Source organism: Rhodococcus sp. KRD197 (assembly GCF_017168235.1).
Classification (GTDB): Bacteria; Actinomycetota; Actinomycetes; order Mycobacteriales; family Mycobacteriaceae; genus Rhodococcoides.
In genome coordinates, this window is sequence record NZ_JABFAO010000014.1 from 56,625 (window position 1) to 114,067 (window position 57,443).

General features: G+C 64.9%; 54 protein-coding genes and 3 pseudogenes (1 of these 57 only partly in view). 24 read left to right on the plus strand and 33 right to left on the minus strand.

The window, feature by feature from the left end:
• Positions 1 to 249, minus strand: a 249-nt coding sequence (locus J1M86_RS20405; protein ID WP_206511185.1) for a hypothetical protein, incomplete at its 3' end; no start/stop codon positions are given.
• Positions 250 to 261: 12 nt separating this feature from the next.
• On the opposite strand from J1M86_RS20405, the gene J1M86_RS26735 reads away from it, so the two are divergent.
• Positions 262 to 387 carry a hypothetical protein gene (locus tag J1M86_RS26735; RefSeq protein WP_268987753.1) on the plus strand — a complete coding sequence of 42 codons (126 nt, stop codon included), beginning with the start codon at positions 262 to 264 and terminating at the stop codon, positions 385 to 387.
• A gap of 166 nt (positions 388 to 553) precedes the next feature.
• Here the strand turns inward: J1M86_RS26735 and J1M86_RS20410 are convergent.
• From J1M86_RS20410 to J1M86_RS26520, 7 genes and pseudogenes are all read right to left on the minus strand, one after another.
• A pseudogene (locus J1M86_RS20410) lies at positions 554 to 1,126 on the minus strand (cytochrome c oxidase assembly protein); the annotation flags it as partial.
• A gap of 4 nt (positions 1,127 to 1,130) precedes the next feature.
• Positions 1,131 to 1,472 carry a hypothetical protein gene (locus tag J1M86_RS20415; protein ID WP_008720440.1) on the minus strand — a complete coding sequence of 114 codons (342 nt, stop codon included), beginning with the start codon at positions 1,470 to 1,472 and terminating at the stop codon, positions 1,131 to 1,133.
• 52 nt (positions 1,473 to 1,524) lie between these two features.
• Entirely contained in the window at positions 1,525 to 2,256 is a 732-nt protein-coding gene (locus tag J1M86_RS20420; RefSeq protein ID WP_008720441.1) for a DUF5134 domain-containing protein, read from the minus strand.
• Positions 2,253 to 2,840: a PepSY-associated TM helix domain-containing protein gene (locus J1M86_RS26510; RefSeq protein WP_008720449.1), complete on the minus strand. Its 588-nt coding sequence runs from the start codon at positions 2,838 to 2,840 to the stop codon at positions 2,253 to 2,255. Before J1M86_RS26510 ends, J1M86_RS20420 begins: the two co-directional genes overlap by 4 nt.
• Positions 2,841 to 3,001: 161 nt before the next feature.
• Entirely contained in the window at positions 3,002 to 3,163 is a 162-nt protein-coding gene (locus J1M86_RS27015) for a PepSY domain-containing protein (protein ID WP_196249522.1), read from the minus strand.
• A 95-nt stretch (positions 3,164 to 3,258) separates the two neighbouring features.
• Positions 3,259 to 3,405, minus strand: a pseudogene (locus tag J1M86_RS27020) (PepSY domain-containing protein); the annotation flags it as partial.
• A complete protein-coding gene (locus tag J1M86_RS26520) occupies positions 3,350 to 3,793 on the minus strand; it encodes a PepSY domain-containing protein (protein ID WP_008720451.1) in 444 nt (147 codons plus the stop codon). The gene J1M86_RS26520 and the pseudogene J1M86_RS27020, both read right to left, overlap by 56 nt.
• Positions 3,794 to 4,302: 509 nt before the next feature.
• On the opposite strand from J1M86_RS26520, the gene J1M86_RS20430 reads away from it, so the two are divergent.
• The 3 genes and pseudogenes from J1M86_RS20430 to J1M86_RS20440 all read left to right on the plus strand — a co-directional run bounded on the left by J1M86_RS20430 (position 4,303) and on the right by J1M86_RS20440 (position 7,167).
• The gene (locus J1M86_RS20430) at positions 4,303 to 5,469 is read left to right on the plus strand and encodes a site-specific integrase (protein ID WP_008720452.1); all 1,167 of its coding nucleotides are present in this window, start codon (positions 4,303 to 4,305) and stop codon (positions 5,467 to 5,469) included.
• Positions 5,470 to 5,474: 5 nt separating this feature from the next.
• Positions 5,475 to 6,542 (plus strand): hypothetical protein, encoded by a 1,068-nt coding sequence (locus J1M86_RS20435; RefSeq protein ID WP_032373364.1) that lies wholly within the window; start codon positions 5,475 to 5,477, stop codon positions 6,540 to 6,542.
• Between the two features lie 276 nt (positions 6,543 to 6,818).
• Positions 6,819 to 7,167: pseudogene (locus J1M86_RS20440) on the plus strand (divalent metal cation transporter).
• Positions 7,168 to 7,595: 428 nt separating this feature from the next.
• Here J1M86_RS20440 and J1M86_RS20445 read toward each other — a convergent pair.
• From J1M86_RS20445 to J1M86_RS20485, 9 genes are all read right to left on the minus strand, one after another.
• On the minus strand, positions 7,596 to 8,642 hold the full coding sequence (locus J1M86_RS20445; RefSeq protein WP_008720455.1) for an ABC transporter ATP-binding protein: 1,047 nt from the start codon (positions 8,640 to 8,642) through the stop codon (positions 7,596 to 7,598).
• Positions 8,639 to 10,153: an iron ABC transporter permease gene (locus J1M86_RS20450; RefSeq protein WP_080733225.1), complete on the minus strand. Its 1,515-nt coding sequence runs from the start codon at positions 10,151 to 10,153 to the stop codon at positions 8,639 to 8,641. The genes J1M86_RS20445 and J1M86_RS20450 overlap by 4 nt, the downstream gene beginning before the upstream one ends.
• A 71-nt stretch (positions 10,154 to 10,224) precedes the next feature.
• A complete protein-coding gene (locus tag J1M86_RS20455; RefSeq protein ID WP_206511186.1) occupies positions 10,225 to 11,253 on the minus strand; it encodes an iron ABC transporter substrate-binding protein in 1,029 nt (342 codons plus the stop codon).
• On the minus strand, positions 11,250 to 13,805 hold the full coding sequence (locus tag J1M86_RS20460; RefSeq protein WP_241256931.1) for an AMP-binding protein: 2,556 nt from the start codon (positions 13,803 to 13,805) through the stop codon (positions 11,250 to 11,252). The genes J1M86_RS20455 and J1M86_RS20460 overlap by 4 nt, the downstream gene beginning before the upstream one ends.
• 393 nt (positions 13,806 to 14,198) lie before the next feature.
• On the minus strand, positions 14,199 to 14,801 hold the full coding sequence (locus tag J1M86_RS20465) for a cadmium resistance transporter (RefSeq protein WP_008720461.1): 603 nt from the start codon (positions 14,799 to 14,801) through the stop codon (positions 14,199 to 14,201).
• Positions 14,802 to 14,895: 94 nt separating this feature from the next.
• The gene (locus tag J1M86_RS20470) at positions 14,896 to 15,441 is read right to left on the minus strand and encodes a signal peptidase II (protein ID WP_008720462.1); all 546 of its coding nucleotides are present in this window, start codon (positions 15,439 to 15,441) and stop codon (positions 14,896 to 14,898) included.
• A complete protein-coding gene (locus tag J1M86_RS20475; protein ID WP_008720463.1) occupies positions 15,438 to 17,393 on the minus strand; it encodes a cation-translocating P-type ATPase in 1,956 nt (651 codons plus the stop codon). Before J1M86_RS20475 ends, J1M86_RS20470 begins: the two co-directional genes overlap by 4 nt.
• The gene (locus J1M86_RS20480) at positions 17,390 to 17,770 is read right to left on the minus strand and encodes a helix-turn-helix transcriptional regulator (protein WP_008720464.1); all 381 of its coding nucleotides are present in this window, start codon (positions 17,768 to 17,770) and stop codon (positions 17,390 to 17,392) included. Before J1M86_RS20480 ends, J1M86_RS20475 begins: the two co-directional genes overlap by 4 nt.
• 297 nt (positions 17,771 to 18,067) lie before the next feature.
• Positions 18,068 to 18,427, minus strand: coding sequence for a MerR family transcriptional regulator (locus tag J1M86_RS20485; RefSeq protein ID WP_008720465.1), 360 nt, complete (start codon positions 18,425 to 18,427; stop codon positions 18,068 to 18,070).
• A gap of 428 nt (positions 18,428 to 18,855) precedes the next feature.
• Here J1M86_RS20485 and J1M86_RS20490 point away from each other — a divergent pair, with 428 nt between their 5' ends.
• Together J1M86_RS20490 and J1M86_RS20495 are read left to right on the plus strand one after the other, a co-directional pair.
• A complete protein-coding gene (locus J1M86_RS20490; protein WP_008720466.1) occupies positions 18,856 to 19,233 on the plus strand; it encodes a BlaI/MecI/CopY family transcriptional regulator in 378 nt (125 codons plus the stop codon).
• Complete coding sequence (locus tag J1M86_RS20495) at positions 19,230 to 20,186, plus strand: M56 family metallopeptidase (RefSeq protein WP_008720467.1); 957 nt, start codon at positions 19,230 to 19,232, stop codon at positions 20,184 to 20,186. Before J1M86_RS20490 ends, J1M86_RS20495 begins: the two co-directional genes overlap by 4 nt.
• Before the next feature lie 494 nt (positions 20,187 to 20,680).
• Here the strand turns inward: J1M86_RS20495 and J1M86_RS20500 are convergent, their stop codons facing one another.
• The 3 genes from J1M86_RS20500 to J1M86_RS20510 form a co-directional block, all read right to left on the minus strand.
• Positions 20,681 to 20,977 (minus strand): hypothetical protein, encoded by a 297-nt coding sequence (locus J1M86_RS20500; RefSeq protein ID WP_008720468.1) that lies wholly within the window; start codon positions 20,975 to 20,977, stop codon positions 20,681 to 20,683.
• A gap of 978 nt (positions 20,978 to 21,955) precedes the next feature.
• Positions 21,956 to 22,681 carry a YoaK family protein gene (locus J1M86_RS20505; protein WP_008720488.1) on the minus strand — a complete coding sequence of 242 codons (726 nt, stop codon included), beginning with the start codon at positions 22,679 to 22,681 and terminating at the stop codon, positions 21,956 to 21,958.
• Between the two features lie 852 nt (positions 22,682 to 23,533).
• Positions 23,534 to 23,845 (minus strand): DUF4229 domain-containing protein, encoded by a 312-nt coding sequence (locus J1M86_RS20510; protein ID WP_008720486.1) that lies wholly within the window; start codon positions 23,843 to 23,845, stop codon positions 23,534 to 23,536.
• Between the two features lie 80 nt (positions 23,846 to 23,925).
• Between J1M86_RS20510 and J1M86_RS20515 the strand changes: the two genes are divergently transcribed.
• The 3 genes from J1M86_RS20515 (at position 23,926) to J1M86_RS20525 (ending at position 26,833) form a co-directional block, all read left to right on the plus strand.
• The gene (locus tag J1M86_RS20515) at positions 23,926 to 24,717 is read left to right on the plus strand and encodes a DUF3105 domain-containing protein (RefSeq protein ID WP_032373348.1); all 792 of its coding nucleotides are present in this window, start codon (positions 23,926 to 23,928) and stop codon (positions 24,715 to 24,717) included.
• Positions 24,714 to 25,472, plus strand: coding sequence for a DUF305 domain-containing protein (locus J1M86_RS20520; protein ID WP_008720482.1), 759 nt, complete (start codon positions 24,714 to 24,716; stop codon positions 25,470 to 25,472). The genes J1M86_RS20515 and J1M86_RS20520 overlap by 4 nt, the downstream gene beginning before the upstream one ends.
• Positions 25,473 to 25,711: 239 nt before the next feature.
• On the plus strand, positions 25,712 to 26,833 hold the full coding sequence (locus J1M86_RS20525) for a M23 family metallopeptidase (protein ID WP_230558228.1): 1,122 nt from the start codon (positions 25,712 to 25,714) through the stop codon (positions 26,831 to 26,833).
• An 84-nt stretch (positions 26,834 to 26,917) separates the two neighbouring features.
• Here J1M86_RS20525 and J1M86_RS20530 read toward each other — a convergent pair whose 3' ends face one another.
• The 7 genes from J1M86_RS20530 to J1M86_RS20560 form a co-directional block, all read right to left on the minus strand.
• Positions 26,918 to 27,874: a cytochrome c oxidase assembly protein gene (locus J1M86_RS20530; protein ID WP_008720478.1), complete on the minus strand. Its 957-nt coding sequence runs from the start codon at positions 27,872 to 27,874 to the stop codon at positions 26,918 to 26,920.
• Positions 27,875 to 27,884: 10 nt separating this feature from the next.
• Positions 27,885 to 28,478, minus strand: coding sequence for a copper resistance CopC family protein (locus tag J1M86_RS20535; protein ID WP_008720475.1), 594 nt, complete (start codon positions 28,476 to 28,478; stop codon positions 27,885 to 27,887).
• A gap of 91 nt (positions 28,479 to 28,569) precedes the next feature.
• Complete coding sequence (ctaD, locus tag J1M86_RS20540) at positions 28,570 to 30,342, minus strand: cytochrome c oxidase subunit I (protein ID WP_072692203.1); 1,773 nt, start codon at positions 30,340 to 30,342, stop codon at positions 28,570 to 28,572.
• A gap of 85 nt (positions 30,343 to 30,427) precedes the next feature.
• Positions 30,428 to 31,384, minus strand: coding sequence for a M56 family metallopeptidase (locus J1M86_RS20545; protein WP_008720986.1), 957 nt, complete (start codon positions 31,382 to 31,384; stop codon positions 30,428 to 30,430).
• Positions 31,381 to 31,734: a BlaI/MecI/CopY family transcriptional regulator gene (locus J1M86_RS20550; RefSeq protein ID WP_027494220.1), complete on the minus strand. Its 354-nt coding sequence runs from the start codon at positions 31,732 to 31,734 to the stop codon at positions 31,381 to 31,383. The genes J1M86_RS20545 and J1M86_RS20550 overlap by 4 nt, the downstream gene beginning before the upstream one ends.
• 25 nt (positions 31,735 to 31,759) lie before the next feature.
• Positions 31,760 to 32,422, minus strand: a complete 663-nt coding sequence (locus tag J1M86_RS20555) for a M23 family metallopeptidase (protein WP_051364850.1) — start codon at positions 32,420 to 32,422, stop codon at positions 31,760 to 31,762.
• A gap of 668 nt (positions 32,423 to 33,090) precedes the next feature.
• Positions 33,091 to 35,115: a cytochrome c oxidase assembly protein gene (locus tag J1M86_RS20560; protein ID WP_032373357.1), complete on the minus strand. Its 2,025-nt coding sequence runs from the start codon at positions 35,113 to 35,115 to the stop codon at positions 33,091 to 33,093.
• A 197-nt stretch (positions 35,116 to 35,312) separates the two neighbouring features.
• On the opposite strand from J1M86_RS20560, the gene J1M86_RS20565 reads away from it, so the two are divergent.
• The gene (locus J1M86_RS20565; RefSeq protein ID WP_008720942.1) at positions 35,313 to 36,236 is read left to right on the plus strand and encodes a cation diffusion facilitator family transporter; all 924 of its coding nucleotides are present in this window, start codon (positions 35,313 to 35,315) and stop codon (positions 36,234 to 36,236) included.
• 179 nt (positions 36,237 to 36,415) lie between these two features.
• Here J1M86_RS20565 and J1M86_RS20570 read toward each other — a convergent pair whose 3' ends face one another.
• A complete protein-coding gene (locus J1M86_RS20570) occupies positions 36,416 to 36,829 on the minus strand; it encodes a Rieske (2Fe-2S) protein (RefSeq protein WP_008720941.1) in 414 nt (137 codons plus the stop codon).
• A 185-nt stretch (positions 36,830 to 37,014) separates the two neighbouring features.
• Positions 37,015 to 37,542, minus strand: coding sequence for a signal peptidase II (gene lspA / locus J1M86_RS20575; protein WP_052061206.1), 528 nt, complete (start codon positions 37,540 to 37,542; stop codon positions 37,015 to 37,017).
• 159 nt (positions 37,543 to 37,701) lie between these two features.
• Between lspA and J1M86_RS20580 the strand changes: the two genes are divergently transcribed.
• The 5 genes from J1M86_RS20580 (at position 37,702) to J1M86_RS20600 (ending at position 44,471) form a co-directional block, all read left to right on the plus strand.
• Positions 37,702 to 38,739 (plus strand): hypothetical protein, encoded by a 1,038-nt coding sequence (locus J1M86_RS20580; RefSeq protein WP_206511187.1) that lies wholly within the window; start codon positions 37,702 to 37,704, stop codon positions 38,737 to 38,739.
• Between the two features lie 1,259 nt (positions 38,740 to 39,998).
• A complete protein-coding gene (locus J1M86_RS20585; RefSeq protein ID WP_206511188.1) occupies positions 39,999 to 40,451 on the plus strand; it encodes a helix-turn-helix domain-containing protein in 453 nt (150 codons plus the stop codon).
• Positions 40,452 to 40,624: 173 nt separating this feature from the next.
• On the plus strand, positions 40,625 to 40,816 hold the full coding sequence (locus J1M86_RS20590; RefSeq protein ID WP_241260423.1) for a toxin-antitoxin system: 192 nt from the start codon (positions 40,625 to 40,627) through the stop codon (positions 40,814 to 40,816).
• Positions 40,817 to 41,117: 301 nt separating this feature from the next.
• Positions 41,118 to 42,872 (plus strand): hypothetical protein, encoded by a 1,755-nt coding sequence (locus J1M86_RS20595; protein ID WP_206511190.1) that lies wholly within the window; start codon positions 41,118 to 41,120, stop codon positions 42,870 to 42,872.
• 156 nt (positions 42,873 to 43,028) lie between these two features.
• A complete protein-coding gene (locus tag J1M86_RS20600) occupies positions 43,029 to 44,471 on the plus strand; it encodes an IS1380 family transposase (protein WP_206511191.1) in 1,443 nt (480 codons plus the stop codon).
• 379 nt (positions 44,472 to 44,850) lie between these two features.
• On the opposite strand, the gene J1M86_RS20605 is transcribed toward J1M86_RS20600, so the two are convergent.
• The 3 genes from J1M86_RS20605 to J1M86_RS20615 are packed head-to-tail and all read right to left on the minus strand — an operon-like array spanning position 44,851 to position 47,189.
• On the minus strand, positions 44,851 to 45,306 hold the full coding sequence (locus J1M86_RS20605) for a hypothetical protein (RefSeq protein ID WP_206511192.1): 456 nt from the start codon (positions 45,304 to 45,306) through the stop codon (positions 44,851 to 44,853).
• Positions 45,307 to 45,360: 54 nt separating this feature from the next.
• Complete coding sequence (locus tag J1M86_RS20610; RefSeq protein WP_206511193.1) at positions 45,361 to 46,374, minus strand: GAF domain-containing protein; 1,014 nt, start codon at positions 46,372 to 46,374, stop codon at positions 45,361 to 45,363.
• Between the two features lie 47 nt (positions 46,375 to 46,421).
• The gene (locus tag J1M86_RS20615) at positions 46,422 to 47,189 is read right to left on the minus strand and encodes an MBL fold metallo-hydrolase (protein WP_206511194.1); all 768 of its coding nucleotides are present in this window, start codon (positions 47,187 to 47,189) and stop codon (positions 46,422 to 46,424) included.
• Positions 47,190 to 47,463: 274 nt separating this feature from the next.
• Between J1M86_RS20615 and J1M86_RS20620 the strand changes: the two genes are divergently transcribed.
• Positions 47,464 to 47,739: a hypothetical protein gene (locus J1M86_RS20620; protein WP_206511195.1), complete on the plus strand. Its 276-nt coding sequence runs from the start codon at positions 47,464 to 47,466 to the stop codon at positions 47,737 to 47,739.
• A gap of 65 nt (positions 47,740 to 47,804) precedes the next feature.
• Here the strand turns inward: J1M86_RS20620 and J1M86_RS20625 are convergent, their stop codons facing one another.
• Entirely contained in the window at positions 47,805 to 49,457 is a 1,653-nt protein-coding gene (locus J1M86_RS20625) for a bifunctional diguanylate cyclase/phosphodiesterase (protein ID WP_206511196.1), read from the minus strand.
• A 185-nt stretch (positions 49,458 to 49,642) separates the two neighbouring features.
• Here J1M86_RS20625 and J1M86_RS20630 point away from each other — a divergent pair, with 185 nt between their 5' ends.
• The 8 genes from J1M86_RS20630 to J1M86_RS26525 form a co-directional block, all read left to right on the plus strand.
• On the plus strand, positions 49,643 to 50,800 hold the full coding sequence (locus J1M86_RS20630; RefSeq protein ID WP_307786698.1) for a beta-ketoacyl synthase N-terminal-like domain-containing protein: 1,158 nt from the start codon (positions 49,643 to 49,645) through the stop codon (positions 50,798 to 50,800).
• Between the two features lie 282 nt (positions 50,801 to 51,082).
• A complete protein-coding gene (locus J1M86_RS20635; RefSeq protein ID WP_206511198.1) occupies positions 51,083 to 51,295 on the plus strand; it encodes a hypothetical protein in 213 nt (70 codons plus the stop codon).
• A 294-nt stretch (positions 51,296 to 51,589) separates the two neighbouring features.
• On the plus strand, positions 51,590 to 53,356 hold the full coding sequence (locus J1M86_RS20640; RefSeq protein WP_206511199.1) for a hypothetical protein: 1,767 nt from the start codon (positions 51,590 to 51,592) through the stop codon (positions 53,354 to 53,356).
• Positions 53,357 to 53,937: 581 nt separating this feature from the next.
• Complete coding sequence (locus J1M86_RS20645; protein WP_206511200.1) at positions 53,938 to 54,306, plus strand: hypothetical protein; 369 nt, start codon at positions 53,938 to 53,940, stop codon at positions 54,304 to 54,306.
• A gap of 278 nt (positions 54,307 to 54,584) precedes the next feature.
• Positions 54,585 to 55,259: a Crp/Fnr family transcriptional regulator gene (locus J1M86_RS20650; RefSeq protein ID WP_206511201.1), complete on the plus strand. Its 675-nt coding sequence runs from the start codon at positions 54,585 to 54,587 to the stop codon at positions 55,257 to 55,259.
• A gap of 347 nt (positions 55,260 to 55,606) precedes the next feature.
• Complete coding sequence (locus J1M86_RS20655; RefSeq protein WP_241260418.1) at positions 55,607 to 56,119, plus strand: antitoxin Xre/MbcA/ParS toxin-binding domain-containing protein; 513 nt, start codon at positions 55,607 to 55,609, stop codon at positions 56,117 to 56,119.
• Positions 56,120 to 56,695, plus strand: coding sequence for an RES domain-containing protein (locus J1M86_RS20660; RefSeq protein WP_206511202.1), 576 nt, complete (start codon positions 56,120 to 56,122; stop codon positions 56,693 to 56,695).
• 729 nt (positions 56,696 to 57,424) lie between these two features.
• On the plus strand, positions 57,425 to 57,443 hold the start of the coding sequence (locus tag J1M86_RS26525; RefSeq protein WP_241260419.1) for an HAD family phosphatase. Its footprint extends 647 nt past the window's final position; only the first 19 of its 666 coding nucleotides appear in the window; the start codon lies at positions 57,425 to 57,427; the stop codon falls past the right edge of the window.

The following is a 57,443-nucleotide window of genomic DNA, read 5'->3' on the forward strand; positions in this document are numbered from 1 at the left end:
CCCGAATCGGAGGCGGTCGTGCAGTCCGCCCCCGGTTTGGTCCTGTGCTCGCCCTGTCGGCTCGCTGCGCCACCGACGGTGAGCAGACCCCAGACCGAGCAGGACCCCGGGCGACACTCCTGATCCGCCGCCGTATACGGGCAGCAGCCCGCCGAAGGCGGTTCGGGGCTGAGCGACGAGCAACTGACCGATATCGCTGTCGCAGCGGGAGTTCCCGACACCGCCGGCGACTGCATCACCGGCGGCCACTACACCGACTGGGTGGCCGACTCCACCCAGTCGGTGCTCAAGACCATCAACGCCACTCCCACAGTCCTGCTCAACGGCGAACCGATCGCCCTGAGCACACCCGGTGCTCTCGACGCCGCGGTACGTGCCATCCCGTGAACGGCATGACCGACATCTCCTACACAACGGTATAGACCAGCATCTTTCGGGGCGGGATGGGGGAATGCGCATTGCAGGAAGCATAGGGCTGCGCGCATCACTGATCCTGGTGATCGAACGTTACGAGTTGCTCGTGGATCCCAGCTGCGTTCCTTCGTGCGGCCTGAACCCGGTGCAGTCCGGGGTCGATGCCGATGATGACCCAGTAGTAGAGGTACCCGGTGACGATGAAGTGGATATTCATCACCTCGTGTCCCCAGTGGTAGCGGACCAGCTCGTCGAACAGCGGGCTGAAATACACTGCATAGATGGAGAGGACGAACAACCCGACCGCGACGGCGGGGTTCGACAGCACTCGCATCAGTGGTGAATGGACCACCCACACGATCCATTCCCGCGGTCCCGGCATCCTGTCCTCCCGAGCTGGGGGCAGCGCCCGCAACGCGAGCGTGACCGGCCCGCCGAGCACGAGCAGGACCGGAACGAACATGTTGAGCGTCATGTGCGCACCCATATTGACGCTGAACATCGCCGAACCGTATGCAGCGAGACCTGAACTCGTCGCCACCAGCAACGCCAGGCACCCGGTCATCCAGGCGATGGTACGCCCGAGGGGCCACTGATCTCCGCGCCGTCGCAACCGCAGAACTGCCCACCCGTACAGCGCGATCAGGACGACTGCCGCGCCGCCGGTGACGAAGTCAAACCGCCAGAAGGTCGCGAACTGCTCGAGCGAGGGAGCGTCAGACGGTTCTCAGGCTCGATCGGCCAGCAGTGAGCAGGGTCGCGTATCCGTCGGGACCGACCCGGCCCACACGGCAGAAACGGGTACAGACTATCCCGTATACCAATGAGCCCATCGTGATCGCGGCGGCGAGTGAGACGGTGAAACGGAGCAGGACGTACAGAAGCGATGTGAAGGTGCCAGGGAACGAGTCACCGCTGGCTGCGTGTCGGGTGTCCCCCGAGCGGACGGTGACGACAACGACCAACGCGGCCGCGCATACGAGCGCGATCGCAAGGACGTAACGCACACACAGCGACTGGCGTGTGCGCGAAATATGGTGCGGTGAATCGGTTGTCACATAGCCTCGTTCGATGTCGCTGTACTGCAGTGGCGTCGGTCGATCATCGGTGTTACACGACGCCCATCATGATCGCCATTCCGGCTGCCATCGCCACCTCGCACGCCGCAGCGACACTCTGCGGCCGCGACGCCGGTAGCGCATCGACGGCGATATTACCTGCCTGCGATCCAGGCGAAGGATGTACAGGTGCGAGAGCAGTGCTCTGTTCGGCGACGAACAGACGGTAGAGCCACACGATCGCTGCGACAGCGAAGACGACTGTGAGCGTGAGTGATACCGCGGAGATCCATCCCGGTCCGCTCATCGCGGCCGTATGGTCAGGACTGCTCATGTCCATGTCGGGGGTGTGTGCGTGCGCGCCCATTCCGGACATGTCACCGTCGGCGGCGTCGGCGGTGTGATCGTGCGCGGCGGTGCCGGGAAGCCACCCGGCCATCACCGCGACCATCCACACCATCGCAGCCATCATGAACACGTGATAGCTGCCCATCGCAGGTCCGTGGGGGTGCTCGTCGACACCGGTCGTGCCCGGTGCCGTGCGTGCTGCGGAGATCGCGAACCACACCGTCGCCGCGGCAAAGAACACTCCCTGCGGTAACAGCGGGACGCCGAGCCCCCACGGCCACGCCATCGCAATCATGGCCGCGCACATCACGAGGTGGAACCCGTGGTCGATCCGTACGTTCCACTGCGCGGCGCGGATGATGCGGTACACGCAGTATCCGGCCGCGAACACGAACAGTGCTGTGGTGATCCACCGCAGCGAACTATCAGCGATCACGACGCGTCCTGCCGATTGTGTGCATCGATACCCGGTGCTCGATCCGCGTCGGCTCGTTCTTCCCGCGACGGCAGCGACGCGGATTCGAGTGTGGTTCCGCGCGATCGACGGTGGTGACGTAGTCCCAGAGCGACGTCGACGGCGACGAACACTGCCAGTGTTATTCCGAACAACGGCATGTACCAGCCCAGGATCACTGCGATCACTACCGCGGTTACCGCGGCCCACGGCGGCATCCGGCGCAGCGCCCCGCGTTTGGCAGGTGGTCCGAACCTGATTCCTCGTGCCCGGGTCGGGCACCGCAGCCACCACATCCGGTAGCCGCGAAGGATGACGGCGATCAGACCGATAGCGGTGAGCGCCAACAGGATCTGGTTGACGAGTCCGAACAGGATGCCCATGTGGGCGTCGATGGTCCAGTTGGTCATCTTGGCCATGAGCGGCCAGTTCGCGAACTCGACCTTGTCGATCACCTGGCCCGACGCGGCATCGACGGCTACCGAATCGTAGCGTGTGGGCCAATCACGTTTGGCCTCTTGCACTTTCCATGCCTGTCCCTCTTCGGCGGGAGGAACGAGCTTCATCGGTGCCTGCAGGCCCGCGCCCTGGGCGGCGGCCTCGACACCGTCGATTCCGCGCCTTCACCGATCACGGTGTCGGTGACCGGCGCACCGTCTCCCCCGTGGTGATCACCGCCTGCATTCTCGCCCGTTCCGGCAGGATGAGTCTCGACCGACGGTGTCGTTCACGACAGCGCCGTACGTACGTCCCCGATGGTCTCTCCGGCATACCGTGACCACGTCAAACCGGTGACCGAGAGAAGCAGGAGAGCGGCGATGATCCACACCCCGACCGTGCCGTGCCACGACAACGCGCGGGCGCGGCCCCTCTTCCTCGGCTCCGGCACCAGAGCAGCTCTGGCGGCTTCGGAGGCACTGGACGAGCGTTGGCGGACCCGGGCGTCCACAACACGAGCCCGCCGAGTGCGACCACCCACAGCCAACTGGCGGCCAACTCACTGTAGTTACGGCCCAGATCGCCGAGGTGGAGGTTGCGGTGCAGTTCGTCGATCCACGCGCGCACCGGGAGCCACTCACCGAACGTGGTCAGTTCTCCGCGGACCTGCGCGGTGTAAGGGTCGACGAACACGGTCCGCCCGTACCCCTCGGGAACGTCGTCGACCGCCAGCACGACACGGGTGGGTGCTCTCGGCGTCGATGGGGGGCCGGACCTCGGTGATCGAGCCTTCTGGGTGGGCGGCCCGGGCCGCGGCGACCTGCTCACTGAGCGGCAGCTGCTGATCGCCGACCTGATCGACTGTCAGTTCGTGGCGATGAACGTAGTCCGACAACTGCGGGCTGATGGTGTACAGCAGGCCGGTCACGGCCGCGATCAGCAGAAACGGTCCGACCAGGATGCCGGCATAAAAGTGCAACCGCAGCACGAACGGCCTGATCTGTGGCCACAACGGGATCTTCGTCACCGAAGGCGGGGTGTCACCGGGCGCAGGCGGTCGATCGATTTCACTGGTGGACATCTGCGTGTTTCGGTTCCTTCTCCTCGGGCTGCACTGGGCGCTCAGCCGGTCCTACTCGTGCAGTAGTCGGGCCAGCGGTCCCGGAAGTTCCCGATAATTCCGAGCCGCGTACTCGAGAACTATTCGGGTGTCACGCCCCGACTAGGTCCTCGTAGGGCTGCGACCCCGCCACGAGCTGCCGGTGTAGGTGTCAAAGTGAAGGAGATTCGACGGGTTTCCCGTCCAAAGAGCTACTGCTCAGTGGAACGACCTGATCTCGTGGCCGGACAAGTCCTCGACGGCTACGCTTGCGACCCGTCCCAGGGATACTCAACTGTCGAGCAATTCGAACAGACCGGTGCGGCCGTGTACGGAGCAAACTTCTGCTCCTCAACCGACGCTCAGAGCACCGAGAAGTGGTACTGCAGGCCGTCGTACGCCCATTTTCCCGCACCATCCCCGGCGAAACACCAGGTGAGCGTGTTTTGAAATCAAAAAGCCTGTCGGAGGTGCGCACTACAGTTCTTGCCATGGCAGAACGGCAGCTCGGTGAGGTCCTGGACGCAGATTCAGTTGCCCTGGTGAGTGGTGCGGTGGTGTTTCCGGACCTGTCGGCCGAGGTGGCTGCGCGTATCGAACGGTCGATGGCGTCGGCGCGGTCTGCCGCAACCCGCCGCGCCTACGATTCGGCGTGGCGGCGATTCGAGACCTGGTGCACTGCCGCCGGGCACATCTCGTTGCCGGCGCACCCTGCGACCGTGGCTGCGTATCTCGTTGACGCGGCGGACTCGCTGACCGTCGACGGAGTCCGGGCGTATGCACCGTCGACCTTCGGCAAATGGGTCGCTGCGATCACCGACCGTCACCGCGGGCTCGGCCACGACACCCCGTGTGGCCACGAGATGGTGCGCGCCACCCTCGCCGGTATCCGCCGAGACTACGCCGCCGCGGGGGAGCGCCCCCGCAATCCCCGCGCCCCACTCCTGACGTCCGATATCACTGCCATCGTTGACGTAGCACGTGCCGGTGTCACCGGCTGGGCCAGTGAAGTGCTCGAACGCCGCGACACCGCACTACTGCTGATGGGGTACTCCGGGGCATTTCGGCGCAGCGAACTCGTGGACCTCGAATGTCGTGATGTGCGCCGCGATCGCCTCGACGGTGCGCATGTCCGCCTGCGGCACTCGAAGACCGACCAGGACGGAACCGGAACGGTGAAGGCGCTGCCGTTCACCGACCGGCACGAATCATGCCCGGTCTGCGCGTGGGTTCGCTGGCTGCAGATCGTTGCTGCATTCGATACCGGTGGCAGAACCGCGATCATTCGTTTGCTTTCCCGCGCAGCGAAGTTCGACTCCCATCTCTGCCACAGCACCCTGCCCACCGCTGACACGCGGTCGGCGCTGTTCCGGTCGATCCGCAAGAACGGCAACCTATCCCAGACCGCACTGTCGGGTGCGGCAGTGCACGCCGCGATCCGCCGCCGCGCCGGCCGCGCCGGCTACGACGCAGACCTTCTCGCCCAGCTGGGCGGACATTCACTGCGTGCCGGATTCGTCACTCAAGCGTTCCGTAACGGTGCCGACGCACACGCGATCATGCGACAGACCGGACACAGAAGCCCGGGAATGGTCGAAATCTATGCCCGCGAGAACGCGCCTCTGGTCGGCAACGCCGTGAACGATCTCGGCTTGTGACCCTCATGCACGGCACCGACACCTCGACGAGCGGCGACAACACCGACCTTGTCCGAACAACTCCAGTATCGAACGACACTGTCCCGGAACGGGGTCGACACACGTGGTCGCTGTTCGCGGACTGGTGCACCGCTCATGATCAGTCGGCGTTGCCGGTCTCACCGGAGTTGTTCGTTCGGTTCCTCCGAGCCAACCCTGCCGCGCCGGCAACGCAACGTCGTCGCATCGCCGTCATCGACGCTGTTCATCGAGACCGCGCCCTGCCCCCGCCGGGTCGCGGTCAGAGCGTGCGAGCGGCTCTGGACGCGCTGCGTGCAGCGCGTTTGCGCGACACCGCAACTCGGATCGGCGGCATCGTCACGCGCCTCCCCGGAACAGGGTGGCCGGCGGCGTTGTTCGCTCGCCGAGATGCACTGGTCCTCACTCTTGCCGCGGCCGGGCTGCCATACACCGAGATCGCGGCACTGCGAATAAGAGATGTCGCCGTCGAACCCGAATTCGATGCCCTCACAATCGAAACGGGCACCGGTGTACATGCCGTCACTTCGTTGGAGCTCGTGAGGGCGGGCGCATCACCGAGAAAGGTGTACAGGCGCTGGTACGAGGTCCTGGCCCACGGCGAGCGGCACCCCAGCACACGCATGCTCGCCGACGCCATCGAGCACGTCGACGGAACCGAACTCGCCGACTCCGTTACTCATCTCGACCCAGGCAGCGAACGGCCGTTGTTGACCACGATCGACCGGTGGGGCCATACCCCGCTGGTCGCAACCCCTCTCACCTCCCGGGGAATAGCCGATATCGTTCGAGCACACCTCGGGGGACGCGCTCCCACGCACATACCGCCCCCCGTCCGAGAGACGAACCCAAAGCGTGTCTTTACGCTCGAGCCTGCATCGGCGGTCTCGCTCGACCCTGGTTACTACGAACGCGGCACACTCGCACGAAGGCACTCCCACGCGCTCCTCGACGACGTCGATTCGGTTCTTGCCGATGTCGAAAACCGCGCAGACCGACTGCTCAGGGAACTTCTCGAGTTCTTAGATGCGGAAATGCCGGAGTGCGAGCAATAGTCTTCAGCGCGCGACGATCCCAGGTGTCACCCCGCAGGAGCGACCCCTGTTGTGAGTGAGTCAGCGAACATTGCACCGAACGACGACCGGGTCTGTGTCGAAAGTTCGCACGCGGGCTTCACGGTCTCTTGGTACGGGGTGGTCGTGTCGCTGGACCTCGTCTCGCGGTGCGCTTCCGATCCACTGCATCGATGTCTGCGTTGATGGTTCGGCGACGTTTCCTGAGGGTCAGTGCCGACAGCGGCAAGCGCGGTGAGAAGTACCAACACGAAGGGGATGTCGAGACTGGTCAGTGCGTCGATGGTCACGATCGCTCCTGCAGCGACACACACGAAAAGCAGGCGTGCACCGTCCACGCAAGCGCATCCCGATCGTGTGCGGCGGCTGGTTCCGGCACTGGCGATCCTCGCCGCTGGGGTTGACCCCAGTCGCGCTCTCGTCGTCTCGCAGGTCGTGTTGTCCTTCGGTATTCCGATCGCGCTGATTCCGTTGGTGCGGTTCACCTCTGACCGCATGTTGATGGGCAGCGATGTCAAATTACCGGATCACTCGATATGCAGCCCGGTTCATCGCGGGAATCGTCGTCGCACTCAGCATTGCACTGATCCATCTAACCGTCGTCTGATTGTGCGCGGGTGAACGTCTCCTGCTTGCCTCTGTGTTCCAGGACCGATTACCGCTCGCGATGGTGGTGGTGTGCGTGGGAAATCGGAATCAGTGGGTTCTTCCGCCGCTCAGGGGGAGTCCGTCCTCGAAAGAAAGAAGACTTAGTGCGGGCCACCAGATTTGCAAGCAACGCAATCGATGCCCCCAGTTTGGATGACGACGAAGCCGCCCACCACCTTCAAGACATCAACCCGCGTGCGGATCGTAGACGGCGGTGACAGTCGATGCCGGCCGGCCCGTTCCATGCTTGGGGTCGAGACGTGATTGCCTCCGGGGCGTTGCCTCAGTCTGGATGGTGCAAGTCTGCCCACTAACTACGCACATTGTTCGGCATCGATCGCATGATCGAGCAGGACGCGAGAGGCTGCCTCACACTGAGTAGCTCTCTCACAGGTCGTACACTACGGCGTCGCCGATGACGCGGATGGCGACCCTGTCGCCGGGCGTCAGAGCCGTGGCGCCGAAGCGGCGCACGGTGACCCGCTGGGCCATAGCGGTGTCCGCGGTGTCGAGGCGGATCCCGAGCAGCATCTCCGACCCGAAGTACTCCACGTCGACGACGGCCCCCGATGCACCCGCGCCGTCGGTGGTCACCTCGATTTGCTCCGGCCGCAACATGATTCGGGCTGCACCTTCGATGGCGTTCGGGGAAGGGGCGACGGCGACGTCGCCGAGGGCGCAGCGGGCACGGCCGTTCTCGATGTGGGCCGTCAAGATCACGGCGTCACCGATGAATTCCGCGGTGGTGACGTCCACAGGGCGGGAATAGATTTCACGAGGTGTACCGATCTGTGCGAGCCTGCCCGAGCTCATCACCGCAACCCGGTCGGCGAACGACAGGGCCTCGGGTTGATCGTGGGTGACGAGGATGGTGGTGATCCCAGCCTTGGCGAGGACGTCGGCGACGATCCGTCGAGTGTTCGCCCGCAAGCCGGCATCGAGTGCCGAGAACGGTTCGTCGAGCAGCATCAATTCAGGTTCACGCGCCAGCGCCCGCGCGAGCGCGACCCGTTGCTGCTGGCCGCCGGAGAGCTGGTCGGGTCGACGTGAGGCGTAGGACGAATCCAGCGACACCATCTCGAGCAGTTCGGTGATCTTCGAGACGGTGCGGGCACGGCGTGGCAGGCCGAACCCGATGTTCGCGCCGACCGTGGCGTGTGGGAACAGTGCCCCGTCCTGGGCGACGTACCCCACCGACCTTCGGTGCGCAGGCGTCCAGCCGGATCCCGCGACGACCTTCCCGGTCAGTGCGACAGTGCCTGCGTCGGGTTTGTCGAAACCCGCGATCAGACGCAGCAGCGTCGTCTTACCGCAACCGGACGGTCCGACGATGGCTGTGGTCGACCCGGCATCGACAGCGAACTCAACACGACGTAGCACCGTCACAGGACCGAACGACTTGTCCAGCCCATCCACCTCCACCGCGTATGTCATAGTCCTGCCGCCTTTTTCGACTGGGAGAAGAGAACGTAGGTCATGGGCAGAGACAGCACGATCATGATCAACGCGTACGGAGCAGCCCCCGAGTAGTCGATCTCGCTGCTCAGCGACCAGAACTGCATCGACAGAGTGCGGGTTCCGGTCGGTGCCAGCAGCAATGTCGCGGTCAACTCGTTCACGATCCCCAAGAACACCAACGCACCGCCCGCTGCGGTGGCCGGCGCAGCCAATCTGAGAGTCACCCGAAAGAAACTCGACAGCGGTGACAGACCCAGCGACCGAGCCGCCTCGTCCAACCCGACGGGCGCCTGCGCGAGCCCCGCCCGCAGGTTGACCAATGCGCGTGGCAGGAAGAGCAATGCGTAGGCCGCGATCACGACGACAACTGTTTGATACAGCGGATTTGCGTACCGAATGGCGACGGTGACGAACGCCAACGCAACCACGATGCCGGGCAACGAACTCGAGATGTAGGTACCGCCCTCGAGGACACGGCTGAACCGTCCGCGGTGGCGAATCGAGATCCACGCGACCGGGAACGCGAGTGCACACGTCATGACCGCACCGGCAATTCCGAACCCGAGCGTCTGCAGCAGCGCGGACGAGATTTCGTCCCACTCCCACACCGCGCTGCCGCCGACGACAAGCCACCGCAGAACACTGGCGATCGGGACTCCGAGAGACAGTGCGATCAACATCCCCAGGAAGACGAGCGCGATCGGCGAATACTGCCAACCGAGTTCTGCAGGCACGGCCGGGCGGGCTGCACCCGAGCCGATGCGGGCATACCTGGCACTGCCACGCACAACCGCTTCGATCACCAACAATGTGAGGCACAGCAATACCAGCACCCCGGCGAGCATGGTCGCCGCCGCTCCGTTGAACGTCGATTGATACTGCTCGAAAATCGCTGTAGTGAATGTGTCGAAGCGGATGAAGACGAAGGCACCGTATTCGGCGAGTAGGTGCAACGCGACCAGAAGCGCGCCGCCGGCGATTGCCAGCCGCAGCTGCGGCACCACGACGCGAAAGAACACTGCCCACGGTCCGATTCCGAGTCCTCGCGCCGATTCCTCGACCGCGGGGTCGAGCCTGCGTAGCGTCGCGGCCACGGGAATGTAGACGAGAGGAAAATACGAGAGCGTTGCGATCAGAACGCCGCCGCGCAGCCCGCCGAGGGAAGGGATCGCCGTCACCCACGAGTAGCCGTTCACGAACGCCGGGACAGCCAGCGGCGCGGCAAGCAATACCGCCCACACCTTCGCTCCGAATACTCGTGTGCGCTCGACCAACCAAGCAGCCGCGACGCCGATTGCGACACAGATGGGCACCGTGATCACTACCAACATCACGGTGTTGGCCAACAATTCGCGGACCCGCGATCGGAACAGCAGCGCCGACGCGGTGGCCCAGCCGGTGTCCACGCTCTCCACGATCACGTACCCGAGCGGGATGAGCGAGATCGCCACGACAATCACTGCGGTGACAGCCAGAGGCAAGGGCATACGCGACCGGCCTGCTGGGCACCGCAGCGTGTGGGCCGGCCCCCGTTGTTCTCGACCGTTCGTCGTTGGAATCAGAGCAAACCGGCTTCGGTCATGAGCTCGGTGACCTTCGGGCTGTTGAGCTTCGCCGGGTCCACCTGCGGGGCCTGCAGTTCGGTCAAGGGGACCAGATCCGCGTTGGCCGCCACTTCGCTGCCCACCGAGTACTCGAACGACATCCCGTCCCGCAGAACTTCCTGACCCTTCGGTCCGGTGACGAACGCCAGGAACTGCTGCGCTGCATCCTGTTTCGCGCTGGACTGCAGGACGCCGCCGCCGGAGACGCTGACAAATGCGCCGGGGTCTTCGTTCTTGAAGTAGTGCAGGGCGACGTTACTGCTGTTCTCTCCGGTCTTGGCCTGATCGCCGAACCAGTAGTAGTGGTAGATCACGCCGCCCGGGATTTCTCCGGCGTTGACGGCTTTCATCACCGTGCCGTTACCGTTGTAGGCGCGGACGTTGTTCTTCATCCCCTCCAACCAGGTGCGTGTAGCGTCCTCGCCTTTCAACTCGAGCAGCGCACTGACGATGGCTTGGAAATCGGCTCCCGACGGCGATGCTGCCCAGCGGTCCTTCCAGGCGGGGTCCTGCAGGTCCAGGAGTGAGGCCGGGAGCTGATCGGGGGTCAGCATGTCCGTGTTGTAGGCGAACACGGTCGAGCGGGCGGCGATACCCGTCCACTTGCCGTTCGACGGGCGGTATTGGCTCGGAACCTGGGCCAGCACGGCCTGGTCGACGTCGGTGAACAGACCCGCGTTCTCGACGAGCGTCATCGCCGGAGAGTTCTCCGTGAGGAACACATCCGCTGGCGATCGGTCACCCTCCGCTACGAGTTGGTTGCCGAGTTCGGTATCGCTCCCTTGGCGCAGGTCGACCTCGATGCCGGTCTCCGAGGTGAACGCGTCGGCCCATTCTTTCGTCAGCGACTCGTGTTGGGCGTTGTAGACGGTGATCCGGTTGTCCCCGCCCGGGTCGGACTCAGCGCTCGAACACCCCGACACCGTCAACAGTGCCGCGGTCGCCAGTACGAGGCCCGCCATCAGTTCGATCCGCTTGCTCATCGTCCGTCCTTCGCATTTACCGGACCACCTCCGGTCGTCCCCGCCGCCATGGTACTTAGAGGATTGGCAAACCTAATGCCCGGCCCTGTCCCGCTCCACGGTAGACGGGCGAGCACGAAGGTCGCGGCCTGCCAGTAGACAACCCCCACGACGATCGACAGGGCGAATGCTGTCCAGGGATGGTCGTCGCGCAGCGGTAGATAGACCTGAAAATGGGTCAGGTAGATGTAGAGTGACGCGCTTGCCAACACCCCCGCAACCCGGCCCACAACTGCGGGACATGGGACGGATGTGAGCCACACCAGCAGGCAAAGTCCGACAATCACGATGACTTCTCGCTGGATGTCGCCGAAGAAGAACCCGGGAATCGATAGCACGATTGCCGCGGTGACCCCCACTCGATGCCACACGGTCTGCGCCCGGGCGGCGGCCCAGCCGAGGGCGAACAACCAGAAGACAACCGCCGCGGTCAGAATGCGATTGCGGCTGTCGTCGATCTCGATCAATCCGTAACGGGTAACCAGGCCCAATGCCACCAACCCCATAGGAAACCAGAACGGGTGACTGCGTTCGAGACGTGCGACCGCCGGAACATAGAGCACAGCGGCGGCTACGAGGACGATGTACACAATCGCCTCGACGAACCAGTATCGCCATTCGACAGACCAACCGTCCGGGCCGAAGATTCCGTTGAGCAGCAATGCACTGGTGATGCGGTAGTCCCCGGTCAGAGCGATGATGGCCCCGATCCACACCATGCTGGGGATGGCGATCCGAGCGACGCTGCGCACAGCATTGCGTGCGCGGGCGGTGCGATCGACCGCGCCGAGGTGGAAGCGGGCGAAGTTGTAGCCGGCGATTCCGAGAAGCACGTGCGCCCCGCCGAGCACCGAAAACAGGTGTATGTGCGAGCCGGTGATCAGCACGATCGCAAGGGCGCGCAGCACAACGTTGGTCTCCACCCGTCGCCAGCCGCGGCGCAGGTGCGGTGCCTGAACGAAGTCCACGACTCGGGTGTTGTGCCAGTCCGCCGGGAGGTGACCGAGCAGCTCCTCCAGCCGAATGGACATCCGCACATACGACAAAGAGTCACCGCCCAAGCTCACGAACGTGCTGTCGTCGTCGACCCTTGCGTGATGCAGGACCTCGGCATACATCGCTTTGACATCGGTGGTCTCGGGCTTTGTCGTCGTCGAGGTGGGCTGAACAGGGCCGGGCTTGCCTGCGAATTCCGCGACCGCTCGCGCATCGGGTTTGCCGGTGGAGGTGCGCGGCAGCTCATCGACGACACACACCCGAACTGCTGTTGCGGGAAGGCCGCTGAACTGTGCTGTCAAGCGTCGCACGTCGGCGACGTCAGCGTTCTCCGCGACGACGACGAGTTCGTCCGTGCCGTCGGTGCAGCACACGGTCAATCCCAGGTGTGCGAGCGCGGACTCGACGCGGTGCAGATCGATACGTAGACCGAACACTTTCGCGAAACGGCTGCGTCGGCCGACCACTTCGTACAGTCCATCGGCCGTTCGCCGGGCCAGGTCGCCTGTTCGCAGCTCGCCGGCGAGCGTGTCACCCAGGCGCAAGTCGCCGGGGTCGTGTGCGTAGCCGAGCATGACGTTCGGCCCCGAATAGACGAGCTCACCCGTCCCGTCCGGGGCATCCGCGACCGGATCGAGCCGAAAGGACCCGTCGGGAATCGGCCGTCCGATGGAATGCGGATGAGCGGCGGCAAGATCCGGTGGCAGATACGCCATTCGGGCGGTCGCCTCCGTTTGCCCGTACATGACGAACAAGTCCCATCCCTGGCGTCGGCCCAGCTCGGCATACGTGCGGACGCGATCGGGCGACAGCTTTCCGCCGGCCTGCGTGACGTACCGCAGGTCGTGAAGATTCAGCTGTTCGAACCCGATACGGTCGAGCAGATCGAAGGTGTACGGCACACCCGCGAAGGTGGAGGCGCGGTGGGTGCGCGCAAGGTCCCACAGTCGAGTATCTGTGACCGAAGAGTTGGTCAGAATCAAGGCGGCACCGCGCAGGAGGTGGCTGTGGACGACCGAAAGCCCATAGCAGTAGTGCATGGGTAGCGTGGTCACGGCACGGTCGGTGGGGCGGATGCCCAGGTATTCGGCAATCGACTCGGCGTTGGCCTGCACGTTGTCGTGCGAGAGACGGACGAGTTTGGGTGATCCGGTCGAACCCGAGGTGCTCAGCAGCAACGCGAGATCAGGGTGCAGCTCATGTCTGGATTGTCGATCGAGTTCTTCGACGACTGTGTTGCCGTCGAGGGTGCGCACCACCACATCGGGCCGATATGTGTCGATGAGCCCGTCGAGATGGTCGGGATTGTCGTCCGAGGCCAGCAGTACGGGGTGTCCTGCACGCAGCGCCGCGAGGTAGGTGACGACGACCTCGACCTTGTTGGTGCCGGCGATCAGTACCAGACGACGGCCACGTCCAAGTCTGGCCGCCTGCCGGTCGATGCGCTCGTCCAGGTCGCGGTAGGTGATCGTCTCGTTCACCGATATCAGACCCGGTGCGTCACCGAATCTGCCCAAATCGTGCGCTAAGCGCACACTGGGGCGTTTCGGGCGGTTGAAGTCTCTGGGCACCGAGCGAGTCTATAAGGGCTGCCGAACCTAACCTTCCGGCGACGAATACGACTCCGCGCCCGCGCGGACGAGCGTGGCTCGTCTGTCCACACACCGCTCGGACACAGATGATCGGGGTCAGCGACGCCTACTCGGCGGTCGATTCGGCAAGTCCGGTCCGATTGTCGCACCGTGGTCGATCTGATGATCGCCGACGGATCGACCGAGTATCGATGCGCCGCCCTTTGCTCACCCTCACGCTTCGATCGATGGCATGGAGGTGACGCCACCGGGCGGTGGCGGGAACCGATCTGAGTCGGGCCGTAGCGGTTCCGCAGGCTGCGCGCGAGCGGGTGTCGGTCATGACGCGGCGGCGATCAGCCGGGCGAGAACTCCGGATTCGAGGAGGATGAAGAGACCCAAGCCGATGAACACCGCTGGGACGAGCCAGTGCTCGACCCGTTCGAGAGTGTCGACGACCTTCCTGCGAGTGCCCAGCAGCCTGCCGGCGTAGCACCAGATCCCGACGCAGATCAGGAACACGGCGATGGTGACTGCGGTCTGTGGTGGACCGAGCGTCCGAAAGACCGGGGTGTAGACGGCGATGTTGTCGGCACCGTTGGCGATGGTGATGGCAGCAACGCCTGCCATTCCGGTGGCAGCGACCGGGGGTTCGTCCTCGTCGTCGCTGCGCAGCCAGCGGATCAGCGTCCAGAGCCCCAGCGACAGGGGCAGCACACCGAGTAGCCCGACCCATTCTTGCGGCACGATCACCAGTCCCAGAGCGGCGACGACGCTGGTCGCGACGAGGGTGATCAGGCCGAGGTACTGGCCGGTGACGATCTGCCACGCCCGCGGCCTACCCTGGCTGGCGGAGGCGACGAACAGCACCGTCAGCACGACGATGTCGTCGATGTTGGTGCCGGCGAACATCGCCACTGCCGCGGCGATGGTGGTGATCACTGCCGCACCGGGCGTCGGTGAGGATGTAACCGGACGCCCCCGGTGCCGCACGCGACCGTCATGGAGGTCGATCGGATTCGAGGTCGGGGAGCAGTCATACGGATCGTTGCTCCGTGCCCGTGGGATCGACGCGGGTTCGGCCCTCCCGGAGCGACGCGAGGACGACCAGGACTACGCCGCATGTGAGGTAGGTGTCGGCGAGGTTGAAGGTGGGCCACCATCCGGTGTGGAAGTAGTCCGTCACGCGGCCGTCGGCAGCGCGGTCGATGACGTTGGCGGCCGCTCCGGCGACGACCGCCGACAGCCCCACCGTCCCGGTCAGTGAGCCGACGGGGACGGTGCGCCACGCGTACACGGCGATGGCGAGAGTGATGATGGCGGTGACCGCGATGATGACCCCTGGCGGCAGCCCGTTCCCGACGCTGAAGGCGACACCGCTGTTGTAGGCAAGCCTGAGTTGCAGCAACCCCAGTTCGATGACGCGGCCGTCGGAGAGTGCGCGGCGGGCGACGGGGTCGGCCGCGAGTGCCGCCGCGACGAGGACGGCGACGACGATCGCCAGGGTCCACCGGGATCGAGTCGCCGAGCGTCCCCCGGTCGAGACACCCGGCATCGGGCCCGAAGTGGGGTCTGGGCTCATGTCCAGGCCTCGGCTGCTGCCGGGGCAGGTGCGGGCACCGCTGCGGCGGACAGGGGGTGGGTGCGGCCGGCGCGGACTCCGTTGGCGATGACCACGATCTCGGCGAGTTCGTGCACCAGCACCACCGCGGCCAGGCCGAGGATTCCGAACAGGGCGAGCGGCATCAGCACGGTGATGATCGCCAGCGACAGCCCGACGTTCTGCAGCATGATGCGTCGGGATCGGCGCGCGTGGGCCAGGGCGTGCGGCAGGTGCCGCAGGTCCTCACCCATCAGGGCGACGTCGGCGGTCTCGATGGCCACGTCGGTGCCCATGGCGCCCATGGCGATACCGAGGTCGGCGGTGGCCAGTGCGGGGGCGTCGTTGACGCCGTCGCCGACCATCGCGGTCGACCGGCGGCCCTTCAGGTCGCCGATGATGCGTGCTTTGTCCTCCGGTCGCAGATCCGCGTGGACCTCCTCGATGCCGACGTCGGCGGCCAGTGCGCGGGCGGTGCGTTCGTTGTCCCCGGTGAGCATCGCGACGTGGTACCCGTCGCGGCGGAGACCGGCGACGACTTCCGCGGCTTCGGGTCGCAGTTCGTCGCGGACCGCTATCGCGCCGAGGGTGCGGCCGTCCTGTTCGACGAGGACGGCGGTGGCTCCGGCGTGCTGCATCCGTTCCACGTCCGCGGCCAGCGGGCCGGGGTCGATCCACCCTGGTCGGCCGAGGCGGACGTCGTCGCCGCAGAGGCGGCCGGTGAGGCCGGCTCCGGTGACTGCGACGACGTCGTCGGCGGGTGTGTGGTCGTCGACGGCGGCGAGGATCGCCGCGGCCAGGGGGTGCTCGCTGCGCACTTCCAGCGCTGCGGCCACGGCGAGGACCTGTTCGCGGGTCGCACCGTCCGCGGTGGCGACGTCGATGACGACCGGCTTGTTGCGGGTCAGGGTGCCGGTCTTGTCGAGCGCGATCACGCGGATGCGGCCCAGCGCCTCAAGAGCTGAGCCTCCCTTGACCAGGACGCCGAGTTTGCTGGCGGCGCCGATCGCCGCGACGACGGTGACCGGGACGGCGATGGCCAGTGCGCACGGTGAGGCGGCGACGAGGACGACCAGTGCGCGTTCGATCCATACCCGTGGTTCGCCGAGCAGGCTGCCCACGGCGGCGATGAGGGCGGCGGCGACCATGATTGCCGGCACCAGGGGCCTGGCGATCGTGTCGGCCAACCGCTGAGCCTCACCCTTGCGGGACTGCTCGGCCTCGACGATCCGGACGATCTTGGCCAGCGAGTTGTCCTCGGCACGTGCGGAGACCTCCACCTCGAGAACGCCGGTTCCGTTGATCGCCCCGGCATACACGTCGTCGCCGGGCCCGGCCTCGACGGGCACCGATTCGCCGGTGATCGCCGAGGTGTCGAGCGCGGTGGTGCCGCGGCGGATGGTGCCGTCGGTGGCGATGCGCTCGCCGGGCTTGACGATCATCATCTCCCCGAGCATCAACTCGGTCGGCGACACCGCCTGCTCGAGGCCGTCTCGTCGGACTGTGGCGGTGTCGGGAACCAGGGACAACAGTGCCCGTAGACCTCGCCGTGTGCGGGCGACCGCGTACTCCTCGAGGCCCTCGCTGATCGCGAACAAGAACGCGAGCATCGCGGCCTCGCCGACCTCACCAAGGATCACGGCACCGACCGCCGCGATGGTCATCAGGGTGCCGACACCGATCTTGCCGCGCGCGAGCCGCCGAAGGGTCGACGGGACGAAGGTGTAGCCGGCGACGATCAACGCGAGTGATTCGAGCACCAGGGTCAGCCGATCAGGGCCGCCGATCCAGTCAATGATCAGCCCTGCCGCCAGCAGTGCACCGGCCACCGCGGCAGCTCGGATCTCGGTGATCTGCCACAGCTTGTCGGGTTCGTGCTCCTCGTCGCCGTCCAGGCGGGGTTCGTCGTGGCCGCAGCCGCATGCGTCGCTCATCCGGTCACCGCCGACCCGGCGGGCGCGGTGCCGTAAACCGGGCAGAGTGCCACCGCGTTCCCCGTGACGGCGAGGAGGGTCTCGGCCGAAGCGAGCAGGTCCAACAGTTCCGGCCGGACGAGGGAGTAGAACACCTGCCGGCCCTGGGGGCGACCGACGACCAATCCGCAGTCCCGCAGGCACGCCATGTGCGCCGATACCGTCGACTGTGCCAGCCCCAGCTCGCTCACCAGGTCCGCTACACGCACCTCCCTGCTGGCGAGACGGCGAACGATAGCCAACCGTGTCGCATCGGAAAGGCTGTGGAACAACGACACTGCCGCATCGAAAGTCGACGTGGAACCGCCGGGCAGGCGGCCATCCTTATTGATCGTCATGCAACGATGATAGCATCTAAGCCCGGTATGATCGCTATGCGTGAATGCTCGGCCCCGGTCTCGTCGGCACGAGTCCGATCCTCGTCGTGCCGTACTGAGACAGGACGACGGCACGACGAAGAACACCTCCGTGGTGTGGGACCCGGTCACCGGACCTGCGGACGCACGCGACAAACCGCAGTTGCTCCGTACGGCGCGGTCGAGATCGCCGACTTCCCGATCGCGGTGGCACCTGCTACGAAGGCGCTTTCGATTCCCTACTCGCCGAATCCGTCCGAGACGGCGAGGAGGCCGAGGTCAACCAGCTGCATTGCGGGTCGAACGGCGCGCCGACGCGTCGGGAGTGTCGTCGAGACGATCGAACGCACCGGTCATTGCGGCATGCAGCTCGGTGAGCTGCGCGATCGACTCCTCCTCCCGGGTGATGTGCTCGCGCAGTGTTGGCCGCAGCCCGGTCTTCACAGCGGCGCAGGAGTCGTTCTCCCATGCGCGCAGCATCGTCTTGATCTGTGGCAGCGTCAGTTTCGAGCTTTTCGCGGCGGTGATGAACGCCAACCGTTGCTGTGCTCGTTTGTCGTAGACGCGGTACCCGTTCGGGGCTCGGTCCGCCGGCAGCAGCCCCTCGCTTTCGTGGAAGCGCAGCGTCGTCGCCGGCACCCCGTCGCCGAGGAGAGTTACGAGATCAGATCAGCAGGGCTTCGGCAAGCCTGGTCTTCGTCCGTACGCAATCGTCAAAGACTGCGCTCGCCCTGTCGATTCGTTCTGTACGACGCCGCGCGAGAGGCTCGCCCGGCAAGCTTCCCCCGACTTTCGGGAAGTCGGGGGAAGTATCCTATCGCAGGTCGTCAGCCGGTCAGCAACACATCATTGCGGCGCACATGTCCCCACACATGCCGGTGGCCATCATGATCTGGCAATCCCACCACGTCTGCAGGTTGGTCATCAGTTCGGTCATCGGAATCTCCCTCAATTCTGGTCCCGAGGAGACGGGACATCACGACCATATACTGAGTACGTACATAGATAGTAGATGTCGTGTTACCGACGACCCTAGGATCAGGAGACGACAGGGCAGGAGGCGATAGGTGCGGGTGAACGGATTCGGTGAACTCGAGGCGGTAGTGATGGATCGCCTGTGGGCCCGCGGTGCGCGAAGCACCGTGCGGGAGTTGTTCGACGAATTGGCCGAGCAGCGGGTGATTGCCTACACCACGGTGATGTCGACGATGGACAACCTGCACCGTAAGGGCTGGTTGGAGCGCACCCGTAGGGGCAAGGCGTTCGACTACTGGCCGACGTTGTCTCGCGAGGAGCACAGTGCCCGGCTGATGCGTCACGCGTTCGCTGCGGGCGGCAAGTCGGACCTGGTGCTCACCCATTTCGTCGAGCAGATGAGCGACGAAGAGTCGGAGCGTGTGCGAAGAGCGTTGCGCAGACTGACCGACCCCGGCCAGTCGCGATGACTCTGACTCTGTGCCTGCTGCTCTACGGGCTCGTGGTCTCGGTAGCCGGTCCGCCTGTGCTCGCGCGACTGACCCGCCGGGGCATCGCTCCGCAGCTCGGGATAGCTGCCTGGAGTGCAGCAATGGCGGTGGTGATCCTGACCTGGACCGGCGCGGCGATCATGCTCGTCACCGAAGCGGTGCATTGGAACAGAGACGCTCACTGGGTGTCAGCGTGCGTCGTCGAGGTGCTCCGGTCGATCGACGGCCGTGCCGCAGCACTGCTTCAGGGAACACTGATAGCAGTCTCCGCGGTCGCTGCGGCGGCGCTTCCGTTGGTGGTGTGGAGGGCTGGGCGGGGCATGCTGCGGATGCGAACGCACACGCTTCGCCACGCCCGGACGGCGAGGGTGATCGGCCAACGCCTGCCCGGTACCGACGCGGTGGTCGTCGACACCGCGGATCGGCTCGCCTACTGCGTTGCTGGCCGTCCGAAGACCATCGTGATCACTACTGGTGCCCTGGATGCACTCGTCCCGGATCAGTTAGGCGCCGTCTTGGCGCACGAACGTGCTCACCTAATCGGTCGCCATCACCTGCTGCTCGCCTCTGTTCGCGGACTCGCCGCGGCAGCTCCATGGATGCGGTTGTTCCGCGACGGGGCGACCGAGATCGCCCTGCTGCTCGAGATGTGCGCGGACGACAGCGCTGCCCGCTCCCATGGTCGGCGGGCGCTACTCGGTGGTCTGCTCGCCCTCACTGGTTCGTCCGTCGCTCCCGCGGGTGCCCTCGGCGCGAGCGGAGGCGACGTGCTCGCTCGTGCTCATCGCCTCACCGTCGCTGTGTCCACCCCCGTGCACGCGCGGGCCCGCACCCAACTGTCCTTGATCGTCCTCTCGATCACCGCGAGTCCGATCGTGTTCGGTGCCCTCGCCGCTGCGGGTGTGATCATGTGTGGTCCGATGGGCTCTTGAGTGGTCCTGCCAAGAGCGGGTCGATCGGTCAGTGGTGACGGCAGTCGCCGCGCCGAGCCAATTTCAATCGTGCGCCCTCGTCCGTCGAGCGACGGGTAGAACTGTCCCTCGGGTGCGGGGGCGTCGTTATGCAAGGCGATCAGGTTGCCGTCGGTGTCGACGGTTGCGAACTGCGTCGATCCCTGGTCCGTCGAGACGGGACGGCCCGCATCTGCGGGATGAAGAACGCCCGCACGGGACATCTCGTCGGATCGACGACCGCCGGATTCAGCGACGTCCGCGACTCCGCACTCAAAAAGGGATGCGGGCCCCCGAGCACGGCTGTATCACCTTCATTGTTCGGTGTCACCGAAGGCATTAACAGCACGCCGAACACCGTCAGTGCTTTCAGCAAACCGGCCTCCGGAGCTGTGCCCCGTCGACCATGCCGATCAGCTGACTGTATGTCACCGACGATACCAATGAGTACCCCCTGGGGTATCCCGATTCGGGTGTCAGCCGAGGATGGCTTCCCGGAGCTGAGCCATGCTCGGCGCACCCGCCGGCCCGTCACCTGTCATGTACACACGGCAGGCCAGACCGACTGCGGCGGATGTGTCGCCCATGACGTCGACGCCGTCGACGAGAACGGTCGGAGAGCCACGAAAACGCACCTGTTCGGCCATGTCCACCGTGTCCACGCGTTGATAGACGAGCACGGCGTCCGAGTGTTCCGCGGCGAGGAGCTGCAACCGTTCAGCAGTGACCGTCCAGTTCGGGCAACCGTCGAAATACTGCAGGGTGATCTCCATCCACCCACGGTATATCCGTGCTGAAGTTGGCAGCGCACAGGTCGTAGAATTCGATTACGCGGAAGGAGACGGAGTGCCGAACTTCTCCCGTCACTCTCGACGGAAAGGGCTTGCTCATGAATCTGTCCAGTGAGAGTGACGGCACCTCGGCCTGTTCCTGCTGTGGTCGCGATTTCCCGACCGTGAAGTTGCACTCCCTGGCAGGGGGAGCTGCCTATATCTGCCGACGTTGCGGACTGTGGGTTGCGATCCGTCGACGCTAGAGAGAACAGCGTGGGTGTACCGCTCTTCAGTAGGCTGCCTGCACCGATACGTCGTCTCGGCCATGGCGTACCGCCGTACGCAACCGGCGCGCGTCGCCCGTGCGGCTCGATCCGGCCCGTACCAAAGCCCGGGTCGGCGGCGTCCACCGCCGCGACCTTTCGCGGCCATGTCGCGCAGATTCTGCGATTGGTTCCCGTCGACCACGTGAAGAGGCTGTTGCTGCGCCTCGTCCAGCGTCACTCGTACACAGATCGGGTTGTCGGACATGTGCAATGCGTTCACCGACTCGTCGATCGACCCACCGAGCGCGATGGCCAACGCGTAGCGATGCGGGCGAACCACCCGCGGTTGTCCACAGCGGGAGACCCAGAATCTGCCGTATCCGTCGTCGGCAATGGCTCCGATCCGGATCGCACACGGGGACCGATGCGGCCGTGCACGACGTAGCTGCGAAACCGAGCTCGCTCGTCGGCGTCGCCGACTATTGACGGTTTCGGCACCGACCTCCCAACCCACCTAGCAACTACCGGCATCGCTGACGCCTTGGCGAAGAGATCAGGGCCAAGCGAGAGATGGTGTGTATCGAACATCCTCTCCACACGCTCAAACCGATTGATTCACGTTGCGACAGTGTTTCTGTTGGTCGAGTCCGCCGGTGGAGCAGAACGATCTCGGGAGCGCGGACCCGTAGGTTTTCGCTGGCCGGGAATAGACCTATCCCCATAGGGATCGTCGCTCGGTGTGAGTGAAGGTGAAGATGCTTGCAAGCAGGCTGATGGCTGCGGTAACCAGGAGTACTTGAGGTCCGGTGATCGCGGCACCGATCAGAGCCCCGGCTGCGCCTCCGGCTGCGAAGGACCCGAGAAGCATTGCATAGCAAAGCCAGTCGAGGTAAGTACCGCCGCCCAGTAGGTGTCTTTCGATCCCTTGGCCCAGTTTGACGACGGTGCCGGTGACGTAGCTCAGGGGGATGTAGGTTTCTTCTCGTTTCGTGAATGCTGTGTTGAGCGCGCCGAGAGCGAACGCAACCAACAGAATGGGATAGAAATTTACGTCGTCGGACGCCCAGCCGGATATCCCGATATCGATGAGCCCTGCCGCGGCGAGGGCGATGGTCGTGACAACTGTTGCTCCGTGTGGGTGATTGGACCAGTATCGGCGGCGGCAGATCGACGCGATCACCACTCCCGCCAGAAAGGCACCCATCAAAGCCAGCGCCGCCCACGGCGATGCGCCGGGTGCAACGGGCTTACCTTCCGGACTGCCGAAATGCCCGATGACGGCGCGTTCGGTGTTGCCGGTCATGAACGTCACGAAATACCCCGCCGAATGCAGAAATGCGACAGCACCCACCATTCCGGCCAGCGCGGACAGTATCCACGACAGTCGCGCCTCCGCGCCGACGGCTGTTTCGCGGCTGAGTGCCACAGAAGATGTCATGCAACCAAGTCTCCCGGCCGTGTACGGAGCCGCAAGTCGATGAGGTGCAGCTCACTCGGCGGTTCTTCGGTGTTCGTATTCCCTTCGGAAGCAATCGAACTCCCACCTGCACCTCGTCTGCCGACCTCGGTGACAAGCCCACCCAGCGGTGTAATTTGCGTGCTCAAGTAGCACGAACTCGCGGCCCATCCGCGCGTGGTCAGTTCCATCCCTGTGGATCGGTGGGCGGCACAGTGTCCGGATATCAGCCGATGAGTCGGAAGGCTTCCGTCCCGCCGAGATGTGGGAACGCTGGCGTACTGTCCTGCGGTTCTATCGCTACCCCTCGACGCTACTACTCACCGAGCACGTACCGGGGGAGACTTTTCCCGGTATGTGCAGGTGGCCGGTGCGTCCAGGCCCCGTCGCCGTTCCGATCGACCGGTGGGGTCGTGCCGTTTCCCGCCGACCCGATGCCCCAGGTAGCGGTCGGGGCGGTCATCGCTGCTCACCGCTCCGGGCGACTGCCCCGGCGCGATCCACGCCCGCCCCTGTCGTGGCGACGCGGTCGTGGCGAGCGGGAAACTGACGTCACCGGCACACCACCGCACCCGGTGTCAGCTGCACCAGGCTCGGACTACTAGCTAATCGGTGTCGATGCCCGCCGCCGTGCCCACGCCGCTCTGGCCGATGTGCCTGACCTCGTCGATGATCTCGAGTATCGGATCGAGACTCTGATGCACCGCACCCTGGAACTACTAGACATCGAGCCGGACGCCGAAGCGTCCGTCGAATGGGTCGGCGAACAGTGACCGACACGGACGATCCGCCAACGCCAACGCCAACGCCAACGCCGAAGTCCGTGCGCCGACGTCACGGTTTGTCGGTGCCGGGTCGTCCCGCCGCGGGGCCTCGCTTCTTGATCGAGCGCGTGCGATCGACTGCTTCGATGTCCGCATTGATGGTTCGGCGGAGCTTCCTCAGGGTCAGTGCCGACAGCGGCAGGCTTGCTGCAAGTGCGCCAAGCAGTACCAACACGAAGGAAATGTCAAGGCTCGTCAGTGCGTCGACGGCCAAAAGCACTCCTGCGGCGACACACACGAAGAGCAGGCGTGCACCGTTGTAGGCCAGCACATGAAGGGCAAGCTGCCCGCGAGCAGTTGAGGGTGCGCGGAACACCGGCATCGGCCGTCCTGTCGTGCGTAGGGGCTTCCTGGGACCTTGATTCAAATACTATGGTGCATAGTATTTGATGGAGGAGCAATATGAACAGCAGCAGAAACCCCGCCCGAGGCCGACGGAGCTCGACTCGGCGATCACGCCCAGCCGGAGTGCCCGGGGGCGTGCGCGCTCCCTGGGCGGTGATAGGCGCGGGTGTCGTCATCGTCGTGCTCGTCGGTGCGATCGGATACAACCTGGCCCCCCGCGTCCTCGAACGCAATCAGGCCGAGCGGTTCGCGCCGACCGCCGACGACCCGGACCCCTCCCGCGGCATCGACGGCGTCGTCGAGGTCGAGTATCCGGCCGCGCGGCACGTCGAACCAGCTCAGAGAGTTGCCTACGATCAGAGTCCGCCGTTCGGCGGCCCTCACGACCAGACCTGGGCGACGTGTACCGGAGTGGTGTACCCCGTCCCGCTACGCAGCGAGAACGCGGTTCATTCGCTCGAACACGGGGCGGTGTGGGTGACGTACGACCCGAACCGGGTCTCCTCCGACGAGGTCGGTTCACTCGCCGGGCGGGTCGAGGGCGAGCCCTACACGATGATGTCGCCCTACCCGGGCCTGACGGCACCGATCACGCTGCAGTCGTGGGGCCATCGACTCGAGCTCGACAATGCCTCCGACCGGCGCATCACTCAGTTCGTCGCTGCTCTGCGACAGAACCCCTCGACCCACCCCGAGAGCGGAGCCAGTTGCTCGACCATTCCCGGCGCGTTCGATCCCGACAACCCGCCGCCGTTCGACGCCAGCGAGCCAGGACCGGACGCGGTGCCCCTCGAGGAAGACCCGGCCCTCGACAGTGCGCCAGCGCCGATGGGGGAGGGGAGTCGATGACCGTGCACGGCCAGGCCGACGATGCCCAGATCGACGATGCACAGAACGACAGTGCACAGAATGACGCCGCGGAAACGGGACCCAGATCCAGGCCCAGGGCACTGCTCATCGGCTTGGCGGTGACAGCTCTCGTCCTGTCCGGCGTCCTCATCGGCGTACTGCTCACACCGGACAGCGCACGAGTGGCCGTACCGGCATCGAATTCGGTGGATGTGGGTTTCGCGCAGGACATGTCGGTCCATCACAACCAGGCGATCGAGATGTCGGCGATGGCGTTGGGACGCTCGACGGATCCGGTCATCCGGACCCTCGCCTTCGACGTGTTGACCTCGCAGCAGAGCCAAGTCGGCACGATGCAAGGCTGGTTGACACTGTGGGACAGGCCATATCTGCCCGACGGCCCGACGATGACGTGGATGACCGGGGCCAGCTCGACAGGGGGTCACCCGATGGACATGAGCGCGTCCGCGAACGACAGCGGACAGGACGCGACGTCGATGCCCGGCATGGCCAGTACCGCCGAGCTGACGGCACTTCGCCGGATGAACGCCGAAGAATTCGACGGCCGGTATCTACAACTGCTCCGCCGCCACCATCGTGGGGGAATCCCGATGGCAGAGCAGGGAGCAGCGAACGCGACAGTTCCCGCTGTCGCCGCGCTCGCGGGCTCGATCGCCTCCGCGCAAACCGCCGAGGTCGGTCAGATCGATGTCCTGCTGAGCGCACACGGGGTCTCACCGTTGCCGGAGAGCTGACGCCGATATCTAAATACTATGTTGCATAGTAATAACGATTGGGATGACCCCCATGACCGGCATCGGCACGCATGAAAAGGCGTCGAATCGTCGAGTTACTGTGCAAAGCACTCACTTTCGACGCCGAATCGATAGGCGAAACAGCGACGAATGCAGTCGAGAGTGTGACAGAAGGGGCTTGTGGTGTCGATGGGATCACGCAACACTGACCCACGGCCGACACGGCATCCACTGCGATCGTGACCGGCATTCAACGAGAAGGGTGGGGTGACCACGTGAACAACGCGGGAAAGACGACGCCGAGCGGCGGGCGACGTCGCGCATGCCGAGGTGCGCGGACATACGTGATCGTCGGTGCCGCACTCGGTGCGGTGTTCCTGCACGCCCCGGTAGCCGAAGCGAATCCGGGTCAACCGGCCGTGGAGTCCGGGGACGAGGTCGAAGGTCAGCAGACCGCCGACGCCGTCAGCCGGTTGATCCGCCTGGCCGATCGGGCCGCGACAATCGGTACCGATCCGATCGCGGTGGCAGACCTCGCAGCCTTCGCATCCTCGACGTGGGCCGCCGCCCAGGCCGGCGGCGTCATCGCGGACACCGCCGGCCCGGTGTCCGCGTCGGCAGGATGCATCGTCGACGCCATCGCCCGTGGAGTCTCGAATGCCCCGGCGCAGTCCCTGTCCTGCCTGGCCCCGTTGGCGACTCTCGACCCACTCCTGGCCCTTCGTATCGCCGCATCGCTCCAGGTCGACGCCCTCGACCCCGCAGTCCCGCATGACGGCGACCGAGGTGGGGAACAGGATCCGGTGACGGGCAACACCGGCCGCGATTCGCCCGTGCCCGGCACCACCGACACCCCTCCCGCATCCGAGACGACCGCGCCCGAAGATTCTGTTCCTGATGCAGCACAGCAGCGCGGTTCCACGTCCGGTGGCTCGGCCACCTCCCGAGGTACTGCGTCTGCTGTCGCACCCAGCAGCGGACTGGTCACCTCGAATTTCGGCACCCGAAGCGGGACACAACACGGCGGTGTCGACATCGCCGACTCACTGGGCTCACCGATCGTCGCCGCGGCCGATGGAACGGTCATCAGCGCCGGGCCCGCACAGGGCTTCGGGCTGTGGGTTCGGATCAGACACGACGATGGATCGATCACCACCTACGGGCACAACAACGGAAATTCGGTCACGGTGGGTCAGCGCGTCCGTAAGGGCGATCGGATTGCAGAGGTCGGGAACCGCGGTAACTCGACGGGTCCGCATCTGCATTTCGAGGCGACTTCTCCCGCGGGACAGAAGGTCGATCCGCAAGCCTGGCTCGGTGAGCGTGGAGCCAGAATCGGGGTGGGCACACGTGCGCGATGAATGCGCCCGATCAGGCCCTTGCCAGTAAGCGCGATCAGGCGATGAGCTCGCGGCAGTCCCCGAGCGCGGGACGGCCGCGACAGCTCAGGTCCGTTGACTGGTCTCGCTACCGATCTTTTTCAGAAAGTCGTTGTAGGCGTTGAGTTCGCTGTACCCGTCTTCTTCGGCGTGCCGGTCCGCGGCAGCCGATTCCTCCTTTTCGTCCCGGTTCCACCGAATGCAGAAGATGAGCACCACCAGCAGGGCCACCGGCTCACCGTAGGACCACGCAAGCGCCCCGGCGAGCTTCTGATCGGATACCGGATCGACACCCCACTGCGGGGGAGGGGAGGCGAACGTGGCGAGCATGGGGGTGCTCGACATCATCAGGATGACACCGAAGAACACATGCAACGGCATCTCGACGAACAGGTCGAACAACCGGCCCAGATTGCTCTGCCGAACGGGGAGGGGGCCGACGGCGAGCACAGGGATGATGAACAGCAGCCCGCTGGCGAAGAAGAAGATCTCCATCGATACGTGCCCGATGACTGTGATGGCGAGAACATCGAAGATCGACGACAGATACAGCCCGTAATAGCTGAAGAGGAACAACGGGATCGTCAGACCTGGATGTAGTGCGATGCGCCCGGCGCGGCTACGCAACCCCGTCAGCGCCGCGATCAGTACCCACCGCCCGGCTCCGTGATGAGCGGTGGCACGCAACAGAAGTCGTCCGGGCGAACCCACCACCAACAACGGTGGGATGGTCATCGACAACGTCAGATGCTGGAACATGAAGACGCTGAACAGGCTGTATCCGTAGCGTTCGACCTGCAGTCCGGTCACCAGGACCAGCGCCGCGCAGCCGAGCAGAAAACTCGCACTCCGCCACCGTGACCATGCGATACCCCGGCCGCGGATCCGGTAGAGCCCCCAGCAGTACAGTCCGGCCATGACGATGCCGGCGATCGGCAGGATCGGGAGCGGCGGAAGATCGAAGCTCAGCAACGCTGCCAGGGTCGGCGGGCCTTCCGGGGGAGTTACGGCGGCGATGTTCATCGGGCCCCTGTCATTGCTTGTCCTTGCCTCGGATCACCAACGTCAGGGCGATGGCAGCGAGACCGAGGACAGTCAGGCCCACGATGGAGAGCAGCATCATGGTGTTCTGTTTCGGTGGCCGGTCCTCGCTGGCGGACGGGTTGTTCGGATCGTAGGCCTGCGTCGGCGTGGTCGAGGGAGCCGGCGAGGTCGCACCGCCCTGCGATTGCTGTGCAGCAGCGTCCGGGCGGGTGGCGGTCTCCGCGACGTCGACCGAAAAGCCGTACGACCCGGTGATCGGGTGCCCGTCCGCGGAGGTGACGCGGTAGCCGACGGTGTACTGCCCGTTGGGTAGGCCGTCCTCGAGCAGGACCGATACGTCGGGGCCCTCGACCGTGGCCGTACCCTGCGTCCACTGAGTATCGCCAGGACCTACCACGCTGATGGTCGCGAACGATTCGTTGATGTCCTGATTGAACTTGAGGCCGACGCCGATCGGTGCGAACTCGAGCGTCACATCGGCCGGGGGGTCGGAGCTGACGAGTTCACTGTGCGCCGATGCCGGGGCCGCGGAGAACAGTGCTGTGCCGCACATGAGCACGGCGACCAGCATCCATCGTTTCACGTTCGGTTCTCCTCTGGTCGTACTGATTCTCCTTACTACTATGCGCACTAGTAGTAAGGGGGTGTGAGCCTACGGGGGTCGGTCGACCGTGTTACTTGTCGACGTCCGGCCGTTTCGATACGTCCGGTCCGGCAATCGCTTCGGTGATCACTTCCGAGGGCGCGATCGAATCCGAGTGCGGGCCACCGACGTGCTGCTCGGCGCGGATGCGTTCGACCATGTGCGGATAGTGCAGCTCGAACGCCGGCCGCTCGGAGCGGATCCGGGGCATCTCGATGAAATTGTGCCGCGGGGGTGGGCAACTGGTCGCCCACTCGAGGGAGTTACCGAAGCCCCAGGGGTCGTCGACGGTGACCACTTCGCCGTAGCGGTAGCTCTTGAACACGTTCCAGATGAACGGCAGCGTCGAGGCCCCGAGGACGAACGATCCCACGGTCGAGATCTGGTTGAGGGTGGTGAATCCGTCGGACGGGAGGTAGTCGGCGTAGCGGCGCGGCATTCCTTGGGCGCCGAGCCAGTGCTGGACGAGGAAGGTGGCGTGGAAGCCGAGGAACGTCAGCCAGAAGTGCCACTTGCCCAGTCGTTCGTCGAGCATGCGGCCGGTCATCTTGGGGAACCAGAAGTAGATGCCGGCGTAGGTCGCGAACACGACCGTTCCGAACACGACGTAGTGGAAGTGCGCGACGACGAAGTAGGTGTCGGTGACGTTGAAGTCGATGGGCGGGCTCGCCAGGAGCACTCCGGACAGTCCACCGAAGACGAACGTGATCAGGAATCCGATGGAGAAGAGCATGGGGGATTCGAGGGTGACCTGGCCGCGCCACATGGTGCCGATCCAGTTGAAGATCTTCACCCCGGTCGGCACGGCGATGAGGAAGGTCATGAACGAGAAGAACGGCAGCAGCACGGCACCGGTGGCGTACATGTGGTGCGCCCACACCGCGATGGACAGGGCGGCGATGCCGACGGTGGCGTAGATCAACCCCTTGTACCCGAAGATGGGTTTGCGGGAGAAGACCGGGAAGATCTCCGAGACGATTCCGAAGAACGGTAGCGCGATGATGTAGACCTCGGGGTGTCCGAAGAACCAGAACAGGTGCTGCCAGAGCAACGCTCCGCCGTTGGCGGGATCGAAGATGTGGGTGCCGAGTTTACGGTCGGCGAGCAGGCCCATCAGTGCTGCGGTCAGCAGTGGGAACGCCAGCAGGATCAAGATCGAGGTCACCAGGATGTTCCAGGTGAAGATCGGTAGCCGGAACATCGTCATTCCCGGTGCGCGCAGGCACACCACGGTGGTGACCATGTTGACCCCGCCCAGGATGGTGCCCAGGCCGGCGACGAGCAGGCCCACGATCCACAGGTCGGATCCGATACCGGGGGAGTAGACGGCGCTGCTCAACGGGGTGTACGCGGTCCAGCCGAAGTCTGCGGCACCGCCGGGGCTGATGAAACCTGCGGTGGTGACCAGTGCGCCGAACAGGTACAGCCAGTAGGAGAAGGCATTGAGCCGGGGGAAGGCGACATCGGGTGCGCCGATCTGCAGCGGCAGGATGTAGTTGCCGAAGCCGAAGACGATCGGGGTGGCGTAGAGCAGCAGCATGATCGTGCCGTGCATGGTGAAGAGCTGGTTGTACTGCTCGTTGGAGAGGAACTGCATTCCCGGGACCGCGAGCTCGGAGCGCATGATCAACGCCATCAGGCCACCGACGAGAAAGAACCCGAACGAGGTCACCAAGTACATCAGTCCGATGACCTTCGGATCGGTGGTGGTGACCATCGTGTGCAGGAACGACCCCTTGCGGGCCCCGCGGGGTGGATAGGGGCGAACCGCCGGCGCAGCCGGAGGAGATGTCAGCGCCGTCATGGAACCACCTTCGTGTCGCACGCGAATTACAGGACGCGTCCGCCAGTGTAACCCAAATACTATGCAGCATAGTATTTGGGGTTGTTCAGATCAGCAGGACCGCGCACGCTGCGGCGGAGACCGCGCTGAGCGAGACGACGGCCAACACGGCCGGCACGACGAGGGGCAGCACGGCGGCGGCAGCATAAGCGCCCGCTCGGGTTCGGCTCGGTGTTTGCGCGCTCGTGTCGAGGTGATGCAACCGCTCGGTGGTCGAGTCCCCGATCAGGCCCAGTGCCCACAGTGGCCGCGCAGAATGCGCCTGCGAGACCGTCGACAATGCCGAACGTACAGTGTCGGCGCTGGTGACTGCGGCCGCGGACCGGTCGGCTGCGACCTCGACCAGGACCCGTACCGCCGCGGGTGCCGCGGCGAAGAGGGGAACGCGAGGAAGCGCTTTGGCCAGGATCTCGCAGATGTTGACGATGCGGTGATGGCGCCCGCGCAGGTGGGCACGTTCGTGTGCGATCACTGCTCGCTGTTGTTCGGGATCGAGATGGGCGAGCAGGCCTTCGGTGGCCACGACGTAGCCGGGGCGACCGTCGATGCTGTAGGCCAGCGGGAGTGGGTGGTCGAGCCACATGATCGGTTCGGGTCCGGGGTCCGTGCGCGCCACGACGGCGATGACATCGCGGTGATAGTCGCGGACTTTGGACCGCGCTCGAAGCTGACGGCGAGTCGAGCGCAGGACGCGCGCCGATGCCGACGCCGCGAGGACGACCGATGCCCCGGCGACCGCTTCCCCGATCCACGGCTGGGCCGCGTGTTGCAGCGAGCCCAGGCAGCGGACGGCGAGTTCGACCATGCCCTCGGCCGGCGCATGGCCGGGCCAGAGCAACACCGCCACCGCGGATCCCACGAGAAACAGCACCCCGGCGATGCTGCCGATCCAAGCGGTCAAGGCGAGAGAGGGGCCGACGGTGCGGGTGAGTGAGGTCAGCAGCGGCGGCATGGCAACGGCCACCAGGGTCGCGGCGAGGAGTAATGCCAGTGCGACGATCACCGGTTCGCGTCCGGCAGGTTCCCCCGCAGGGCGTCCAGTTCGTCGTCGGTGACGGTTTTCGCGAAATGCATCAGCACGGCGGCCGAGTCGGTGCTGGTGTCGAGGATTTCGCGCAGCGCTTGCGAGGTGGCCTCGGCCCGAGATTGCACGGGCGAGTAGAGATAGGCGCGTGACTGCTTGGTCCGCTCGACCCACCCCTTCTCGTGGAGATGGGTCACGACGGTCAGGATCGTGGTGTAGGCGGGGTTTCTGTCGGCCATGCGTTCACGCAGGTCGTGGACCGACTGCGGTCGATCACATTGCCAGAGCACGTTCATCACCTCCGCTTCGAGATCACCGAGCCTTTTCATCGCCAGTTCTTCTTTCCTCGTCGTGTCAGGTGATATCGACTCCGCGTGCCGACAGCCACGCCGTCGGGTCGGACTTGGCACCGTCGGGTTGCCACACTTCGTAATGCAGGTGGGGTCCGGTGGATTGGCCTCGGTTGCCTACCGTAGCAATGAGCTCGCCGGCTTTCACGCGTTGACCGGCGGTGACGAGCGCCTGGTCTATGTGGCCGTACACCCCGATCGTGCCGTCGTCCTGACGAATACGCACCCACAGGCCGAACCCTTGCGCCGGCCCTGCTTCGATGACCTCACCGTCGGTCACCGATACGATCGGCGTCCCGATCGTATTGGCGATGTCGAGTCCGTAATGCGTTGTCCCCCAACGCGGCCCAGAACTGGAGGTCAATGTGCCCGACACCGGCACCACCGAGAGCGGGCGCCGCGCCTCGGCATCGCGTGCGGCGCGCTCCGCCGCCCGAACTCCCCCCTCGGCGAGTTGCTCGGTCATGCGCTGCGCGAGCCGGCCGACATCGAGATCGGGCATTTGCAACACCTGCGGGGGTGAGGCGACGACCGGGCTCGGCGGCAGGACGCCGGCGGGAGGGCTATCGATACTCGCAGCGCTGAGCGCCACACTGTCCTGCGACCCGGTGTTCGGAGACGTCGCTGCCGCGGACAGAAAGGCACCGACCGCGACCGACGCAGCGATGGCGCGGCCACCCGGCTTCGGCACCCGGCGGCGATGAAGTCCGCGGCGAGCACGTCGCGACACGGCCTGCACTACATCGCGGCCACCGTCGCCGTGTGTCGTCTCGTCCGGACCGGCCACGTGCACCCACATCGACGCGGCAGTGTCCGCGGCCGCGGTGTCCCAGGCGGCGCTGACCGCGTGAGCGGGTACATCCGGTGCGGGCGTCTGCGCCGAAGGCGTGTGCTCGTCCTGCGACCGATTGTCGGAGTACACGGTCTCGGCGGGCGACTCGGTCACGAAACGCGAGGGTGCGAACCCGGCGTGTCGATGACGGGGGTGATCGATGAGCGCCGTCGGCCTGTTGCCGACGGGCATCGAGACCGCGACGCCGGGTGCCGGCGCTGCGTAGTCGTCGTCGATCGGATCGGGTGTGCGGTGTCGGGCCAAGATCACAATCCTTGGTGGCTACGAGGCCGTGGCCTCGCTCGAGATAACGAAATGGTGACGGTCAGGCCACAGGTTACTACTATCGAGCATAGTTTTTCCATCCCACTCGACCCGGATTCGTCCGTACCGCTGGTCACGGTCCTCGGAGGACATCCCGCCGGGCTACGACATCCCGCCGGGCTACGACATCCCGCCGGGCTACGACATCCGCACCGGAACAGGGCTGGGCGTTTCGGGTATCAGGGGTGATCGCGCCGAGAGGACAGGCCACCGAGCATGGTGTTGTACGCCTCGAGTTCGGTATCACCTTGATCGTCGACTCGGCGGTCTCGTTGCCGTGCCGCGCTCTCGTCGGCCGCCGACCACCGGACCGCGGCGAGAACCGCGGCAGCGAGCAACGGCAACTCCCCGATGCCCCACGCCAGAGTGCCGCCGCGCCGCTGGTCGGCCAGCAGGTCTGCGTTCCAGTCCAGACGCAGTCCGCTGTAGAAGCTCGCTCCGAGCGCGGTCTCGAGATCGATCGTCACGACGAGGAAGAATGCGAACCCGGCCAATGCGGTGATACTCGCGAGCAACTTCGTCAGTCCCGCGATCGGTCTCGGTACCGGGTCTTCGCCGACCGTGCCCCAGAACATCACCATCCCGACGGTCAGGAACCAGCCCTTCATCACCATGTGTGCCACATGCGAGTCGGCGACGGTGTCGAACAGTCCGCCGGGGTAGAGCAGGTAGAAGCTGCTCAGGAACACCGTGGTGCTGACCCACGGGTGTATCGCGATCCGGGCTGCTCGGCTCTGCCATGCAGCCCGGAGCCATTCGCGCGAGCCCGGTGCTTCGGCGGCCGACGCGGTCGGCAGGACCGAGGCGAACAAGGTTGCCGGTCGGCCGAGGACCAACAGCAACGGCACGGCGACGGCGACCGCGGTCAGTCCCGCCATGTGCACGCTGAACATCGCCGGGCTGTAGAACCCGACCCCGGACGAGGTCGCCACGAGCAGCACCGCAGTACCCGCCAACCAGCTCGCTGTCCACCGCCGCCGCCATGACAGGCCTGCCCGCCGACGGCGCCGCACGGCCACCAGATACAGGACGGCCGCGATCACCGCCGCGGAGCCGAACACCAGGTCGAAACGCCACTCGAACGCCAACCGCGCAGCGGTGGGCGGGCCGTCCAACACGTAGCCCAAGGCCTCTTCGTGCGCCTGGGGCAGCGAGGTGTCCTGCGGCGGGGGCGGGGGAGTGCGGCCCAGTGCGACCGCCAGGCCCACGGTGGTGACGAGAACGAGGGTCTCGATCATCGACAACGTGATCAGGGATCTGCGCCTCGCGGGGTCGTGAGCCAGAGCGCGGACCGTTCGTCGTCGCTGTATCCACCCGAGGGTCCCCACGATCGCCAGAGCTGCGATCTTCGCCAGTATCAGAGCGCCGTACGTCGAATCCCACAGCGACGTCACGGGCACTCGCACGGCAGCGTTGACCACTCCGGAGACCGCCATGATCACGAACGCGACCAGAGCGAGCGTCGAGTAGCGGCGGGTCGCGACGGCAAGGTGCCCACCTCCGCGCAGCGCATGAGCGAGAAGTGCGAGGAGTCCGCCCACCCACAGCGCGGCAGCGAGGATGTGCAGGATCAACGAGTTCGTCGCGATGTCGTGATTGCCGCCGGTCGAGGAGTGGCCGGTGACCGCGCGCGGGATCAACGCGAGCATCGACAGGGCGAACAAGGCGGGGGTCCATCGATGCCGCAACACCGCCGCGCATGCTGCGGCGGTGATCGCCGCGACCGCAGAGGTGATGGCCCATGCAGTGGAGGCCTCGACATCGCCGATCGCACCGAGGAACTGCACCGGTTGCGCTGCAACGGATCCGACAGGTTGACCCGAGGCGTCCGAGAGTGTCAGCGGCACCAACGCCGCCGCGCACACCGCCCACACTGCGGAGGCCTTCGCCGCGGTGCGGACGGCTACGTACCCGTCGATGTCGAGCACACCCGACCTCTGAGGCGGAACGAGAAATGCCGCGAGGAGCAGCGACCCCGCCGCCACGACGGCAGCCACCTCGCCGATCGCGGTCAGTGCCGGGATCCCGTACGTGGTGATCGGGCCCGGATCGGGCAGACCCAACAGCACGAGCGCTTGCGACGTCGACATCGCTGCGAGCAGTGCAGCGACCACCGCGGCAATCGCTGCGCACAGCACCATCACCTGCGATCCGGAGCGTCGATCCACTGCGCCGCGGGTCGAATGGGCCGCTTCGGTGGCCATGGTGTGCGCCTCTTCCCGGTGGATCGTGTTTCCGGCATGGGCGCGAGGCAGTCCGACCTGCGCCGACAATGAACTACTACGAATGATAGTTGTACGAGTCCGGGCAGCCACCGCCGGATGATCCTTCAACACTTGCATGTATGCGCATATCGCAATATGTTGTCGTTCTGCGGATCTGACACGACGAAGGAGCAACGATGGGGCACGGACATGGCCACGGGATAGAGCCGGGTTCACCGGCCAGCGCGTCCGGTAAGCACCTCGGGCGACTGTGGATCGCTGTCGGTCTGGGGGCGGTCACCCTGGTGACGCAGGTCGTCGTCGGCCTGTCCACCTCGTCGCTGGCGTTGCTCTCCGATTCCGCACACGTGTTCACCGACGTGTTCGGGGTGCTGATGGCGATCGTGGCGATCACACTCGCACAGCGACGATCGACCAAGGCTGCCCGCACGTTCGGGCTCTACCGAGCCGAGGTGTTCGCCGCATTGTTCAATGCACTTCTGCTGTTCGGTGTGGCCGGTTGGATTCTCTACGAAGCCGCGCAACGCATCACGAATCCGCCCGAGGTCCCCGGCGTCCCGGTGATGGCGGTGGCCACCCTCGGGCTCGTGATGAACCTCATCGCGTTCGTCCTGCTGCGCAGCGGCGCCAAGGACAGCCTCAATGTTCGGGGTGCGTATCTCGAGGTGATGGCGGACATGCTCGGCTCGATCGGCGTACTGGTCAGCGGACTGGTCACCGTCCTGTTCGGGTGGCGGTACGCCGACCCGGTCATCGCGGTCGCCATCGGCGTGTTCGTCCTGCCACGCGCGTTCAACCTGGGCCGTCACGCCGTACGAATTCTGCTGCAACATGCTCCGGCGGGCATTGATGTCGCCGCCGTGGAAAGGGCCCTGACCGATGTCGACGATGTCGAAGAGGTGCACGATCTGCACATATGGACACTGACGTCGGGGATGGAGGTCGCGTCGGCGCATCTGACGGTCGCCCCGGAGGCCGAGACACCGCGGGTGCTCGCTGCAGCGCAGCAGGTTCTCCGCAACGAGTTCGGTCTCGAACACGCCACTGTGCAGGTCGAACCCCGGGAAGGCGAAGGCCGGTGCCGAGAGGTCAATTGGTAGGCAGGTCTCGACCCGGTGCGCGATCGGCACGCTGTGCTGTCGTCGACACGGCAGCGATGTACCGAACCGGCACCCGTCGGGTGGGGGCACAGAGTGGGTCCTCGAGTGCCGCACATCGGCCCGGTCGAGACCGTTCACCCCGAACCCGTCCACCTCGCATGTTCGCGCCCGGTGATGGATCAGTCGACGGTGAGGGTATCGACGGTTCTGGTCACGGCACGGTTCGGCAGTGGCTCGGTGGCGGGGCTGCGCATGACCGCCCCGTCGGTGATCGAGAACGCACTGTTGTGGCAGGGGCACTCGATCGTGCCGTTGCGAACTCGGTTCACTGTGCACCCTCGGTGAGAACAGATAGCCGAGAAGGCCCGGAAGATACCGGGTTCCGGTTGGGTGACGACGACCTGCCGGTCGGCGAGCACGATTCCACCGCCGACAGGAACATCGTTCACCGACAAGGTGACGGGACCGTCGGAAGCGGTGTCCTCACCGGACGGGGCTTCGCCGACGCTGCATCCGGCGGCAGTCAGGCACGCTGTAGCGCAGCTCGTAGCGAGAAAAATACGGCGCGGTAGCGCCGGGATGTCCTCGCTCATACAGCAGGCTCCCCTCGGTACGCCTCGGTGAGCGAGAGGCGACGATCGCGTGTCGGTGGTTGTAGTCGACTATGTTTCGAGCAGTTCCGGTGTCGATCACCCTCACTGTTCGAGCGGATCAGCATGATTGTCCTGTCGCGAATGTATGTGCACTGCAGGGCATTCGATTCGAACGCCGAGATATCTCATGCACGTTCACGATCCGGCGCTGTCGGGCACTGCGGGCAGAGGGGCAACCCTTGTGCCCTCTCGCGTGCCAGTGCCGCCCCGATCATCAGCACCACCCCGCAGGTGATGTAGATGTCGGCGAGGTTGAATGTCGGCCACCAACCGGTGTGAAAGTAGTCCGTGACCGCACCGTCGACAAGCCGGTCCAGAACGTTGGACAGCGCGCCGGCGAGGATCAACGCCAGCGCCACCGTGGTCCACTGCTCCCCGTGCCGAGCGCTGTGCCATCCGTAGGCCGCGACCCCGGCGGTGATCGTCGCCGTGACCGACACGATCACCCATAGGGGCAGCGAATTGCCCAGACTGAAGGCCATTCCGCGGTTGAAGGCGAGCCGCAATTCGAGGATCGGTAGTGGGATCGGAGAGCCGACCAATGCTTCTTGCGCCCAGTAGTCGACGGTCAGCGCGGTAGCGACCAATGTCAGCACGAGAGTCACTGCGTAAGCACGCAGCCGCGTGGGAGACGTGGTGGGCGAGCGGTTCACGGATCCTCGTTCTCGGGTGTGTATCTCGGACAGGTGCTGGGTGTCGACGGAAGGGGATCGGTCACCGCCGCAGAGTTGCCATCACATAAAATACTATGCACCATAGTAGTTGATGAACGGCAGAGGCTCCTCCGGTACCGGCTGCACGCGCGTGCCGTCATGAGATCGGCTCCCGGCATCGAGCCCGGGCCTCGACCTCTCGTCTACGACCCGAGCCGGGCGCGGTGGGTGACCGGCAGCAACGGAGTCCGCGCGTGGATCCGGCTCCTCGCCGCCGCCTCATCCGGGCTGATGTTGTATGCCACATTCCCGCCCATCGATCTGTGGTTTCTCGCTCCGGTAGCACTTGCAATGCTGCTGTTGGCTGTGCGCGGGCGAGGGGCGCGTGCGGGGGCCGGCTACGGCTTCGTCGCCGGCTCGGCGTTCTTCGTGCCTCTGCTGCCGTGGGTGGGGGAGTACGTCGGATCGGTGCCGTGGCTGGCGCTGTCCGTCGTTCAAGCACTCTTCGTGGCACTGTTCGGTGCGGTAGCGGATCGGATGTCCCGACTGCCGTGGGCGCCGGTCTGGGTGGCGAGCGCCTGGGTGGCGATGGAAGCGGCACGATCTCGGGTCCCGTTCGGCGGCTTCCCTTGGGGCCGCATCGCATTCGGTCAATCCGACGGGCCGCTGCTGCCTCTGGCTGCGGTGATCGGCGCGCCGGGGTTGTCGTTCGTCGTGGTGCTGATCGGGTCCGCTCTGCGGCGGAGTGGCCTGGAATGCGGGCGGTGCCTCGGTCGGAGCGGCCTGCGGCGCGGGCGTCTGCGGTGCGGGGGTCTCCTCGTAGTAGGTGGTTTGGTACGAGGACTGCTGGTTGCCGGACCGGTAGTCGTCGTAGCTGCGCCACTCGGTCTCCTGCACGCGAGGCGAGGCCTGGTAGCCGGGCAAGAACTGGCGTTCCTGGGTCGGTGCGGGCGGCGGTGCGACGGGGGTGGTGTCGGTGGTTCCGGACTGTGCTGTGTCGGGGGCGGTCACGAAGTCCTGCGGGGCGGCCTGCGCTGTTGCCGAGCCCCACGCCATGGCGAGGACGATCGGGACTGCGGTGACGACGGCGGCGCGTTCCCTACGCCTGCGGTGTCGCCCGCCGATTCCTTGCTGAGGAGACATCTGGGGTGTGCCTTTCGTAAGCCACTGTCATGCAGCGGTTTTGGGCGGGTGTGAAGAGGAGTGGTTGATGGTGGAACCACCACCGGCCGCGCTGGGAAACCGACCGAAAACGAGGGTCAGCCTTCGGGTGATCCCTCAGCGCAGACGACGGACGTTGCCTTGGAACGTGGGGCCAATGCGCGTCCGTTGCGCACCGGCCCCACGAACTGTCAGCCCAGGAGGCTGAGCCAGAACCAGAGCTGGTTGAAGATCCAAGGCATCGGTCGTATTCCTTTCTGTCAAAGGCGGTGTGTGAATTGCGACAGATATCCCGGCGGGGGTCGCGCGGCTCGGAACACGATGAGGAAGCGTCACCGTGCGACCCTCACGCCGGTCCATCCAGCTGAGCTACAGGGCCCTGGAGGACCTCTGCAACTCGCGACCGAAGGTCATGGGGGTGGCCTTCGGTCGAGCTTCGGGAGGGACGAGCGGGTCAGGCTACGTCGCTGAATTGACCACTTTGGCAGAGCAAGTGACTGGGCTCGCGGAACGTTGGGTCTGCGTCTGTCCACTCACCGAGCACTTCACCGGTGTCCTCGCACAACAGTTGATGCGTGCTGTGCGGAGCAGACGGAAGAGAGCACGCGGCCATGCCGGATACTCGGTCGTTGATTGCGGAACATTCCGCGCTGTGAACTGCGTCGGGAGCGATCTGTAACGCTCGCGGGGCGATTGAAGATTTCATGAACGTCCTCCGTGCCGTGCCGCACTTTCTGTAGGACGCGGTTAGGCTCGAAAGAGCCCTCACGTCCACAGGAAGCTACGGCTTGCTGCTGTGGGGGTTGCAGAAGAAGGACCCTGGGTGCGCTGTGATTGGCGTCGTGGTCGCACCTGGGGTTCTTATGTTTCGACAGGGCCAGCCCTGATACCTCCGGCGCTTAACGCCGTCAACGTCGAAGTGCTCTCTGGCACGAGCAGATTCGTGGTCCGGACATGCTTGTAGCCCGCGTCAGTAGCACTCGTGGGAGCGAGCGTCGCGTGCAGCATTCGGTCGGAACCGCGCTTCGGTACGTGGTCTGCAGAACCATTCGTCAGGCTCCGCGCAACATCCAGGGGCGAGTACGCAACCCGTGGGCCCGCCCGGAAGCGGGTGCTCGCAAAAGGTAGCAGACCTTCTTTCATCTGTCGCCTCCCTTCCCCTCGGTTTACGGGTATAACTTGCACGCTCCGGGCGTAAGTATGGCACGTAACCTATGGTCGGTCAACGGGTCGGACGCGATTCTGGGGGGTGGAAGATGGTTGATGAACAGTCGGATCAACCAGGAGGAATGCAGATGCCGCCGAGTGGGGTGCGAGGTTTCAGCCCGTCGGCTCTGAACGCGGCCCTGTCGAGAAAACGCGCAGGCAACCAGGACCTCGCGGACGCCGTCGGGGTTAGCCGGCAGTCGGTAGTGGCCTGGCAGGCAGGTAAGTCGATCCCGACTGCCGTAATGCTCCATAGAGTTGCTAGATGGCTCGATGTGGCGGTGGCAGATTTGGTCCCAATCGCCGACGACAGGCTGCGAATATCGGATCTGCGGATCCGTATAGGAATGAATCAGCGGTCGGCGGCCGCCGAGTTGCAGATAGGCCACACTGCACTAGCTGAGATCGAGCGCGGTCGCAGGCAGGTCTCCGACGAGGTGGTTGACCGTATGGTCACGGTGTATGGCGTCGAGGAGGGTGAAATTCGTGACGCATGGGAGCGGGCGAACGCGGCGCGCAAGGCGCACATCGACTCGTTCTAGTTTTGTGCGTAAGTATTGCTACGACTCCTGGGTAGCGGCTATCGCGACATGCGCCCCAAATCTACGATTCTGGCGCAGCTTCGGCGCGTCGCACGGGCAGAGGTTTCTGGGTGAGGCAAACTCGGACGCGTTAGCTTGACCCCACCGCCAACGAGTAGGAGAGACACGTGCCCATGCCTAGCAAGGGTGACAGGGACTCGATCCACTCTCGTGTTCCAGTCGAAGTGAAAGAGGCAATCCGCAAACGCTGTGCTGCGCGCGGAATGAAGGAAAGCCAGTATGTCGCAGACCTTCTCGCCATGGCGGTCGGGCGCCACGATCTTGTGCGTGAGCTGAATCAGGAGGTGCTGCAACAGACTGCATAGCTGTGGAACTTGTTCCGGTACCGCGTCATCCCACTGGATGACAGGTAGCCGCTAACTGCATATCTGGCACAGCAGAGACGAAGAAAAGAAGAAGACCCCCGATCCTGGCAGACCGAGGGTGTTCAGTTTCTTCTGACGTCGAGTGGGAGTTCGACGAACTGCGTGCCCCTCCGAAAGGGACTTTGTCGTGGAAGACAAGTCTCAGGGTACATCGCGCCCTGACGAAGATTCAAGATTTGACACCCGTGTCGCTCAGCCAACCAACTCGGCCGACCACGTGTGGCGGCGATTGTCACCGCTCATGGCCGCCCGGCGCTCCATGCGGCTGTACGACCCGGCCGTCGGCCGGTTCGACTCGTGCAGAGCGCTGACCACGAAACGGCCGAAGGTTCCGGCCGCGGTCCCGCTGTTTCTGCGTGGCCGCACGCGTCTTCTAGCGCTCGATTTCGACGCCAAGCATCTCGGTCCGCACGCTGTGAAGTCAGACGTAGCCCGTGTTCTCAACTGGCTGCACGAGTGCGGCGGCCGCGCCGTGGTCGATGTGTCGACCAGCGGCGGCCAGCACGTCCTAGTACCCCTCTCACCAGGCGCTACAGCGACCGTCAGGGAAATTCGCCCAGTGTTGGATCTGTTGGCCGCGCGACTGCCGACCCTCGACATCGTCCCCATGACCAACGAGCGGACCGGGTGCATCACCGTCCCCGGATCGGAGTGCCGTGAGGGTGGCCACCGGCGCCTCACCGACGACCTCGCGGTCGCCATCGACAACCTGGTCGTCGGATCGGACCCAGGCTTGCTTGCTCGGCTCACTGCCCTTCTCGGCTGCACGACACCGCACCGAACGAGTCCTGTCTCCGCAGTCGTCCAAGCATTGACCGTCTCGGAGCGGATCGTCGGGGCCGGCGCCGCAGCATGCCTCCACCCGTCTTACCGCCGGTCGCTGACACCCTCTAGTGCCGTTGTCGCGTTCGCCAGTCACGGCCGGGTCGACACAGACCGCTGGCGGTCGCGCTCGGAGGCCAGACAATCGGTGCTCGCTCACGCAGTCATGGGCGGTTTGTCCATCGCGGAGCTCGTGGAGCGAGCGGGCACCCCTGAGTGGGCGGGATTGCGAGAGGCGTACAGCGACTACCGGGACCCCGCCAAGGCCTTGATGCGCGATGCGGAGAACGCACTCAACTGGATCGCTTCGACACTCCCCGATCCAGTCCGGCACATCGGGCACAAGTTTAAGTACACAGGGGGGCTACAGGATCCGGTCTTCGCTAACTGGCTCCAAGCCGCGAACACCTGGACCACGGCCGCCTACCAAGGCCGACGTGACCGATGGACTACCCACGCCGTGCTCCAGGCACTGGCATGGTCAGCAGCGGTTGCTGGCGAGGTCGTCGAGGGCGTGCCGGTGGTCGCGGTGGGAGGAAGATCTTTATCGATTGCTGCGGGGATGCTCCCGGAAACCACGGTGTGGTCTGTGCTCGAGCGTTTGCGAGAAACGGTGGGCTCACCGGTCCTGCTCGTTTCGCGCGGAGTAGGACAGAACGCGGATCGGTACGCGCTGGTGCCGATCAGGGATTCCAGCGCTTCTGTGGGCCGCTCAGCGCCTGGGAACGATGCACATCAGCGGTTGGAGAGCATTCACCCAGCGTGGGCTGAGATAGGTCTGCGGCAGAAGGCGGTCTACGAAGTTGTTGCGTCGACGGACGAGCCGATGACGGTGGATGCTGTGATCGAGGCTGTCAGGATGAGTCGGTCGAGCGGGTACGACGCTGTGTTGGATCTACGAGTCGCAGGCCTGCTCACCATCGAAAACCGGAAGGTAAGAGTGGGATTGGTGACTTTGGACGACATCGCGCAGCGTTGCGGAATGGAAGCCGAGGTGCGTCGTCGAGTGGTGAGGCACCGTGCTGAGCGCATCGTGTGGCGCCAGTGGTTGGTGGAGCGTGAGACAGCTCGCCTGAGCTTCGGCGATGACTCTCGAGGTCTTCTGCTCGACGAGGCGTACCTGTCGACGGTGGTGTCGGCCGGCCCGCCTGCTGTGGACGTCAGTGACTGGTAGTGCCAGGCGTCCATGGTTGAGCTCCCGACCCTTAAGCCTGAATGCACCGATTCAGCGACGGTCGGCCGCACGCTCTAAACACGAAATGCCCTGCCGTAGTGAGAGAATTGTTCTTGTCTAGGGAACATTTCAACCACGACGAAGGGCATCTCGCAGATGCAACTATCCCACACCCGACCCGTCGCTGCCGCATCCTTCGACGACCCCAACCTGGTATCCGCGGCCGGGTTGGTGCCGGTGATGGCGTTGGCGCAGCGATCAGGCCTGCTCACGCTCTCCGATGACCATCTGTCGGTTCCGGGCGACACGGGATCCAACGCCGGCCGCAAGATCGGATCTCTGGTCGCGGGCATGGTCGCGGGTGCGGACAGTATCTCCGACATGGCGATCCTGCAGCACGGCGCGATGCACATTCTGTTCGAGCGGCCCTACGCACCCTCGACCTTGGGATCGTTTCTGCGGCAGTTCCGGTTCGGTCACGTCCGCCAGCTCGACGCCGTCGCCTCCCGGCTACTGCTGGCACTGACAGAACGCACACCGCTGCTGGCAGGAATCGATACCGAACCGGTGATGATCGACATCGACGACTCCATCATCGAAGTCCACGGCCACAGCAAACAAGGATCCGGCTACGGTTACTCCGGCGTCCGAGGCCTGAACTCGGTGATCACCACCGTCACCACCAGCACGACCGCGCCGGTCATCACCGCCCAACGCCTCCGCAAAGGCGCCTGCGGGTCCTCCCGTGGTGCCGCACGCATGATCGCCGACACCCTCACCACCGTCGACCGACTCCGCGACGCAGTCACGAAAACCAACACAGACACCGACACCGTGGGCGCATCGCCGAAGCCGTTGTTGCGGGCGGACTCGGCGTATTTCGGCTACCCCAGCATCGGTGCCGCGCTGCGCGGCGGCGCGGATGTCTCGATCACCACCGGATTGAACTCGGTGATCAAGACCGCGATCAGCTCGATCGCAGATGACGCGTGGACACCGATCCGATACACCAACTCGATTTACGACACCGACACCCAGCAATGGATTTCGGTCGCCGAGGTAGCGGAGATTCCGTTCACCGCGTTCGCGTCGCAGAAGAAAGCCCACCACACCCCCGGCCGGCTGATCGTGCGCCGCATCCCGGACCTGCGCCCGCGCACAGACCAAGGCCAGGGCGAGTTGTTCGACGTGTGGCGCTTCCACGCGTTCTTCACCACCACCGACCGCGCCGACCTCGACACCGTCGCCGCCGACCGAACCCATCGCCGCCACGCGATCATCGAACAGGTCCATGCCGACCTGAAGAACTCCGCCCTCGCCCACATGCCGTCGGGGAAGTTCTGCGCGAACGCGGCCTGGCTGGTCTGCGCGGTGATGGCGTTCAACCTCACTCGCGCCGCCGCCACCTTGACCGGCGAACCGACACTCGCGAAGGCCACGACCGGGACCATCCGGCGCACATTGATTTCGGTGCCCGCCCGGATCGCCTACTCCGCGCGCAGACTCACCCTGCACCTACCGGAGAAGTGGGCCTGGGAAACGAGCTGGAAGGCATTGTTCGACAGCATGTTCGGGCGAAACGCCCACATTCTCCCCTAACCGAGCAGTCCGTACCCGCCCGCAACGCGAAAGACCCAGTGGAACAACCCGACCCCCGAGATCGGGCACCCGAACATGTCCACACCCGAGCCGATCCCGCACAACAATATTCACGGTCACACACTCAGCCCATCGGTGAATTCAGGTTAAGACGGGCCGTCAGTGTGCGGTGGTTTGCTGCGGGCGCTTCGGTTGACGTCGGGGTCGGTGAGGCAGTCGTCGGTACACGGCGATGACGGTGGCGACGCGCAGTTCGGCGGCGATTCTGGCGAGGCCTCTGCGTCGGGTGCGAAACGTCACGTGACAAGGCGAGCTCTATCTAATGATGGAGTTCGCTAAGACGTGCCAGACCGGAAACGAACTCGGGTGGGAATCAGCGTTAGGCTGCGTTCGACAGTAGCGAGATCGCCCTGCGCAGGTGCCGCCGTGCCGAGCGAACGTGAACGAGCGCACCTTCAGGAAAGAGCGCGTCCAAAGAACTGGGGACGTTGACGGCCGCGAACCCGAAATTGCTGTGTCGGAGGACGAGACGGTGGAGATGTCGATCGACGTTCTGCAGGACGTCGACCTCGGGAGAGACGTCGGCTGAGGGTGTGGCATCTTGTAGGTGCGCGGCGTGGCGATGTTCTGCCACTGCTACAGCGTCGCTGTGACGGGCCAGCGAGCGGTTCCACGCGTCGAGGGAGGCGTTCAATCTGGTTGTCGCCTGCGTGATTTCGTCTGACGGCTGCTCGGGTGAGCGCGCAGCGAGTTCGTCGAGGGCCGTGATGAACGAGGACAAATCTTCGGCCCCGATCGTGTTCTGGTCCATCCGCAGCACGTCGTCCAGCACCATGAGTTGTGTTCCCGGCTCTCTACTTCGGTCGAACCCGCCTGTCGGTGGGTTTGGTCAGTTCTCTCGGACAGTCATCAGGCCTTGGTTCTCGCCGTAATGCTCGAAGCCGATACGTGCGTCGATCCAGTCGCCGGTTCCGGTGAAGCGAATCGGAGTCGTGAACTCTGCATACACGGAGCGGGCCAGCACGCGCTTACGAAGGTTGGTAGCCGCTTCTCTACCCTGCTCGGTGAAGTCGGGGAGGCCGGTCAGCCATGGCGTCAGTGCGCCGATCGGCGGATTGAGCCACTGCAAGGCGATGCCTGTCGTGACGTCGATGATGGCGCGACCCATGGCGGGATGATCCTGTGCGGCGAGCTTCTTCGTCATCGCTAATGCGTAGTCGACGCGGTGGGGAACATGGTCGGTGACGTCGTGCAGGATTCCCTTTGCTTCTGGACGTCCATGCGCGTCGGGCGCGTAACCCATGCTGACGTGGATGGTGCGACCGATTCCTCGACCATCGGTCAAACAGATGTCCGCGTCGAAGAACCGACTGTCGCCACTAGGGGGTATGTCCGTCACGAGTGTTTCGACGTATTCCCCGACGTCGCTCTGCTTCGAAAAGTCGTCGTAGAACTCGAAGATCTGGTGATGGCTGGGCCGTTTCGCCTCGATCGGATTGATGGAGAGGATATTGCGGTCCACGCCCGGGCCGTGGTGGGTCAGGCAGGTTACGGGGTCGAAGGAATACGCCTCTACCGTGCGGGGCTCGCCTACTGGCTGCCCGTATTCGCCCAGCCAAACCTGTGAGCCGTAGACCCCATCAGGGCCGAGAACGGGTAGGGCCCGGATCAGTACATCCGTTCCATCAGGAAGCGCGGCACGTGCATCCTCAGCGTGTGCGCCGTTTTGGACTGAACGGACGGTCTTGAGAATCTTCTCTGTCACGGCCGAGCTGTTAAAGTTGCGGCGTCGCGTCAGTGGCTTGAACACGCGCGGCGTCCCCTCGAACACCACAGAGGGGTGGTCGTCCGAAAACGTTTCCAGCACTATCCATCCAGGCGTTCGTTCAGTCCCCCGACTCATCGATTCGTTCCCTTCCGTCTTGAGGCCAAGGTATGTGTATACCCCCTTCACAGCTTTGGCGCTATCGTGTCCTGTTCTTGGCGCAGGTCGTTGAATTGTTGAGCGTCATGCGAGCAGAAAAGGCGAATGGCGCTCCCTCTCAGGTTCATTAGAGCTCGATGATTCGCACGGACCTGCGTTCGGTCGGTCGCCATGAGCATCTCGACGGCGCGAATCGCTCTGCCTGACAGTGATGGTGACGATTCGGACGGCGGTGTCACCGCGTCGCGGTGCATGAATGCATCCCCTGCATGAACCAGCCAGTCGCGGCCGGGAACTCGCAGTGCAACTGCGGCGTGGCCGCGCGTATGGCCAGGAATCGGCAGTAGATACATTCCGTCCAGGTTGTTCAGGCTGTGACCCGATAGGCCCAAAATCTCAGCGTCACAACGGGTGTAGGTACGGGACCTTGTGATGGCGTCGATGTGGGCGCGGCGGTATCGCCCATTGCCGCCGGTGGTTCGCTGAGGCGTACGAGCCTCAGCCAGTTCCGCGCCCGTCGTGTGCAGAGTGGCGTTCGGGAAGTCGGCGAAGCCGCCGATGTGGTCATAGTCGAGGTGCGTGGCCACCACATCGGTCACATCTGTTCGCGCGAAACCGAGCTGCTCGATCTGCACGGCGGCTGTGTCTGCGGTCCGGAGCTGGGCGCCGGACAACCGGGCGCTGCGGCCGAGCCGTGGTGTGGGACTAGCAATGTCCGCACTCCCGATGCCGACGTCGACCAACACCAGGCCGTGCTCCATCTCACAGGCAAGCACATGCGTGACCAGGGTCATAGACGGCCACGGCCGAAAGGTCCCGCAGTTCAAGTGGTAAACCCGTTTGAGGGCACCGACATTCACCGAACATGCTCCGAAAAGAGAGCCCTACTGACGGTAAGCCGGGGTCGGCTTCCATCGCAACACCGAGGTCGAGTACACAAACCGCGGGAACGTGCAGGTGCACGCGCGCAGGGTCAACTTAGCAGTTGATCTTGTCCGGCGGGTAGGGCACTCTCTGTGTCGCAGATACGGTCGGGTGTCTGTCAAGCGCACTATGGGGCGGGGGCTCGTGTTCGAACAACTGCGCATCCTGATCAGTGTTGGACTGGTGGCGGCATTCGTGCTGACAGCCGGTGGGTGTGCAGTCATCGCCTACCAAATGTTGAGGGACGGGGATCCGTCGGACGCCCATTACCTCGACGACCCACAACAGGCCCCGCGTCCTTACTGGGATGGCGATAGAACCAGGTACGAGGCACGCAAGCGCCGCCGGGCGCGAGGTACGCAGAGACTGTCGACTCTGGTAGCTTCCCTGGTCGCGAAGTGGTTGCGCAGTGACAAGTAACGCCATCTCTATGCCACAGCCGGTAGCGTAGCTCGGTCGTTGCGCGATCTGCGCGACGACCGAGCTTAGGTCGTTTGATTGTAAAGCGTCTTGGATCGGTACATCTCGAGATCAGCGTCGTTGAGGACGTCCTGGGCACTGCGGGTATCTCCCGGTTCGACCACGACCAGACCGATGCTCGCGGCTACGGTGAGCGTCCGGTCGTCGACGCTGACAGGGCTGGCCAGCCGGGCGCGCAGGGCCCCGGCTTCGACGCCGGTGCCGTTGGGGACGACGGCGACGAACTCGTCCCCGCCGATCCGTCCGACGACGGAGCCTGGTGGCAGGGCATCTGCCATGCGCCGGGCGACAGAGCCGAGTACGGCGTCTCCGACGGCATGACCGTGTGAATCGTTGATGGTTTTGAAGTGATCTAGGTCGATGAACAGGACCGCCACAGCACCCGATCGGGGCCGAGACAGTTCCTCTTCGAGTCGGGCGAGGACGAATGTTCGATTGGGCAGTCCGGTCAGATGGTCATGCGTGGCGGCGTGAGCGAGCTCCCTGCCTTCTTCGTGTTGTGCCGTGATGTCGCTGAACGCGGCGACCACCGACGAGGCCTGCTCACCCGGGTCGAGCAGCGTCGCGGTCAGCGAGAGCCAGAATCGGGTCCCGTCGCGGCGGCGCTGGATACCGACCACTGCGGTAGAGGGCCTGCCCGTGCGGCGGGCGCGCACGACTGGGTGATTGTCGGGGTGCAACGGCTGATAATCGGTGCCGTAGACCCGGAACGGGAGCTGGTAAGCACGTCCGGAGACGTCGAGGCCGGCCTGTATATCAAGGATCGTTTTCGCGGCCAGGTTGGCCGACGCAATCCGCCCGGTGTGGCCGAGAACCACCACCCCTTCGTCAAGGGATTCGACAACGGCAGTGAAATGCTCTTCGGCGTGACGTAGCGCAGTTTGATCCGTGCACACCAGAACGTGGCCGCCGTCGTCCATACGGGCAGCGGACACGGTGACCGCCAGTGCAGCGCCGTCGGCGCACACGTGGGTGTCGCGGATGCGGCCACCGGCAGCGATGATCGCAGCGGGGTGACACACGACGCCGACGGCGGACGAGAGGTCTCCGCCGACCACTTCGGCAGCGGTGCGCCCGTACACCGTTTCCGCGGCGGGGTTCCAGCTCGTGATCAACCCTGCTGGAGAGACCCCGATGATGGCGTCGCTGACGTGGGTCACGAGCGCGGCCTGGTAGCGCAACGCCTCCTGCGCAGCCCTGTGCTCGGTGAGATCGCGCAGGATGACCTGAAATGCCGGACGGTCGTCCCACGATGTACGCACCGACACCGCCTCCATCGGCAGGGTGCTGCCGTCCACTGCGACCACTGTCGCTTCGGACGGCTCGCTCGCGACACCGTGACCATCATCGAGTGCGCCGATCCGGGCAAGCATCGGACCGATCGACTCGGCATGGATGAACTCGGTAATCGGATGACCGATTACTTGCTCGGCCCCTTGCGCGCGGAGATAGCGCAAGCCGGAGGGGTTGATGTAGACGATCACCCCGTGCTGGTGCACGCAGATGGCGTCCGGCGTGTACTCGACGAGCATGCGGTAGCGGTCAGCGAGGTCGGGGAACGCCACGCCTTCCTCACCGGACAAGCCCGTGCCGGCATCTGGAGTCGGGGTCGACGAGGACGCCCGCGGTGCGGGCCGGTCGTCATCCCCTGCATGCATCGTTCGAAGTCCTCGTGGTTCGCGGCTCGATTCAGTGATTGAACCACCTTCCGATCCGCTGACCTCGATGCACGTCTGGATTGCGGCTTATGCGCTGTATCAAATGGATTCATGCCCCGTTTAGGGCGTTAATTCAAGGTGTGGGTCTATTCGACGACCCTTCCCCCACCATAGATAGGACACTCGTGAACACCTCACACATCAACATCATCGGCATCGGTGCCATCTCCGGGTACGGCTGGGGAACAGCCCCACTCTGGGACGGTCTGAAGTCGGGCAAAGCCGCCGCCACCCTCCAGCACGATGTAGCGGCACCAAACCAGAATCCGGTGTGGTTGGCGAAGGTTCCCGTCGGCGGAGATTCCGCCGACGGAACCAGTAGATTCGGCCGCGCGCTGCGCGGCGCAGCACGCGAGGCCATCGAGGACGCGCTCTCCCGCGGCTGGAAACCTGGCAAGAGGGTCGGACTCGTGCACGCGGTCGTGTTGGGCGAAGTCGACGAATGGCGGAACTTCTACCTCCACGACGAAGGGCAACGGAGAGTTCGGGACTACCTCACCCTGATGCCCTCGACCCCGGTGTATTTGCTGATGCAGGAGCACGGCTTCCACGGCCCGGCGATGAACGTCGGGGCGATGTGCGCCTCGGGCAACGCCGGCCTGATCACCGCCAAGATGTGGCTCAACACCGGATTCGTCGACGACGTGGTGTTCGTGGCCACCGACCTATCCCTGACGCCCGAGAACATCGAACACTTCGTCAAGCTCGGCGTCGGGGTCGTCGACGTCGAACCTCAGGACGGATGCCGGCCGTTCCAGCAGGGCAGCCGCGGATTCGGAATGGGCGAAGCAGCAACTGCATTCGTGCTGACAGGGAACGATCGCGGCGCGTACGCAAGGGTGCTCGGAGGGTCGATGTCGCATGACGCGTTCCATGCAACATCGATCAACCCGAACCTGACGCAGGTCCGAGCGTGCTTCGACGATGCGCTGCACAATGCGGGCGTGTCGGCGAAACAGGTGCGCTACCTCAATGCCCACGGGCCAGGCACCGCTCAATGCGACGCCGCCGAAACAGCCATGCTCGAGACCGTTCTCGGCTCCCAGGCCCAGGTGTACTCGGTAAAGCCCCTGACCGGTCACTGCCAGGGCGCCGCGTCCGCGATCGAAACGGCGGCTGCGGTGCTCGGCCTCGAGCGCAACATCGTCCCGGCATCCCCGCAAGTCGCCGACGGGCATCCTCAACTGCTGGACGGCTTTACCGCCGCTGAGCACGGTCTGACCGTCAAGTCTTCCCTCGGGATGGGCGGACACAACTCAGTCGTGGTCCTCGCTCCGGTTTAGCCCTCTCTGCGGGCGTTCAGCCTGGTCTGGAGCCGTGAGTTCGACTGTATATGTGGCGACCTCGGTACAGGCCCAGGTGGCTCGCGAACCACGAGTAGCGGTGAAATGGCTGCGACAGCGGAAGCTCGATCGACCGGGCCATGTGTGGTCCGGTCGATCGACCGACTTACAACCGTGTAATTTTCTCGGGTACTTCTCGGCGTGTCACGGCCTGATGAATGTGATGCTGCATCAGGATGGATACCGGTTGGGACCGATGATGCAGATGAAGGAGGCCACGCCATGCCGATGCCCAGTAAGGGAGAGCGGAAGCCGTTGACTGTCCGAATCCCGCTAGAGCTGATCAAGACGCTCCAAGAACAGCAGAGTTCGGCAGGTGTGACGTCTCTAGGTCAGTACCTAGCCGATTTCATCGCGATCGCGAACGACCGCGAAGATCTGGCGCGTGAGCTCAATAGACGGCAAGACCAAGGGGTGTTGCCCCTGACTGCGTAGCCGTCTTGTCCCGAACTGACATTCGGGACATGTCAACTGAATCTACGCAGCACACGAAGACGACAAAAACCCCCGGCGTGCGGGCCGAGGGTTTTCGAAGTCAGAGAAGCGAGTGACTAGCTCGCAACTCGTGTTGTGTTGCACTTCCCCGAAGGGACTGTCTTGGCGGACAAGTCTCAGGGTACATCGTGCCCTGAAGTAGGTACAAGATTTAGCGCTCGTGTCGCGCACCCGGACGCGGTAGCTGACAGGCTTTGGCATCGTTTTGCGCCGGTTCTGGCGGCTCGCCGGTCGATGCGGCTCTATGATCCGACCGCGCGAAAGTACGGCTCGGCAGGGCCACTGACGACGAAGAGACCGGTGCTGCCCTCGGCGGTACCGCTGTTCTCCCGCGGCCGCGCACGCGTCGTCGCCCTCGACTTCGACAGCAAAACCCATGGTCACGAGGCCGTCATCGCCGACGTCGAGCGTGTACTGGCGTGGTTGACCGAATGCGGAGGCCGCGCCGTCGTCGACCGCTCCACCAGCGGCGGCCAGCACGTACTCATACCGCTGGCCCCGGGCAAGACCGTCACCGTCGACGACATCCGACCACTGCTGCGTCAACTCGCTGTGCGCCTGCCCACGTTGGACATCACACCGATGACCAACGACGCCACCGGCTGCATCACCATCCCCGGCTCGCCCTGCAAAGAAGGCGGGTACCGACAACTCGTCGACACCGACCCCGCCACCGCCTACGACATCCTGACCGTCGGCTCCGACGCCGGCGCCCTTTCCCGGCTCGAAGCCCTGCTCGGCGGCACCGCACGCCCGATCAGCCGGCCGGTCGACGCGCAGATCCACGCCGATGCCGTATCCGAACGCGTCATCGGAACAGCACACGACGCCCGCCTGCACCCACGGCTGTGCCGCAACACCCCGCCGCCGCGCAGCGTCACCGACTTCGCCCGCACCGGGCGCCTGGACACCACCCGCTGGCCATCACGCTCGGAAGCCCGCCAATCCGTACTCACACACGCCGTCCTCGCCGGCGCCACACCCGCCGAGATCTGCGCGCGCGCCGCCGAACCCGAATGGACCGGCCTCCGCGCCGCCTACGCCCACTACGCCGACCCCGCCCACGCGATCCGCCGCGACGCCCACCGCGCCCTCGACTGGGCCGCATCCACCCTCCCCGATCCAGTTCGGGATACCGGGCACAAGCAAAAGCACACAGGGGGCACCACCGACCCGATCTTTCGAAACTGGCTTACCCACGCACACACCTGGGTCACTGCCGAATACGCCCACCGCCGCGACCGCTGGACCACCCACACCGTCATCCAAGCTCTGGCGTGGGCAGCAGCAGTCTCAGGACAGATCATCGAAGGAGTACCCACAGTGGGCGTCGGAGGCCGCTCACTGTCGATCGCTGCCGGGATGCTCCCCGAATCGACGGTGTGGTCGGTCCTGGAACGGCTACGCGAGACCGAAGGATCACCACTGCTGCTGATCGAACGCGGCGTCGGCCAAAACCCCGACCGCTACGCACTCGTCTCCACCCCGGCAGCACGCGAAACCGCCACAGTTCCAGGGGCAATAGCGGGGGAGAAGGCGGACCATCCCGGCGAGATCGAGTCGGTACACCCGGCATGGAGCGTCATCGGGTGGCGCCACCGCATGCTCTACGACGCCGTCGATACCGCGTCTGATGCGATGACCGCCGACGAGCTGTTCGCCGCGGTCGGTATCGGACGCACCAGCGGCTACGAAGCGCTGCTCGATCTGCGGGTCGCCGGCCTGATCATCGTCGACAAGAACCATCTCATCATCGGGCCGGTCGACCTCGACGACATCGGACACCGGCACGGACTGACCACCGCGGTACGCGCCCGCATCGTGCGGCACCGCGCCGAACGCATCGTCTGGCGCGAATGGCTCGCCGCCCGCGACGACGCCCGCACACCAGCAGAACCCGACCCGGCACTGTTCACCATCGCCCACGATGACCCCGTGAGCTCGGTGGAACCGGAGTACATCGCGGCAGTACTGGACACCGGACCGCCAGACCCCGACTAAGGCGCCCACACAGGCCCCGCCCGAGGAATGGCCCAGGCGGCGGCTGAGGTTTCACTCGGGTGCTCACACTGCTCCGTCCCGGTACCGGCTATCGGCGCGCGAGCCTGGAGTCCGGGCTGCAGGAACGCCGCCGCAGAGCAAACGGCGCGCGTTCGGACGTCACTGGGCGGGCGACTCGTGGCGAGACCCAGCGGTCTTGTTCGCGCTACGGGTCGGTGCGCTTAAACGTACGACGCGGTTCCGGGCCAGTCGTTAGTTGCCGACTCAACGGCAGGGGAGCGGTCTGCGCGCCGTTTAAGGCAGCGGACGGTGTCGGTGGCCTCACGCATACTCGACAAGTATGAGGATACGAACCGTACTCGGCCCGCCGCTGCCCCACGAAATCGTTCGCGACACCGCGACCGCCCTTGTCCTGTCGAATGGGGCTTCCAGTCAACGCGATTCGACGTGCGGCAACTATACGGCCGACTGCAGCCCTGGTTCCTACGCGCGCAAGCCATGAACCCCTAGAACGCAATTCGGACGCTCGGCGTCGGCCGCGTTGCCGCGGTCGTGTCGGGGGAGTGCTCTAGTGTGCGCGTATGCGCGAGAGCAGGTCGGCACACGCGGACGGGGTATCCGAGCACGTCCTCGACGAGCTCGTCCAGAACTTGGCGGAGAAGATAGACATCCTGCTCGACCGACTCACCGACCGCGCGCTCGCCGCCCCCACCGCGGGCACAACGGCCTGGCGCAGCCAATGGCTCGACCGCGACAGCGCCACCGGCCACCAGCAGCAAGCCCACCGCCAATCCATCCGCGACGCCCTCGCCCGCCGAGCCGCGCTCACCCTCCACTCGGCGACTCCATCGTTGGCGCCGTCCGTATCCGCCGACCGTCCTTCATCGCCGCGAGCGCGTCCGCGGCGCACCGCGCGCCGCATCGAGACCGACCAGCTGTCCATCTTCTGACAAATCGGTCCAGCACGTTCACGTTGTCTCGCAGCAACGTTGGGGCGCACTGCGATGGTCGGACCTGGCCAGCACTGTATGTCGCGCAGTGAGCGGTGAGGCACCCAGATGCGGCGCGTCGTTTCGCGTACGACGCGCGAATAAGGTTGTACACCAGTAAAATAAAACAGCTATGGTTCGAATCGGAGCGATGGCATCATCTCGATGAGTCGTTCGAGGAGCAGAGACATGCGTTGCGCGGCAACCACATCGGCGCAGCAGAGTTGAGGGGAGCGTACGTGGACGAAGTCTTGCTGCGCGCCGGCATATTTCACGGAGTCGAACCGTCCGCGGTGGCCGCATTGGCAGAGCAGCTGCAGCCGGAGGCCTTTCCGAGCCGCCACCGGGTGTTCGATGAGGGAGAACCGGGCGACCGGCTGTACATCGTCACCGCCGGCAAGATCAAGCTTGGGCGCCGATCTCCGGACGGCCGCGAGAATCTACTGGCCATCGTTGGCCCGTCGGACATGTTCGGTGAGCTCGCCATCTTCGATCCGGGACCCCGCACGGCGTCGGCCACCACGATCACCGAAGTTCGCGCCGTCAGCATGGGCCGCGACGCGCTGATGACGTGGATCGAGAAGCGTCCCGAGATCGCCGAGCAGTTGCTGCGCGTCCTCGCCCGACGGTTGCGCCGCACCAACGATAACCTCGCTGGCCTCATCTTCACAGACGTCCCGGGACGTGTCGCCAAGGCCCTGTTGCAGCTCGCGCAGCGTTTCGGCACGCAGGAAGCCGGCGCGCTGCGCGTCACGCATGACCTGTCACAGGAAGAGATCGCCCAGCTGGTCGGGGCATCGCGGGAAACCGTGAACAAGGCACTCGCCGACTTCGCTCATCGCGGATGGCTCCGAGTAGAAGGCAAAACCGTGCTGATCGCAGACCCCGAACGTCTCGCCCGTCGGGCTCGTTGAGCGATCCGGGCGGTGCGCCGCCGTTGTCTAGATGAGATGGACGTGAGCCGCCGGGGATGATCGACGAGGCGCCTTGCCCACGAGCAGTTCGTCTCCGCGCTCAGCGGTGCGTGTGCGCTGCACGGAACCGGCCACTCGGGGTCCCTAGCGGCGAGTATGGGAGAAAGCCCATAGTCGCCCCTAACGGGCGATACATCGGGACTTGCCGCGTAGTAGCAGAAGGTAACCGGCGGCATGTGGATACTTGTGTCAGGTGTGGAACCCGGCGAGTCGCGCGAACTTACGCCGACAACAGGTTGACGAATACCGGAAAAGCGCCCAACCAGAAAGTTGGGTATACTCGAGCCATGGCTAGAGCATCGAAGGCGGTCGGTCATTCCGCTACCAGCAGCGCCGTGACGGGGGCGGAGGTCCCCATGCGACGTGGGCTCCGCAAGGCGGCCGCAGAACCTGGTGTTCGGCGGCACAAGCAGGGGGCTGGATCATCGACATCGCCTGCCGGACGGAAGCCTCGATCAACCGCTGCCGACGATCCGCTATCCGGCAGTCGGGTTCGCTATCTTGTGGATGCGTTCGGTGGGCGGGCACTTGCCGCCTTCGTGGGCGTTAGTGCGTCACAACCCACCCGGTGGGCGACTGGGGAGGAACGCCCGGGGCCGTTGGCGGCGCCTCTTCTGATCGACCTCGAGCATGTACTGGCCAAGGCGCGGCTCGTGTGGGGAGAAGATGCAGCTCAGCGTTGGTTCGTCAGCTCGAACGCATATCTGGGGGGAGCGCGTCCGATGGATGCGCTTCGTATGCAGGGCCCGGCGGTCGTCTTGAATGCCCTTGATGGTGAAACATGGGGCGGGGCAGCCTGAGTGCTGGTCTACCGCGTGTTTCCCTACCTGGCCGCGGCGCGAGAGGGGCAACCAGGGCATCCGCTGTACGAGCACACACCGCAGCGCGGTGGGCGTGTCGACCACCCCGATTACTACGTCTGGTACGTCTCGCGCAACGCTGAGGCTGCATGTGGCGAAGTGTTCGGCAACCTCGGTGAATGGGATGAGAGCATGTTCGACTTCCCGTTGGTACCGGGCGCTCGGCGTGCGTTGGGTACGTACTCGTTGCCGGATGATCTCCGTGTCCTGGACCTCGACGACCCACGACAGTTGATGAGACTGAGCCTTCGGCCGACCCAGATCGTGGCCAGGAACCTGCCGGTCACCCAAGCGTGGGGCCATCGAATTTGGGACGAACGGCAAGTCGACGACCCGAACGAACGTGTGTGGGATGCCGTTCAGTGGTGGTCGTATCACCGTCCGACGTGGAACGTGATAGCGAGTTGGCGTCGACCGTCCTTGGTTGACGTTGCTGCATTGTCGGTCGAGCACCCAGCTGTAAAGGAAGCAGGAGCGGCTCTGATCAGACCCATGATCCGTACGGCTCGTACATGAACCGTGAGGGCTCGCAGTCATGCACGCCCTGGTTGCGTGTTCAAAAAGGCTCTCGCAGAATGCCTTTGGGTGCAAAGATTCTGCGGTGCCGCGGCATAGTCACGGGTAACGACTCGTCGGCGCCAGCCAACTGTGTGGTCATGCACGCGGATGCGATCCGTCAGCCTGCTGGCGCGCCTGTTTCAGGACGGCGTTCACTCGACACGTACCGGCCAGCCAACAAAGCCTCCCGGCGGGTAGTCCTGATTTCCCCTGAATCCTTATCGCCCCGACTGTTTCGTCACACGTGACGAAACAGCCGGGGGCTCAATACAACTGATTCTGTGGGATCCCGTTCAAAACGGTCGCCTCTGATTACCGCCGGCGGATAGAGGCGCACGCGGATCCCCGGCAGTCGGATCACTGGCGGGCTACACCGGCGTAGGTATACGCCAGTCGGATACGAATCCCAGGCGACCCGCCGTAACTCGGAGTGGAACCACATCGGCGCTCACCAGGACGTACCGCCCAGGCGTAAGGCGCCGTCGAATGACCGCCGAGGCACGGCGGCTGTTGTCTGGTTCCGGCTGCGTTTCGTCACCCGTGACGAAACTGATTTTAACTGGTAACGAGACGTGTTGAAGTGAGACGAGTAGATCCCACGCAGCCATTGGTTGCTGATGGCGGCCAGTGGCTAGGTTTCGTGTGTGGACGGCCGACGCCGAGACCGTTTGTTCTACACTCGGGGGCATGGGGGAGTTGCCGTTGC

Coding starts and splice junctions, on each gene's coding strand:
- J1M86_RS26510 (WP_008720449.1), bottom strand. CDS start 2,840: ATGAAGCTCGTTCCTCCCGCCGAAGAGGGACAGGCATGGAAAGTGCAA.
- J1M86_RS26520 (WP_008720451.1), bottom strand. CDS start 3,793: ATGTCCACCAGTGAAATCGATCGACCGCCTGCGCCCGGTGACACCCCG.
- J1M86_RS20430 (WP_008720452.1), top strand. CDS start 4,303: ATGGCAGAACGGCAGCTCGGTGAGGTCCTGGACGCAGATTCAGTTGCC.
- J1M86_RS20435 (WP_032373364.1), top strand. CDS start 5,475: ATGCACGGCACCGACACCTCGACGAGCGGCGACAACACCGACCTTGTC.
- J1M86_RS20445 (WP_008720455.1), bottom strand. CDS start 8,642: ATGACATACGCGGTGGAGGTGGATGGGCTGGACAAGTCGTTCGGTCCT.
- J1M86_RS20450 (WP_080733225.1), bottom strand. CDS start 10,153: ATGCCCTTGCCTCTGGCTGTCACCGCAGTGATTGTCGTGGCGATCTCG.
- J1M86_RS20455 (WP_206511186.1), bottom strand. CDS start 11,253: ATGAGCAAGCGGATCGAACTGATGGCGGGCCTCGTACTGGCGACCGCG.
- J1M86_RS20470 (WP_008720462.1), bottom strand. CDS start 15,441: ATGAGCCCAGACCCCACTTCGGGCCCGATGCCGGGTGTCTCGACCGGG.
- J1M86_RS20475 (WP_008720463.1), bottom strand. CDS start 17,393: ATGAGCGACGCATGCGGCTGCGGCCACGACGAACCCCGCCTGGACGGC.
- J1M86_RS20480 (WP_008720464.1), bottom strand. CDS start 17,770: ATGACGATCAATAAGGATGGCCGCCTGCCCGGCGGTTCCACGTCGACT.
- J1M86_RS20495 (WP_008720467.1), top strand. CDS start 19,230: ATGACTCTGACTCTGTGCCTGCTGCTCTACGGGCTCGTGGTCTCGGTA.
- J1M86_RS20500 (WP_008720468.1), bottom strand. CDS start 20,977: ATGGAGATCACCCTGCAGTATTTCGACGGTTGCCCGAACTGGACGGTC.
- J1M86_RS20505 (WP_008720488.1), bottom strand. CDS start 22,681: ATGACATCTTCTGTGGCACTCAGCCGCGAAACAGCCGTCGGCGCGGAG.
- J1M86_RS20510 (WP_008720486.1), bottom strand. CDS start 23,845: ATGCCGGTGTTCCGCGCACCCTCAACTGCTCGCGGGCAGCTTGCCCTT.
- J1M86_RS20515 (WP_032373348.1), top strand. CDS start 23,926: ATGAACAGCAGCAGAAACCCCGCCCGAGGCCGACGGAGCTCGACTCGG.
- J1M86_RS20520 (WP_008720482.1), top strand. CDS start 24,714: ATGACCGTGCACGGCCAGGCCGACGATGCCCAGATCGACGATGCACAG.
- J1M86_RS20530 (WP_008720478.1), bottom strand. CDS start 27,874: ATGAACATCGCCGCCGTAACTCCCCCGGAAGGCCCGCCGACCCTGGCA.
- ctaD (WP_072692203.1), bottom strand. CDS start 30,342: ATGACGGCGCTGACATCTCCTCCGGCTGCGCCGGCGGTTCGCCCCTAT.
- J1M86_RS20550 (WP_027494220.1), bottom strand. CDS start 31,734: ATGAAAAGGCTCGGTGATCTCGAAGCGGAGGTGATGAACGTGCTCTGG.
- J1M86_RS20560 (WP_032373357.1), bottom strand. CDS start 35,115: ATGGCCACCGAAGCGGCCCATTCGACCCGCGGCGCAGTGGATCGACGC.
- J1M86_RS20565 (WP_008720942.1), top strand. CDS start 35,313: ATGGGGCACGGACATGGCCACGGGATAGAGCCGGGTTCACCGGCCAGC.
- J1M86_RS20570 (WP_008720941.1), bottom strand. CDS start 36,829: ATGAGCGAGGACATCCCGGCGCTACCGCGCCGTATTTTTCTCGCTACG.
- J1M86_RS20580 (WP_206511187.1), top strand. CDS start 37,702: ATGAGATCGGCTCCCGGCATCGAGCCCGGGCCTCGACCTCTCGTCTAC.
- J1M86_RS20585 (WP_206511188.1), top strand. CDS start 39,999: ATGCCGCCGAGTGGGGTGCGAGGTTTCAGCCCGTCGGCTCTGAACGCG.
- J1M86_RS20590 (WP_241260423.1), top strand. CDS start 40,625: ATGCCTAGCAAGGGTGACAGGGACTCGATCCACTCTCGTGTTCCAGTC.
- J1M86_RS20595 (WP_206511190.1), top strand. CDS start 41,118: ATGGCCGCCCGGCGCTCCATGCGGCTGTACGACCCGGCCGTCGGCCGG.
- J1M86_RS20600 (WP_206511191.1), top strand. CDS start 43,029: ATGCAACTATCCCACACCCGACCCGTCGCTGCCGCATCCTTCGACGAC.
- J1M86_RS20605 (WP_206511192.1), bottom strand. CDS start 45,306: ATGGTGCTGGACGACGTGCTGCGGATGGACCAGAACACGATCGGGGCC.
- J1M86_RS20610 (WP_206511193.1), bottom strand. CDS start 46,374: ATGAGTCGGGGGACTGAACGAACGCCTGGATGGATAGTGCTGGAAACG.
- J1M86_RS20615 (WP_206511194.1), bottom strand. CDS start 47,189: ATGACCCTGGTCACGCATGTGCTTGCCTGTGAGATGGAGCACGGCCTG.
- J1M86_RS20625 (WP_206511196.1), bottom strand. CDS start 49,457: ATGCATGCAGGGGATGACGACCGGCCCGCACCGCGGGCGTCCTCGTCG.
- J1M86_RS20635 (WP_206511198.1), top strand. CDS start 51,083: ATGCCGATGCCCAGTAAGGGAGAGCGGAAGCCGTTGACTGTCCGAATC.
- J1M86_RS20640 (WP_206511199.1), top strand. CDS start 51,590: ATGCGGCTCTATGATCCGACCGCGCGAAAGTACGGCTCGGCAGGGCCA.
- J1M86_RS20645 (WP_206511200.1), top strand. CDS start 53,938: ATGCGCGAGAGCAGGTCGGCACACGCGGACGGGGTATCCGAGCACGTC.
- J1M86_RS20655 (WP_241260418.1), top strand. CDS start 55,607: ATGGCTAGAGCATCGAAGGCGGTCGGTCATTCCGCTACCAGCAGCGCC.